48 protein-coding genes (2 of these 48 only partly in view) are annotated in these 57,671 nt (G+C 64.9%); 38 read left to right on the top strand and 10 right to left on the bottom strand.

Annotated elements, in window-relative coordinates:
* Positions 1 to 497 carry the 3' portion of a sugar porter family MFS transporter gene (locus EWU68_RS06460; protein ID WP_129315293.1) on the top strand. It extends 940 nt beyond the left edge of the window, so the window shows 497 of its 1,437 coding nt (coding positions 941-1,437); its start codon lies beyond the left edge, outside the window; its stop codon occupies positions 495 to 497.
* 765 nt (positions 498 to 1,262) lie between these two features.
* Here the strand turns inward: EWU68_RS06460 and EWU68_RS06455 are convergent.
* On the bottom strand, positions 1,263 to 2,276 hold the full coding sequence (locus EWU68_RS06455; protein WP_129315292.1) for a sugar phosphate isomerase/epimerase family protein: 1,014 nt from the start codon (positions 2,274 to 2,276) through the stop codon (positions 1,263 to 1,265).
* Positions 2,277 to 2,554: 278 nt separating this feature from the next.
* Here EWU68_RS06455 and iolC point away from each other — a divergent pair, with 278 nt between their 5' ends.
* From iolC to EWU68_RS06405, 10 genes are all read left to right on the top strand, one after another.
* Entirely contained in the window at positions 2,555 to 3,529 is a 975-nt protein-coding gene (gene iolC, locus EWU68_RS06450; RefSeq protein ID WP_129315291.1) for a 5-dehydro-2-deoxygluconokinase, read from the top strand.
* Entirely contained in the window at positions 3,526 to 4,500 is a 975-nt protein-coding gene (locus EWU68_RS06445) for a Cgl0159 family (beta/alpha)8-fold protein (protein ID WP_156265508.1), read from the top strand. The genes iolC and EWU68_RS06445 overlap by 4 nt, the downstream gene beginning before the upstream one ends.
* 11 nt (positions 4,501 to 4,511) lie before the next feature.
* On the top strand, positions 4,512 to 6,428 hold the full coding sequence (gene iolD, locus EWU68_RS06440) for a 3D-(3,5/4)-trihydroxycyclohexane-1,2-dione acylhydrolase (decyclizing) (RefSeq protein WP_129315311.1): 1,917 nt from the start codon (positions 4,512 to 4,514) through the stop codon (positions 6,426 to 6,428).
* A 64-nt stretch (positions 6,429 to 6,492) separates the two neighbouring features.
* A complete protein-coding gene (locus tag EWU68_RS06435; RefSeq protein WP_129315290.1) occupies positions 6,493 to 7,998 on the top strand; it encodes a CoA-acylating methylmalonate-semialdehyde dehydrogenase in 1,506 nt (501 codons plus the stop codon).
* 142 nt (positions 7,999 to 8,140) lie between these two features.
* Positions 8,141 to 9,067, top strand: coding sequence for a sugar phosphate isomerase/epimerase family protein (locus EWU68_RS06430; protein ID WP_129315289.1), 927 nt, complete (start codon positions 8,141 to 8,143; stop codon positions 9,065 to 9,067).
* A 42-nt stretch (positions 9,068 to 9,109) separates the two neighbouring features.
* A complete protein-coding gene (locus EWU68_RS06425; protein WP_129315288.1) occupies positions 9,110 to 10,087 on the top strand; it encodes a Gfo/Idh/MocA family protein in 978 nt (325 codons plus the stop codon).
* Between the two features lie 211 nt (positions 10,088 to 10,298).
* Positions 10,299 to 11,198, top strand: a complete 900-nt coding sequence (locus EWU68_RS06420) for a sugar phosphate isomerase/epimerase family protein (protein WP_129315287.1) — start codon at positions 10,299 to 10,301, stop codon at positions 11,196 to 11,198.
* A 56-nt stretch (positions 11,199 to 11,254) separates the two neighbouring features.
* A complete protein-coding gene (locus tag EWU68_RS06415; protein ID WP_129315286.1) occupies positions 11,255 to 12,700 on the top strand; it encodes a sugar porter family MFS transporter in 1,446 nt (481 codons plus the stop codon).
* A gap of 123 nt (positions 12,701 to 12,823) precedes the next feature.
* A complete protein-coding gene (locus EWU68_RS06410) occupies positions 12,824 to 13,954 on the top strand; it encodes a zinc-binding dehydrogenase (protein WP_202976696.1) in 1,131 nt (376 codons plus the stop codon).
* Positions 13,955 to 14,007: 53 nt separating this feature from the next.
* Positions 14,008 to 15,213: an MFS transporter gene (locus tag EWU68_RS06405; protein ID WP_129315285.1), complete on the top strand. Its 1,206-nt coding sequence runs from the start codon at positions 14,008 to 14,010 to the stop codon at positions 15,211 to 15,213.
* Positions 15,214 to 15,573: 360 nt separating this feature from the next.
* On the opposite strand, the gene EWU68_RS06400 is transcribed toward EWU68_RS06405, so the two are convergent.
* Entirely contained in the window at positions 15,574 to 16,473 is a 900-nt protein-coding gene (locus EWU68_RS06400; protein WP_129315284.1) for a LysR family transcriptional regulator, read from the bottom strand.
* Between the two features lie 149 nt (positions 16,474 to 16,622).
* Between EWU68_RS06400 and EWU68_RS06395 the strand changes: the two genes are divergently transcribed.
* From EWU68_RS06395 to ald, 8 genes are read left to right on the top strand one after another with little or no spacing between them, the layout of a single operon-like run.
* Entirely contained in the window at positions 16,623 to 17,837 is a 1,215-nt protein-coding gene (locus tag EWU68_RS06395) for a M24 family metallopeptidase (protein ID WP_156265507.1), read from the top strand.
* Between the two features lie 2 nt (positions 17,838 to 17,839).
* Positions 17,840 to 19,069 (top strand): aminotransferase-like domain-containing protein, encoded by a 1,230-nt coding sequence (locus tag EWU68_RS06390; protein WP_165162114.1) that lies wholly within the window; start codon positions 17,840 to 17,842, stop codon positions 19,067 to 19,069.
* Positions 19,069 to 20,301 carry a M20 family metallopeptidase gene (locus tag EWU68_RS06385; RefSeq protein ID WP_129315282.1) on the top strand — a complete coding sequence of 411 codons (1,233 nt, stop codon included), beginning with the start codon at positions 19,069 to 19,071 and terminating at the stop codon, positions 20,299 to 20,301. The genes EWU68_RS06390 and EWU68_RS06385 overlap by 1 nt, the downstream gene beginning before the upstream one ends.
* 53 nt (positions 20,302 to 20,354) lie before the next feature.
* A complete protein-coding gene (locus EWU68_RS06380) occupies positions 20,355 to 21,827 on the top strand; it encodes an MFS transporter (protein WP_202976695.1) in 1,473 nt (490 codons plus the stop codon).
* Positions 21,828 to 21,830: 3 nt separating this feature from the next.
* Positions 21,831 to 22,586, top strand: coding sequence for an SDR family NAD(P)-dependent oxidoreductase (locus tag EWU68_RS06375; RefSeq protein ID WP_129315281.1), 756 nt, complete (start codon positions 21,831 to 21,833; stop codon positions 22,584 to 22,586).
* A 29-nt stretch (positions 22,587 to 22,615) separates the two neighbouring features.
* The gene (locus EWU68_RS06370; protein WP_129315280.1) at positions 22,616 to 23,920 is read left to right on the top strand and encodes an aminotransferase family protein; all 1,305 of its coding nucleotides are present in this window, start codon (positions 22,616 to 22,618) and stop codon (positions 23,918 to 23,920) included.
* A complete protein-coding gene (locus EWU68_RS06365) occupies positions 23,917 to 25,392 on the top strand; it encodes an NAD-dependent succinate-semialdehyde dehydrogenase (RefSeq protein WP_238692353.1) in 1,476 nt (491 codons plus the stop codon). Before EWU68_RS06370 ends, EWU68_RS06365 begins: the two co-directional genes overlap by 4 nt.
* A gap of 32 nt (positions 25,393 to 25,424) precedes the next feature.
* The gene (ald, locus tag EWU68_RS06360) at positions 25,425 to 26,570 is read left to right on the top strand and encodes an alanine dehydrogenase (protein ID WP_129315279.1); all 1,146 of its coding nucleotides are present in this window, start codon (positions 25,425 to 25,427) and stop codon (positions 26,568 to 26,570) included.
* A 352-nt stretch (positions 26,571 to 26,922) separates the two neighbouring features.
* Here ald and EWU68_RS06355 read toward each other — a convergent pair whose 3' ends face one another.
* The 4 genes from EWU68_RS06355 to EWU68_RS06340 all read right to left on the bottom strand — a co-directional run bounded on the left by EWU68_RS06355 (position 26,923) and on the right by EWU68_RS06340 (position 31,332).
* A complete protein-coding gene (locus EWU68_RS06355) occupies positions 26,923 to 27,573 on the bottom strand; it encodes a hypothetical protein (protein WP_129315278.1) in 651 nt (216 codons plus the stop codon).
* A 79-nt stretch (positions 27,574 to 27,652) separates the two neighbouring features.
* Positions 27,653 to 29,002, bottom strand: coding sequence for a YjiH family protein (locus tag EWU68_RS06350; protein ID WP_238692352.1), 1,350 nt, complete (start codon positions 29,000 to 29,002; stop codon positions 27,653 to 27,655).
* 82 nt (positions 29,003 to 29,084) lie between these two features.
* On the bottom strand, positions 29,085 to 30,122 hold the full coding sequence (locus tag EWU68_RS06345; protein WP_129315277.1) for a Gfo/Idh/MocA family protein: 1,038 nt from the start codon (positions 30,120 to 30,122) through the stop codon (positions 29,085 to 29,087).
* 1 nt (position 30,123) lies between these two features.
* Positions 30,124 to 31,332 (bottom strand): Gfo/Idh/MocA family protein, encoded by a 1,209-nt coding sequence (locus tag EWU68_RS06340; protein ID WP_129315276.1) that lies wholly within the window; start codon positions 31,330 to 31,332, stop codon positions 30,124 to 30,126.
* A 492-nt stretch (positions 31,333 to 31,824) separates the two neighbouring features.
* On the opposite strand from EWU68_RS06340, the gene EWU68_RS06335 reads away from it, so the two are divergent.
* From EWU68_RS06335 to EWU68_RS06260, 16 genes are all read left to right on the top strand, one after another.
* Positions 31,825 to 33,042, top strand: a complete 1,218-nt coding sequence (locus EWU68_RS06335) for a glycosyltransferase family 4 protein (protein ID WP_156265506.1) — start codon at positions 31,825 to 31,827, stop codon at positions 33,040 to 33,042.
* Positions 33,043 to 33,044: 2 nt separating this feature from the next.
* Positions 33,045 to 34,097, top strand: a complete 1,053-nt coding sequence (locus EWU68_RS06330; RefSeq protein ID WP_129315275.1) for a glycosyltransferase family 4 protein — start codon at positions 33,045 to 33,047, stop codon at positions 34,095 to 34,097.
* Positions 34,087 to 35,346: a glycosyltransferase gene (locus tag EWU68_RS06325; RefSeq protein WP_162421470.1), complete on the top strand. Its 1,260-nt coding sequence runs from the start codon at positions 34,087 to 34,089 to the stop codon at positions 35,344 to 35,346. Before EWU68_RS06330 ends, EWU68_RS06325 begins: the two co-directional genes overlap by 11 nt.
* A complete protein-coding gene (locus EWU68_RS06320) occupies positions 35,336 to 36,229 on the top strand; it encodes an aldo/keto reductase (protein ID WP_156265505.1) in 894 nt (297 codons plus the stop codon). The genes EWU68_RS06325 and EWU68_RS06320 overlap by 11 nt, the downstream gene beginning before the upstream one ends.
* Positions 36,226 to 37,905 carry an FAD-dependent oxidoreductase gene (locus EWU68_RS06315; protein WP_238692351.1) on the top strand — a complete coding sequence of 560 codons (1,680 nt, stop codon included), beginning with the start codon at positions 36,226 to 36,228 and terminating at the stop codon, positions 37,903 to 37,905. Before EWU68_RS06320 ends, EWU68_RS06315 begins: the two co-directional genes overlap by 4 nt.
* Positions 37,902 to 38,477, top strand: coding sequence for a DapH/DapD/GlmU-related protein (locus tag EWU68_RS06310; protein ID WP_129315272.1), 576 nt, complete (start codon positions 37,902 to 37,904; stop codon positions 38,475 to 38,477). Before EWU68_RS06315 ends, EWU68_RS06310 begins: the two co-directional genes overlap by 4 nt.
* A 166-nt stretch (positions 38,478 to 38,643) precedes the next feature.
* Complete coding sequence (locus EWU68_RS06305) at positions 38,644 to 39,744, top strand: glycosyltransferase (protein ID WP_238692350.1); 1,101 nt, start codon at positions 38,644 to 38,646, stop codon at positions 39,742 to 39,744.
* On the top strand, positions 39,745 to 41,103 hold the full coding sequence (locus EWU68_RS06300; RefSeq protein ID WP_129315270.1) for a hypothetical protein: 1,359 nt from the start codon (positions 39,745 to 39,747) through the stop codon (positions 41,101 to 41,103).
* 128 nt (positions 41,104 to 41,231) lie between these two features.
* Entirely contained in the window at positions 41,232 to 41,909 is a 678-nt protein-coding gene (locus EWU68_RS06295) for an arsenate reductase/protein-tyrosine-phosphatase family protein (protein WP_162421468.1), read from the top strand.
* A gap of 50 nt (positions 41,910 to 41,959) precedes the next feature.
* Positions 41,960 to 43,543: a tyrosine-protein kinase domain-containing protein gene (locus EWU68_RS06290; protein WP_129315268.1), complete on the top strand. Its 1,584-nt coding sequence runs from the start codon at positions 41,960 to 41,962 to the stop codon at positions 43,541 to 43,543.
* Positions 43,544 to 43,562: 19 nt separating this feature from the next.
* On the top strand, positions 43,563 to 44,969 hold the full coding sequence (locus EWU68_RS06285) for a lipopolysaccharide biosynthesis protein (protein WP_129315267.1): 1,407 nt from the start codon (positions 43,563 to 43,565) through the stop codon (positions 44,967 to 44,969).
* Entirely contained in the window at positions 44,966 to 45,850 is an 885-nt protein-coding gene (locus EWU68_RS06280) for a glycosyltransferase family 2 protein (RefSeq protein WP_129315266.1), read from the top strand. Before EWU68_RS06285 ends, EWU68_RS06280 begins: the two co-directional genes overlap by 4 nt.
* A 27-nt stretch (positions 45,851 to 45,877) precedes the next feature.
* The gene (locus EWU68_RS06275; RefSeq protein WP_129315265.1) at positions 45,878 to 46,945 is read left to right on the top strand and encodes an SGNH/GDSL hydrolase family protein; all 1,068 of its coding nucleotides are present in this window, start codon (positions 45,878 to 45,880) and stop codon (positions 46,943 to 46,945) included.
* A gap of 55 nt (positions 46,946 to 47,000) precedes the next feature.
* A complete protein-coding gene (locus EWU68_RS06270; protein ID WP_129315264.1) occupies positions 47,001 to 48,611 on the top strand; it encodes a hypothetical protein in 1,611 nt (536 codons plus the stop codon).
* 10 nt (positions 48,612 to 48,621) lie between these two features.
* Positions 48,622 to 49,284 (top strand): hypothetical protein, encoded by a 663-nt coding sequence (locus EWU68_RS06265; RefSeq protein WP_129315263.1) that lies wholly within the window; start codon positions 48,622 to 48,624, stop codon positions 49,282 to 49,284.
* Positions 49,285 to 49,503: 219 nt separating this feature from the next.
* Positions 49,504 to 50,727 carry a Gfo/Idh/MocA family protein gene (locus tag EWU68_RS06260; protein ID WP_129315262.1) on the top strand — a complete coding sequence of 408 codons (1,224 nt, stop codon included), beginning with the start codon at positions 49,504 to 49,506 and terminating at the stop codon, positions 50,725 to 50,727.
* Between the two features lie 56 nt (positions 50,728 to 50,783).
* Here the strand turns inward: EWU68_RS06260 and EWU68_RS06255 are convergent, their stop codons facing one another.
* The 4 genes from EWU68_RS06255 to EWU68_RS06240 all read right to left on the bottom strand — a co-directional run bounded on the left by EWU68_RS06255 (position 50,784) and on the right by EWU68_RS06240 (position 54,112).
* Positions 50,784 to 51,596, bottom strand: coding sequence for a siderophore-interacting protein (locus tag EWU68_RS06255; RefSeq protein WP_129315261.1), 813 nt, complete (start codon positions 51,594 to 51,596; stop codon positions 50,784 to 50,786).
* Positions 51,597 to 51,682: 86 nt separating this feature from the next.
* Complete coding sequence (locus tag EWU68_RS06250) at positions 51,683 to 52,429, bottom strand: sulfite exporter TauE/SafE family protein (RefSeq protein ID WP_129315303.1); 747 nt, start codon at positions 52,427 to 52,429, stop codon at positions 51,683 to 51,685.
* A 9-nt stretch (positions 52,430 to 52,438) separates the two neighbouring features.
* A complete protein-coding gene (gene iolB, locus EWU68_RS06245) occupies positions 52,439 to 53,329 on the bottom strand; it encodes a 5-deoxy-glucuronate isomerase (protein WP_129315260.1) in 891 nt (296 codons plus the stop codon).
* 45 nt (positions 53,330 to 53,374) lie between these two features.
* Positions 53,375 to 54,112, bottom strand: a complete 738-nt coding sequence (locus tag EWU68_RS06240) for a GntR family transcriptional regulator (protein WP_129315259.1) — start codon at positions 54,110 to 54,112, stop codon at positions 53,375 to 53,377.
* 281 nt (positions 54,113 to 54,393) lie between these two features.
* Here EWU68_RS06240 and EWU68_RS06235 point away from each other — a divergent pair, with 281 nt between their 5' ends.
* The 3 genes from EWU68_RS06235 to EWU68_RS06225 form a co-directional block, all read left to right on the top strand.
* Positions 54,394 to 55,755, top strand: coding sequence for a sugar porter family MFS transporter (locus tag EWU68_RS06235; RefSeq protein WP_129315258.1), 1,362 nt, complete (start codon positions 54,394 to 54,396; stop codon positions 55,753 to 55,755).
* A gap of 106 nt (positions 55,756 to 55,861) precedes the next feature.
* Positions 55,862 to 56,482, top strand: a complete 621-nt coding sequence (locus EWU68_RS13115) for a pyrimidine dimer DNA glycosylase/endonuclease V (RefSeq protein WP_156265504.1) — start codon at positions 55,862 to 55,864, stop codon at positions 56,480 to 56,482.
* Positions 56,479 to 57,671, top strand: the 5' portion of a protein-coding gene (locus EWU68_RS06225; RefSeq protein ID WP_129315257.1) for a TIGR01777 family oxidoreductase. Its footprint extends 265 nt past the window's final position; only the first 1,193 of its 1,458 coding nucleotides appear in the window; its start codon is at positions 56,479 to 56,481; the stop codon falls past the right edge of the window. Before EWU68_RS13115 ends, EWU68_RS06225 begins: the two co-directional genes overlap by 4 nt.

The raw sequence follows: 57,671 nt of genomic DNA, 5'->3' as shown, positions 1-57,671 counted from the left end.
TCGTCGCGGTGATCGGTGGGTTCATCGCCCTGTACATGATGGACCGGGTCGACCGGAGGACCGTTTTCACGCTGGGCCTGACCCTGACGACGCTCTGCCACGCCCTCATCGGCGTGTCCTCCCGCTGGATTCCCGAGGACAACCCCATTCGGCCCTGGGTCCTTCTCTTCCTGATCGTGGCCTTCGTGGCGTCCATGCAGACATTCCTCAACGTCGCCGGCTGGGTGTGGCTGGCCGAAATCTTCCCCCTCCACATGCGCGGCGTCGCGATCGGCGTCTCGGTCTTCTTCGGATGGATGACCAACGGGCTGCTGGCCCTCTTCTTTCCGCAAATGGTCGCGAGCCTGGGGATCACCGTGGTGTTCTTCCTGTTCGCCGGGGTCAACCTGCTGGCTCTGATCTTTGTGAGGACCCAGGTCCCTGAGACGCGCGGGCGCACGCTGGAGGGCCTGGAAGAAGACGTGACCACCGGCCAGATCTACGTCGTCGGGAAATAGACGGCCCGCTGGCGGGGGCGGCGGTGCGTGTGGGTTTGGCGTGGGCTCGAGGTGGCAATTCGGTGCGGTTTTCCCCGCGAGGTGGCAAATTTGAGCGACCTTTCCCGCGAGGTGGCAGATTTGAGCGATCTTCCCCGCGAGGTGGCACATTTGAGCGATTTTGGCTGCCAAATTCGCACGGGATTGCCACCTCGCGGGGGTTTTCGCACGGGATTGCCACCTCGAGGGGGTGGCGAAGGGGCTGATTCCGGTTTCGCGGGCGTGCGAAGGCCTGTTCAGTGGTGGTCGCCCGATCGAGAGTGGGTTGTCCGCCGACGTCGTGGGCATGACGTCAATAGTTAGGTGGTGTTAGGTGGCGGTTACCCGATTCAGTGGAGTTCTCCGTCGTTAGGTGGGGGTTTGGCAGCCACCTAACGACGGTGGGCAGCTCCGAATCGGGTAACCGCCACCTAACGCGGGAAGCTGTGGGGCGGGACGGGACGCAACCGGACGGGAAGGGGTGTCGCCGGGCCTGCGGGCGTGCGACGTCGCGGGTTCGAATCGTGGCCAGCGGGTATTGCGGCTGATGGCCGCGGGTGCAGCGAGATTTCGACAGCGATGGGCTGGCTCTCGTCTGCGAAAATCGTCCGGCCGACGTCGTCCGTCAGTCCCTGCGCCCCGACGCCGCCTGCGCCCGCCGACCTCGACCGACCGACGGCGCCTCGCCGGAGCCGCCCCGCCGACCCCGACCGACCCCGCTCGACCGACGTCGCCGACCCCGCCCCGTCAGCGGAGGCCGGCTCGCTGGGCGGCGTCGAACAGGGTGCGGGAGGCGAGTTCGAGGCCTTCGATGGCGCCCATCGAGGTGTCCTCGTGCTCGATGTTGACGCACATCTCCTCGCCCGTGGCCTTTTCCGTTTCGGCCAGTGCGCGCAGGAATTCGGCCCAGTAGTCGGCGTCGTGGCCGATGCCGACGGTCACGAAGTCCCACGCGGAATCCTGCGGCCATTCGTTGGCGTATTCGTCGCCGCCCATGTGGGTGCGAGGTTCTTCGGGGCCGAGGCGGCGGAACCGTTCGTCCAGGACCCCGTGGATTTCGGCGTTCTCGCGGTTGATCCGCACGTCCTTGGCGGCCGCGTGGTAGACGAGCGGTCCCAGCCACCGGACGCAGGCCACCGGGTCCATCTGCTGCCAGAAGAGGTGGGACGCATCGAGTTCGACGCCGATATTGGTCGCGCCGATCCGATCCACGAGTCGTCGAGCCGTCGCCGGGTTGAACACCAGGTTCTGGGGGTGGAGCTCGAGCGCCACCTTGACGTCGTTCTGCCGGGCGAGTTCGTCGATCTCGGTCCAGAATTCGCTCGCCCGGTCCCACTGCCACTCCAGCGAGTCCAGGGCGTGCGACCCCCACGCGTTGATGTTCCATGCGGGGTAGCGGGCGTCCGGGTCCGACCCCGGCAGACCTGACATGGTGACGACGCGCTTCTGTCCCAAGGCGGCTGCCGCGCGGATCGAGCGCCGGATGTCGTCGGCGTCGTCGGGGCCGATGGCCGGATCCGGATTGAGCGGGTTCCCGTTGCAATTCAGCCCCAGAATCTCCAGCCCGCGGTCCTCGAATCGCTTTAGATAATCCTTGGCGACTGCGTCCGAGGAGAGGATCTCGTCGATCGGGAGGTGCTTCGGGGGAAGGAAACCGCCGGAATTGACCTCGATGCCGTCCAGTTCGAGCTTCACCACTTCGTCGAGTGCTTCGTCCAGGGAGAGGTCGTGGAGGATCGCGTTGTAGACGCCGAGTTTCATGGAAGGCTCCTTTGCGGTCGTGCAGAAGATGCGGTCGGGGAGGGCAGGTCCGGGGAGACATCGACCCCGCGAAACGTAACCCCCGTCACGTCACAGTACACTGGGCAACGGAGTTTGTCTGTACAAAACATTGACAGGACAAAGTTCATGGGGCACTCTGTAATCAGTAAGACGGATCACCATGGGTGGTCCGAGGCGAGGCGCCGAAAGGGGCGTTCGGTCCGACATCGGGCCGACGCTCCGACAGCAGACGAACCACGGGAAGGACCGGCCAGCTCATGAGCTACGACTTGCTCACCATGGGACGGATCAGCGTTGACATCTATCCCAACGACATCGGAGTGGGCCTGGAGGATGTGACCTCATTCGGCAAGTACTTGGGCGGTTCGCCGTCCAACGTGGCCGTCGCCGCAGCGAAGCACGGGCGGAAGCCGGCCGTGATCACCCGCACCGGGGACGACCCCTTCGGCGAATACCTCCACCGCGAACTGCGTCGGTACGGCGTCGACGACGCCCATGTGACCCCCGTGGCCGGACTCCAGACCCCGGCCACGTTCTGCGCTATCAAGCCCCCGGAAGACTTCCCGCTCTACTTCTACGGCCGGTTCCCGACCGCGCCGGATCTCCAGATCAAGCCGGAAGAAATTGACGTCCAGGCGGTCAAGGACAGCCGAATCTTCTGGTCCACGGTCACGGGCCTCTGCCAGGATCCCAGCCGTTCCGCCCAGCTCGAGGCCCACCGGGCCCGTCCGCGCGAAGAGCTGAGGGAGGACCAGCACACGGTCCTGGATCTCGACTACCGCCCCATGTTCTGGGATTCGATCGAGGACGCCACGGAACAGGTTCGGGAGAACCTGAAGTACGTGACCATTGCGATCGGCAACCGCGAGGAATGCGCGGTTGCAGTCGGGGACGGATCCCCCGAAGAGCAGGCGGATCGGCTGCTCGACGCCGGCGTCAAAATCGCCGTCGTCAAGATGGGCTCCAAGGGAGTCATGGCCAAGACCGCGAATGAAACGGTGATTTCGGAGCCGGTCGCGGTGGAGACCCGCAACGGGCTCGGGGCGGGTGACTCCTTCGGCGGGGCCTTCTGCCACGGGATCCTCTCCGGGTGGGACATGCAGAATGTGCTGGACTTTGCGAACGCTGCCGGCGCGATCGTCGCCTCGCGCATCGCGTGCTCGGAGGACATGCCCACCACGGCCGAGGTCCTGGGTCTGCTCAACGAGCGCGGAAGGGGATTCGCAGCATGAGCACCGAAAGCAACCGCGTTCAGGGGATACCCCGTTTCCCTGCTCCCGACATCGGCTCGGACGATCCGACCAGGTACGAAGACTTGACCCGGATTCGTCTCGAAGACCCCGCGGCCGTGCAACGCGCCGCCGACGCGCGGACGCGGCACCCCGGCGTCGTCTACGGCAAGCAGAACTTCATCGTTGCCGCCGACCATCCGGCCCGCGGGGCCCTCAAGGTCAGGGACGATCATGAGGCCATGGCCGACCGCCGCGACCTCCTCGATCGTTTGCGCACGGCGCTCCAGAACCCCGACGTCGACGGCGTGCTGGCCTCTCCCGACGTGCTGGACGACCTGCTTCTCCTGGGTGCGCTCGACGGCAAGCTCGTCTTCGGTTCCATGAACCGTGGCGGGTTGTCGGGACTGGTCAACGAGATCGACGACCGTTTCACCGGCCACACTGCGGAGACCCTGAAAAACCTCGGGGCCGACGGCGGAAAAATGCTGACCCGGATCCACTACGGGGACGAGAACACCACCGCGACCCTCGAGGCCTGCGCACATGCCGTGGACGATCTGGCCGAGAACGGCCTGTACGCGATGGTCGAGCCCTTCATCTCGACCACTCGCAACGGCGGCATCGCCAACGACCTCAGCACGGAGGCCGTGATCAAGTCCGTCGGTATTGCGTCGTCGCTGGGTGCTTCGAGTGCCTGGACCTGGATGAAGCTGCCGGTGGTCCAGGACATGGAGCGAGTGATGGCATCGACCACCCTTCCCACGGTGCTCCTGGGCGGGGACCCGACGGCCGCACCCGACGAGATCTTCTCGACCTGGCGTGACGCTCTCGCCCTTCCGGGCGTCCAGGGACTCACGGTGGGCCGAACCCTCCTGTACCCGGAGGACGGCGACGTCGAAGGCGCCGTTGCCACCGCGGCGTCGCTCCTGAGCGACAGACGAAACCAGAGCGCGCAAGAGAGGATCTCATGACTACTCAGACCATGACCGTAGGGCAGGCGCTCGTTCGCTTCCTGAGCCAGCAGTACACCGTGGATCGCATCGGATCCGAGGAGTACCGCGAGCGGACCGTTCCCGGTATGTTCGGCATCTTCGGCCACGGCAACGTTGCCGGGGTGGGCCAGGCCCTGCGTCAGTTCCAGGGGCAGGATCCCAGTATCATGCCTTATTACCAGGGGCGGAACGAGCAGGCGATGGTTCACCAGGCCACCGGCTACGCTCGTCACACCAGGCGTCGGGCAACGTACGGTTCGACCACCTCCATCGGCCCCGGCTCCACCAACCTCGTGACCGGCGCGGCGCTCGCGACGACCAACCGCCTGCCGGCGCTGCTGTTCCCGTCCGACGTCTTCGCCACGAGGACGACGGACCCGGTGCTGCAGCAGCTCGAACGCCCGGACGCCTACGATGTCACCGTCAATGACACGCTTCGGCCGGTGTCCCGGTACTTCGACCGCGTGTGGCGCCCGGAGCAATTGTTCTCCGCGCTGCTCAACGGCCTGCGGGTGCTGACCGACCCGGTCGAAACAGGGGCCGTCACGATTGCTCTCCCCCAGGATGTCCAGGCCGAACGCATCGATGTTCCCGAGGAGTTCCTGGCCGAGCGGGAGTGGCGGATCCGCCGCCCCGAGGCCGAGGATGAAGACATCCGCGCGGCCATGGCCAAGATCCGGTCCGCGAAGAAGCCCGTGATCATCGCCGGCGGCGGCGTGCACTATGCCTTCGCGGTCAATGAGCTGCGCCAATTCGCCGAGTCCACTGGCATCCCGGTCGCGTACACGCAGGCCGGAGTCGGCGTCATGGACTGGGACCACCCGTTGTGCCTCGGAGCGGTGGGGTCGACCGGATCGACTGCATCCAACGCGCTCGTGGCCGAAGCCGACCTGGTCATCGGGATCGGAACGCGGTACGAGGACTTCACCACCGCGTCGCGGACGGCCTTCCAGAATCCGGAGGTCTCCTTCGTCAACATCAACGTGGCCTCCTTCGACGCGTACAAGCAGGGAACCCAGGTTCCCGTGGTCGCCGATGCCCGCAAGGCACTGGTGAAGATGAACGACGCCGTCTCGGGGAGCCTCGTCTCGGAGGAGCTCACGGGTCGCGTGGCCGAAGAGAAGAAGCGGTGGGACTCGATCGCCGACGCCGCGTTCGCCGAGAGGTACCGGCCGCTTCCGTCCCAGAACGAGATCATCGGGACCGTGAACGAAGCGATGGACGATCGCGACGTCGTGATCTGCGCTGCTGGTTCCCTGCCCGGTGACCTGCACAAACTCTGGCGCGTCAAGGATCCGTACGGCTACCACGTGGAGTACGCCTACTCGTGCATGGGATACGAGATCGCCGGCGGTCTGGGAGTGAAGCGTGCGAGCCTCCACGAACAGGACGGCCGCGACGTCGTCGTGATGGTCGGTGACGGTTCGTACCTGATGATGCATACCGAACTGGTCACCGCGGTCGCCGAGGGCATCAAACTGATCGTCGTGCTGATCCAGAACCACGGATACGCCTCGATCGGGGCCCTCTCCGAGTCCCTCGGATCCCAACGGTTCGGGACCAAGTATCGCTACCACGACGACGAGCACCAGTCCTTCGACTCCGGAGAGACCCTGCCCATCGATCTCGCGACGAACGCCGAGTCCCTCGGTGTCACCGTGATTCGCGTGGACCCGGGCGAGAACGTGGGCAAGGACCTGGGCGAGGCCGTCACGCGGGCCAAGGCCGCTCCCGAAGGCTCCGGTCCCATCCTGATCCATGTCGATTCCGACCCCTTGATCGATGCACCCGACTCGGAGTCCTGGTGGGACGTTCCGGTCGCATCGGTCTCGGACCTGTCCTCCACACAGGAGGCGTACAAGGTTTACGAAAGCAAGAAATCCACACAGAAGCCCCTTCTGGGCTGACGGACGGATTCGAACACCCCGCCGAGTGCAAGAATTTGGCACCAATCCCCGTGAGGAGAAGACGTTGACCACAGACATCAAGCACTTCATCAATGGAAGTGAAACCGACGGATCGGGCGAGCGCCGCCAGGACGTCTACAACCCTGCCACCGGTGCCGTGACCGGCAACCTTCACCTGGGCGGCCAGGAGGACCTGGAGGCCGCCGTCGCCTCGGCCAAGAAGGCCGGGGAGGCGTGGGCAGAGATGTCCCTCGCCAAGAAGTCCGCGGTGCTGTTCAAGTTCCGCGAGCTCGTCCACGCCAATACGGACGAACTCGCCCGCATCATCACCGCCGAGCACGGCAAGGTGCTTTCGGACGCCAAGGGCGAAGTGAGCCGCGGTCTCGAGGTCATCGAGTTCGCGTGCGGCATTTCCGAACAGCTCAAGGGCGAATACTCCGAGCAGGTATCGACCGGTATCGACGTGTTCTCGTTCCGGCAGCCGCTCGGCGTGGTTGCGGGCATTACGCCCTTCAACTTCCCGGTCATGGTCCCGCTCTGGATGTCACCGGTCGCGATTGCCACGGGCAACGCCTTCATCCTCAAGCCGTCCGAGCGCGACCCCTCCGCGTCGATGCTGCTCGCCAAGCTGTGGAAGGAAGCCGGGCTCCCGGACGGCGTCTTCAACGTCCTGCACGGGGACAAGGAAATGGTCGACGGACTGCTGACCCACCCGGACGTGGACGGCATCTCCTTCGTGGGGTCCACCCCGATCGCGAAGTACGTCTACGAGACCGGAACCCAGCACGGCAAGCGCGTTCAGGCCCTGGGAGGCGCGAAGAACCACGCCGTCATCATGCCGGACGCCGACATGACCATGGCCGCGGAACACCTCAACGCGGCCGCGTTCGGGTCCGCGGGCCAGCGGTGCATGGCCATTTCCGTGGCGGTTGCCGTGGGCGACGCCGCCGACGAGGTCGTTTCCCGGGTTAAGGACCTGGCCTCCGGGATCAAGGTCACCGAGGGGACCGATCCCGAGGCGGACATGGGGCCGGTCATCACCCCGGCCTCCAAGGAACGCATCACCCGCATCGTCGGGGAGGCGCAGGAATCCGGTGCCGCCGTCGTCCTGGACGGCCGGGACCTGGTGGTCAAGGACCACGAGGACGGCTTCTTCGTGGGTCCGACCATTCTCGACAAGGTCAACAAGGAGATGAGCGCCTACGAGGAAGAAATCTTCGGGCCGGTCCTCGTGGTGATCCGCGCGGAATCCTTGGAAGAAGCCATCGAGATCATCAACGCGAACCCCTACGGGAACGGCACCGCCGTCTTCACCTCCAACGGGGCCGTGGCCCGCACCTTCCAGCGCAAGGTTCGGGTCGGCATGATCGGCATCAACGTTCCGCTCCCGGTGCCGGTCGCCTGGCACTCCTTCGGCGGCTGGAAGAACTCGCTGTTCGGCGACCTGCACATCTACGGTCCGGACGGAATCAAGTTCTACACCCGCGGCAAGGTGGTCACCCAGCGGTGGCCCGAGCCGAAGGCGGTTTCCGGTGCATCGTTCGCGATGCCCGCCAGCTCCGACAGTTAATCCTCGTCGTGGGCTCAGGGACACCGTCCGGTGGTCCTGGCCCCCGCGTCACCAACGCTCGGGCACCTCGCGGCCTTTCGGGTCGCGAGGTGCCCGGGCGCCCCTCTTCCCGCACTTTCAACGTCGAAAGCGAGTGTCAACGATGACCGCTCCCACCCTCGAGAACAATCTCATCATCGGAACAGCCCCCGACTCATGGGGCGTCTGGTTCCCCGATGACGAGCAGCAGACCCCGTGGCAACGTTTCCTCGATGAGGTGGCCGAGTCCGGTTACAAGTGGATCGAGCTCGGACCGTACGGGTATCTCCCCGCGGAACCGGAAACGCTGGCCAAGGAGCTCAAGGAACGCGATCTGAGCATCAGCGCCGGCACGGTCTTCACCGCTTTCCACCGTGGCGCGGACCAGTGGGACGCCGCGTGGGAGCCGGCACGCCAAGTCGCCGAGCTGACCGCGGCCATGGGGGCTCACCACGTGGTCGTCATCCCTGCCCTGTGGCGGGACGACAAGACGGGCCGCGCCCTCGAGGACCGAACACTCACCGACCAGCAATGGGAGGACCTGGCCGCCGGGCACGACAAGCTCGGGCAGCGTCTCCAGAGCGAGTTCGGCCTCTTCCAGCAATTCCATTCCCACGCGGATTCGCACGTGGAGACCATGGACCAGATCGAGAAATTCCTGGCCATGACGGACCCGAAGCTCGTGACCCTCTGCCTGGACACCGGCCACGCGGAATACGGCGGGGCGTCGTCGGTCGAACTGATCGAGAAGTACCCCGAGCGCATCGGATACCTCCACCTGAAGCAGGTTCATCCGGATACCTTGGCCAAGGTTCGGGCCGAGGACATGACCTTCAAGGACGCGACGGCAGCCGGAGTCATGTGCGAGCCCCCGAACGGTCTTCCCGATCTGCGCGAAGTCATCGAGGCCGCGGAGAAGTTGGACCGTCCCCTGTACGGCATCGTCGAACAGGACATGTACCCCGTGGCCAGCTTCGACGATCCTCTCCCGATCGCATCGCGCACCTGCAAGTACCTCCTGAGCTGCGGCGCACGCACCGTGGTCGCCTGAGACGGGTCCACGGATCCGAAATCTTTGAAAGGAACAGCCACCATGAACGAAATCCTGCGCGTCGGAGTCGTCGGGGCGGGCCGAATGGGCTCCGACCACATTGTGCGCCTCCAGAACCGTATGAAGAACGTGCGCGTCGCCGCCGTCGTCGATATCGACGAGCCCAAGGCCCAGGCGGCCATCGAGGGGATCGAGGGGGCGAAGGTCTTCACGGACTTCACCGAGGCCCTCGATTCGGGGGAGGTCGACGCCGTGATGGTCGCGACCCCCGGGTTCCTGCACGAGCAGGTTCTTCTTCCCGCGCTGACCAAGGGCTTCCCCGTGTTCTGCGAGAAGCCGCTGACCCCCGACTCCGAGTCGGCGTGGCGCGTGGTCGAGGCCGAGGAAACGATCGGCAAGCGGCTGATCCAGGTCGGTTTCATGCGGCGATTCGACCAGGGCTACCGCACGATTCGCTCGGCCGTTCGTTCGGGCGAACACGGCGAGCTGCTCGCCCTGGACTGTGAGCACATCAACCCGGAGGTCCCGGACGCATACACCGGGCGGAACCTGATCGATGACACCGTGGTCCACGAGTTCGACATCGTCCGCTATCTGACGGGCGAGGAAGTCACCTCGGTAGAAGTTCGGGCGTGCAAGAACTCCTCCCGTGCGAAAGAGGGGCTCGTGGATCCCGCACAGATTCTCATGGAGACCGAATCCGGGATCCGCGTGTCCGTCAATACCCACGTGACCGCCGAATACGGGTACGCCGTGACCACCCGGGCCGTGTTCGAGAGGAACCACCTGGAGGAAGGCGTCGACCAGGTGACCCCCGGCTTCGAAGAAAGGTTCGTGGACGCTTACGACACCGAGATCCAGGAATGGATTGACGGATGTCTGGCCGGAGAGATCGCCGGACCCGACGCCTGGGACGGTTACGCGGCCGCAGCCTGCTGCGAAGCGGGCCTCGAAGCGATCGCTGAGCCGGGGACGTCGGTGGACGTGGAACTCAAGCCGAAGCCGGATCTTTACCGTTGATCCCGGTCCCTGTCCCCAGCTGACTCGATTTCTTTGCTGAAAACCTTGAACTGACCCAAATTGTGCATATGATAGGACAAATAAGGGTCACCCCGAAAACCGGGGCTTGTTCGCGCCGCCGCGGCAAGCCCCATTTTCGGATCACTTTTGCATTGCGACCCAAATCACACGCATGACCGGTCGCCCCGACGACACTCGATGAGGAGAACACGTGAAGATCGCCCTCGATCCCACCCCCTTCCATGCAACGCATTCCCTGCTCGAGTTCCCCCGCTTGGTCAAAGACCTCGGGTACGACTACCTGCAAATGACCCCGCACCCCGACTTCATTCCGTTCTTCAACCACCCCAAGGCCGACGACGACCTCGTCGCTCGGTTGGGTGCGGCCTGCAAGGACGCCGGCGTCGAAATCGCCTCGATCCTGCCCGTGATGCGTTGGTCCTCCCCGGACCCCGACGCCCGCGAGGCCGCCGTTCGGAACTGGAAGCGGATCATCCGGATCGCCGTCGACCTGGGCGTCCAGCAGCTCAACACCGAATTCCAGGGGCGCCCCGAACTCGCCGAGGAATCCGAACGCGCTTTCTACCGGTCGATGGAGGAGCTGCTCCCCATCATCGAGCGCGAGGGCCTGCACGTGGCTATCGACCCCCACCCCGATGACTTCGTCGAGCGCGGCCTCGACGCCTGGAGGGTGATCCGCGGGGCCAATTCCAAGAACCTGGGCATGGTCTACGTCGCCTGCCACACCTTCCACATGGAGGACGAACCCCTGGAGATCATGCGCGCTGCTGGGGACCGCATCAGGGTCGCCCACGTGGCGGACTCCATGGACCACCACCGGTCCAACGGCTTGCGTTACATCACCAACCCTCCCGGAAGCCCCGCCCGAGTCCACCAGCACCTCAAGATCGGCGACGGCGACGTCGACTGGCAGGAATTCTTCGGTGGCCTCAACGAGATCGGATTCCTCGACTCCGAGGACACGGTCTTGGTCTCGAGCGTCTTCGCAGAGAACGAGGACGCCTCCGCAGTCTCCCGCTATCAACTGGACACCATGACGGACATGGTTGATGCGGCTCGCCAGGGCAACATGCCCACCAATCACCAATAATCAACAACCGCTCCGAGGGGCGAGGAAGCCCCTCGGGCGCTATCGAAGGAGTCATCATGAGTGGCCCTGCAACGGAGAAACCCTCCAGACCGCTTCCGCCCCTGACCGAAGGCGTGCACAAACGGCGCTTGGGTCTGGTCGCCCTTGTCGCGACCTTCGGCGGCTTGCTGTTCGGCTACGACACCGGCGTCATCAACGGAGCTCTCGAGCCGATGTCGGCGGAGCTCGGGCTCAAAGCCGACACCCAGGGCCTCGTCACGAGCTCTTTGCTCGTGGGCGCGGCCATTGGTGCGGTGAGCATCGGCAAGCTCTCGGACGCCTGGGGTCGTCGCAAGACGATCATCATGCTCGCCGTCCTGTTCTTCCTCGGAACGGCCGTGTGCGTGTTCGCACCGGAGATCGTCGTCCTGCTCATCGGTCGCTTCCTCCTCGGCATGGCCGTGGGCGGCGCATCGACCGTGGTCCCCGTGTTCCTCGCGGAGCTCGCCCCGTACGAGATCCGCGGTTCGCTCTCCGGGCGCAACGAAATGATGATCGTCGTGGGTCAGCTCGCGGCCTTCGTGGTCAACGCAATTCTGGGCAACACGCTCGGCCACATGGACCACATCTGGCGCATCATGCTCGCGATCTGTGCGCTCCCGGCCATTTGTCTGTTCTTCGGGATGCTCCGCATGCCCGAGTCGCCCCGTTGGTTGATCAATCAGGGTCGCCACGATGAAGCCCTGGCCGTCCTGAAGACGATCCGCTCCGAGGAGCGGGCCATTGCCGAGATCGAGGACGTCCAGCAGGTCAACGAGCTCGAGAAGAAGGAGAACGAGACCGGGCTCAAGTCGGTCCTCAAGAACAAGTGGTTGTTGCGCATCCTGCTCGTCGGTATTGCGCTCGCGGTCTTCCAGCAGCTCACCGGCATCAACTCGATCATGTACTACGGGTCGATCGTTCTCGAGCAGTCCGGATTCGCGCTCAACGCTGCGCTCGTCGCCAACATCGCTCCCGGTGTCATCGCGGTGATCGGTGCATTCATCGCCCTGTGGATGATGGAGAAGATCAACCGCCGCACCACCGTCATCACGGGGTACACGCTCGTGACCCTGTTCCACGTGCTGATCGGCATCGCATCCTTTGCGGTTCCTGCCGACTCTGCCGCCCGCCCGTACATCATCCTGATTCTGGTGGTGTGTTTCGTGGGGTCCATGCAGACCTTCCTGAACGTCGCGACCTGGGTTCTGCTCTCCGAGATCTTCCCGCTGCACATGCGCGCGGTGGGCATGGGGTTCTCCGTGTTCTGCATGTGGATCGCCAACGCCCTCGTGAGCTACTTCTTCCCGGTCGCCCTCGAAGCAGTCGGCCTGACGGGGTCGTTCTTCGGCTTCGCCGTCATCAACGCGATCGCGATCCTGGTGATGTTCAAGTTCCTGCCCGAAACCCGCGGCCGGACCCTCGAATCCGTCGAGGAGGACGTCACGACAGGCGCCATCTTCGCGGTGGGACGCAAGAAGTAGTAGTCCCTCCGATGCACTGACACGGCGGCCCTCCCCACCCGGTCATCCGGGCAGGGGAGGGCCGCCGTGTCGTGTGTCGGCGTCATTCTTGCAATACCGAGACGACGGACGGAGTATCAGTACATGACCTGCATCACCATTCCGGAAACCATGCGCGCCGCCATCTGGCAAGGGGATTCACCCCGACTCACGACCGAGGACGTCCCCGTCCCGGTTCCTTCGCGAGATGAAGCGCTCGTACGCATCACGTCCTGCGGGGTGTGCCACACGGACCTCCACGTGCTGAAGGGCGAAGTCGCCTTTCCGGCTCCGGGCGTCATCGGCCATGAGATCAGCGGCGACGTCGTCGCGATCGGTGAAGGCACCGAGGACGCCGGTGGCATCGAGGTGGGGACTCCCGTGATCGGCGCGTTCATCATGCCCTGCACGGAGTGCGAACAGTGCCTCCGGGGAAGGGACGACCTGTGCGAGAAGTTCTTCGGAGAAAACCGGCTCAAAGGGAACCTGTTCGATGGGACCTCTCGTTTGGCCACGGCCGACGGCCGGCGTCTGTCCATGTATTCGATGGCCGGAATGGCCGAATACTCGGTCGTTCCGATCTCCGCCCTGACCCCGCGCCCCCAGAACGTCCCGGCCGAAGAGGGCGCAATCCTCGGGTGCGCCGCGTTCACGGCCTATGGGGCCGTGCGGAAATCCGGTCTGGTGGACGGTGAGACGGTCGCGGTGGTGGCCGTCGGCGGCGTCGGAACCAGTCTGATCCAGGTCGCGAAACACCAGGGTGCTTCCAAGGTCATCGCGATCGACGTCGCCGACGAGAAGCTCGAAGCTGCCCGCCGTCTCGGCGCGGACGAGGTCGTCAATTCGACCACCACGGATCCCCGGGAGGCGGTCCGGGAGATGACTGATGGCAAGGGGGTCCACGTGGCCTTCGAGGCCTTGGGCCGGCCCGAGACTTTCACGCAGGCGGCATCCCTCCTGCGCGAAGGAGGCAGGATGATCGCCATCGGTATTGCCCCGGGCGGGGTCTACGGGGAGGTCGAGATCAGTCCGCTGGTGCGGCGGGGCCAGACCGTGACCGGGTCCTTTGGTGCCGTGACCAGGGTGGATCTTCCCGCCGTCGCCCAGCTCGCCGCTGACGGGGGATACCGGCTCAAAGAGGCGGTGACCAGGCGCTACTCCCTGGAGCAAGTTGATGAGGCCTATCAGGCCCTCGATCGGGGCGAGATCACCGGACGCGCGATTGTCGTCATGTGAGACGTGGTGAAGCGAGGGGTCGAGATCGGTCGCGGGCGGACCACAATGGAGCCATGAGCACACGCGCAAGACCGAAGGCCGCGACCGTGGCGTCCCTGGCCGCGGCCGCCTATGTCTTCACCACGGTCATGCTGGGCACGACCCTTCCGACCCCCTTGTATCCGCAGTACCAGTCCGAATTCGGATTCCGCGGCACGGTCACGACCGAACTGTTCGCGATCTACGCGGGCGGCGTGATCCTCGGCCTGATTCTCTTCGGCAGGCTCTCGGAAATGCTCGGCCGGCGACCCGTTCTGTTGGCCGGTGTGATCCTCTCGATCGCATCCGCGGTGCTGTTCTGCATAGGAACCCAGGAATGGTTGCTGTTCGTGGGCAGGGTGCTCTCCGGGTTTGCCGCCGGACTGCTGACCTCCACCGGAACCGTCAGCGTCATGGAGAACGCCCCCGTGGGCCGCGAACGACTCGGTGGGGCGGTGGCAACGGCCGCCAACATCGGTGGCCTGGGGTTGGGCATCGTGCTGGCCGGCGTCGCATCGCAGGTCGCGCTGGTTGCGTTTCCGGATGGCTGGTCACTGCGCGCACCGTACGTGCTGCACATGGTGATGCTGGTCCTTGCCGGTCTGGCTCTGCTTCCCATGCGGGATCCGATCGAACGACGACGCGGCGCCTTCCGCCTCCAGATGCCCGGCGTTCCGGCCGAGACCCGTCACGTTTTCGGCCCGGCATCGCTGGGCGCCGTGGTCGGATTCGCCACGATGGGCATTTACTCGTCGGTTGTGCCCAACGTGCTCTCCCAGATGCTCTCCGTGACTGCCCCGGCGGCGTTGGGCCTGATCATCGGCGCCGTCTTCCTGGCTTCGGCCGCGGCGCAGGTTGCGTTGAAGAGCCTCTCCGATCGTTGGCTCATTCTCTGTGGTTCACTGTCCCTGGCCTGCGGGATGCTGCTCGGTATCCTGACGCTGCGCTTCGAATCCCTGCCGATGCTTGTTGTCGCGGCGATCCTGAACGGGGCGGGCCAGGGCCTGCTGTTCATGACCGGGTTGCGAGTCGTGACCGCCGCGACCGCTTCCGAACACCGAACCGAGGTCACCACGAGCTATTTCGTCGTCGCATACCTGTCCATCTCGATCCCCTCCGTCGCGGCCGGGTTGCTGATTCCCGTCGTCGGGCTGGCGGCCACGGGTCTGCTCTCGTTCTCGGTCCTGGGCCTCGCCGCCCTGGCGGGTCTGTTCAACCTCCGCCGGTTCTCGTCGAGCTGAGGGGGCGGCGTCGTCCTCCGGGGCGTCGTCCGGGGCGTCGTCGTCCGGGGAGTACGACGACGTGGCAGTTTCGTGCGGTTGCTCGCGCGAAGTGGCAGCTGTGTGCGGTTCTTCGCCCGAGGTGGCAACTGTGTGCGGTTCTTCGCCCGAGGTGGCAACTTTGTGCGGTTTTGGCCCCAAAAACTGCACAAAGCTGCCACCTCGGCGCCGATACCGCACAGGATTGCCACCTCGGCGCCGATACCGCACGAAACTGCCACCTCGGCGTCGGCACCGCACAGGATTGCCACCTCGGCGCCGGTACCGCACGAAACTGCCACCTCGGCGCCGGCACCGCACAAAACTGCCGCCTCGGCGCGCCTAGCCGGCCGTCACTCGCATCGTGTGCTCGACCAGGGCCTTTGTCGCCGGTTTGAGCTGGGCCCCGCGTCGGGTCAGCGCATGGACGTCCCGGTACAGCTCGGGGGAGTTGTCCGCGGACCATTCGATCGCGTGGGCCGGCCGCTCGATGGGGGTCAGGCCGTTGTCGAAGACCATGTCGGGCAGGAACGCGGCGGCCATGCCCGCGCGGACGAGGTCGTGGTGGAAGCGCAGGTCGGAGGATTCGTAACTGACCCGGGGTTCGAAGCCCGCGCGACGGCACGTGCTCAGGGCCCATTCCGCGGCCGTGCTCCCGGCGGGTTCGAGGACCCAGGGCACGTCCGCCAGGTCCTGGAGCGAGTCGACCGGCCACGGGGAGTAGGCGACTATGCGGTCCCGGAACAGGTGCACCGAATTCAACTCGGTCTCGACCGGCTGCGGACGGCCCGAGAACTCGTCCGTGATGGCGACGTCGATGCGCCGACCGACCAGGCTCGAAATCGCCGCCGTCGGCTCCTGGAGCGCGAACTCGACCGTGACCTGCGGATACGAAGCCTTCATCCGGTGCAGGATCTCAGCGAAGTACGAGACGGCGAAGGAGCCGAAGGACGCGAGCCGCACCGTTCCGTGGACGTCGCTGAGGGCGGCGTCGACATCGGCCTCCGCGCTCTCCAGGATGCCGACCACCTGGTCCGCCCTCCGGGCGAGTTTCTTGCCCATCGGGGTCAGGAGGGTTCGACGGCCGACCCGTTCGGTCAGGGGGATCCCGACTTCCCGCTCCAACAGTGCGAGTTGCTGGGACACGGCGGCGGGGCTGATCTCATGGGCGCGGGCGACGGCGGCCAGGCTCCCGCGGGAGTCCAGCTCGCGCAACAGGATCAGTCGTTGGACGTTCAGCACGGTCGGTCCTTATCGGGGAAAGGGGGATCTTTAACTACAACTTAACCCTATGGGCAAGTTGCCCCTTCTTCTTCCCCTTGTCAGCCACGCATAGCATCGATAGCACCACGAAGCGAGAGGTGGCTCACAGAGCTCGAGAGGAGGGGGAATTGTCCCGACAGAACGTGGACGGCACCAGGGAGGCCCCGTTTTCCGCGGAAGAGTTCGAAGCTCGTCGCCAGCGGGTCCGGGAACTGGCCGTCGCCGAGGGTCTCGATGCCCTCCTGGTCGCGGATCCGGCCAACATCTACTATCTGACCGGCTACGACGCCTGGTCCTTCTACACACCCCAGTTGCTGTTCGTCCCGGTCGACGGCGACCTTCGATTCTTCGCCCGCGAGATGGACGCCAACGGAGCCCACAGGACCATCACCCAGGTTCCCGGGGACCGGATCTTCGGGTATCCGGAAACCTACATCCACCAGGTCGATGTCCATCCCGGCGACTGGATTGCCGAGTCCCTGCGTGAATTGGGCTACGGCGGGGCCCTGCGCGTCGGGTATGAGGGCGACGCCGCCTTCTTCACCGTCCGCACGTACCGGTCCCTCGTGGACGGTCTGCCGAGCTGGAACCTCGTGGAGTCCCACAACCTCGTCAACTGGGCACGCCTCATCAAGTCCGACGCCGAGATCGCCTACATGCGACAGGCCGGACGGATCTGCGAGATTGCCATGAACACTGCCTTCGCCGGGCTCCGTCCCGGCCGCCCCCAGAACCAGGTCGCCGCCGATGTCATGGCGGCCCAGGCGAGGGGCGAAGGCGACGTGGACGGCGACTACGCATCGATCGTCCCCATGTTTCCCACCGGTGCCGGCGCCGATACCCCGCATCTGACGTGGGCGGATACGCCCACTCCTCGGGGGTTGCCGATCTCGGTCGAATTGGCGGGAGCCCACCGTCGGTACCACGCGCCGTTGGCCCGGACCGCCATCATCGGCAGTCCACAACCGGACCTCGAGCGCCTGGCCGGAGTCACGGACGAGGCATTGGAAGCGGCCCTTGAGGTCGTCCGCGAGGGGAGCACCAGCGACGACGTCGCCCGCGCATTCACCGCGGTGCTTGATCGGAACGGGTACTCCAAGAATTCCCGGTTGGGCTATTCGATCGGCGTCGGCTATCCGCCGGACTGGGGTGAACGGACCGTGAGCATCAGGGAGGGCGACACCACGGTTCTCCACACCAACATGACTTTCCATCTCATCGCCGGCATGTGGCTGACCGGCATGGGATACGAGGTCTCGGAATCCATCAGGGTCACGCCTACCGGATGCGAGACCTTCAGCAGCATTCCGCACGGCCTCATCAGACTCGACTCAGGGAGGTAACCATGACAACCCCAACCATCTCCACGACCCGCCTGGCCAGCAGAGCCAGCGAGCTCAAGGGGTCCGTGATCGATGCCTCGACGGCCCTCCTTGCCAGCCAGACCCATGACATCGTCCGTTTCGCGATGGGTGCGCCCAATGACGAACTGATCCCCACGGAAGACTTCGGGCGCATCCTCGGGACCGCAGCCGAGGGCCGCTTCGGCTACGGCGCGAGCGAGGGAGAAGCCGACCTGGTCGACCAGATCGTTCGCTACCAGGCCTCGCGCGGCATCGAGACGAGTCCCGAACGCATCGTCGTGACAACGGGCGGGATGCAGGGGCTCGACATCGCGTTCAAGATGCTCGTGGACCCGGGCGACGGCGTCATCGTGGAATGCCCCACGTACACCAACGGCATCGGTACGGCCCTGAGCTACCAGGCCTCCGTGATCGAGGCGCCGATGGATGAGAACGGGCTCGTGGTCGAAGCGTTGCCCGATCTGGTCGAGAACTTCGGGAAGACCCCCAAGGCCATTTACACGATCCCCAATTTCCAGAACCCGAGCGGGACCACGATGTCGCGGGAACGCCGCGAACTGCTCCTGGAACTCGCAGAGAAGTGGGACGCGTACATCGTCGACGACGACCCGTACGGCGCCCTTCGCTTCGAGGGCGACGAGGTCCCCGGGTTCCTGGAACTCAGCCCCGGAAATCCGAGGGTCATCCAGGTCCGCACGTTCTCCAAGACGCTGGCCCCGGGCCTGCGCGTGGGCTGGATGGAGCTCGACCCCTCCCTCCGGGACATCGCGGTCAACGCAAAACCGGCCATGGACACGTGCACCAGCGTTCCGATGCAGAAGGTCGTCTCGGACTACCTCGCGGAAGGGAAACTGGACGAACACATCGACTGGTTGCGTTCGATCTACCGGGAGCGCAAGGAAGCGATGACGCAGGCCCTCGCGGAGCGTTTCGGTGACGACATCCTGTCCACCGACCCCGACGGCGGTTTCTTCCTGTGGATCGATCTCCAGGGCAAATACTCCGGGATCGACACCGAAGAACTGTTCCCGCTCGCGCTGCGCCACGGCGTCGCGTACATCCCGGGGCCGGCCTTCACCGACTCGGGGAGCCAGCGCCATTCGTTGCGTCTGTGCTTCGCCACGTCCTCGCCCGAACGGATCCGCGAGGGTGTCGAGAGGCTCGGGACAGCATTGGACGAGTTCGCGGAGCAGCGGCGGGGGACTCTCTGATGACGTCGATCGACCTCGCCGCCACGGACACGCGGCGCGCGGAGAAGGTGACCGAAAGGATCGACGCCGAGAGCATCGTCGCGCTCGCGGAGGAACTGATTCGTGCCGGTGGCGAGAACCCCGGCGGCACGGAGGAGGCGACCGTCGTCTCCTTGTCCGGGGCGCTCGCGGCGATCGGGGCACGGATCGAGGTCGACGAGGTGGCTCCGGGCCGTTCGAACCTGACGGCCAGGCTCGGCGGAGACGGGACCGGGAACGGTGGCGTCCTCTTCCTCGGCCACAGTGACGTGGTCCCCGCAGGCGCCGGGTGGACCGCCGACCCGTTCGAACCGCGTCGGTGGGGAGACCGCCTCATCGGACGCGGGTCCTCCGACATGAAAGGCGGGCTGGCCTCCCTCGTGGTGGCCATGAACGCCGTCCACGCGGTCGCGCCCGAGGTCCCGATGACGCTGCTGGTCACGGTCGACGAAGAATGCGACGCCGCCGGGGCGCAGCACTACGTTGCCTCCGAACCGGCGGGGGAGTACACCGGCTGCGTGGCCGCCGAGCCCACGGGCATGCAGATCATCACGGCGTGCCGGGGAGCAACCAATCTCAGGCTCGAGATCACCGGCGCCAGCGCCCATGCCGGCAACCCGGACGACGGCGCGAGCGCGATCCTCGCCGCGAGCGACGTGATCGGCACGATCGAGGCCGACGACGTCGCCCTGCGGTCCCACCCGGATCCGGAACTCGGCCGGGCGTGCTGGAACGTGGGGTCGATCCGCGGCGGTCACGGAACCTCGATCGTTGCGGACCAGTGCGAGCTCGCGTTGGACCGCCGGACGCTGCCCGGAGAGGACCCCGCCACGATCCTGTCCGAGATCCTGGCCCAGTCCACGCGGGCCGTGCGCGGACGCAGCCGTGCGGGAGCGGAACGGATCTCCCTGACCGGTTCCATCGACATGATCATGCCGGGGTTCAGGACGGACCCCGAGGACGACTTCGTGGCCGGATGCCAGGACGCGGTGCGGCGTGCTGGTGGCAGCGGAGAGACCGGGGTATGGACGGCCGCGTGCGAGGGCGGCTTCGTCAACCGCGTCCACCAGATCCCCACGGTGGTTCTCGGCCCCGGCGACGTCAACAACCAAGCCCATCAACCCGACGAAAGCGTGGAGATACCTGAACTGCTGGAGGCGGCGAGAACCTACGCGCTGATAGCCCTCCGCTCATCGAAGTCCATGACCACCTGACCGACCCCCACTGAACGGGTGGACACCCACCCTTGCACCTTCGGGAGGACCCCATGTCCCAGAGCCCTGTCTACGAACCGCCCCCGATCACATCCGAGATCGACATGACGGTCGACGAGAAGAAGACGGCACGAAAGTCCGTCGCCGGCTCGGCCATCGGCAATGCCATCGAATGGTTCGACTACGGCATCTACGGCTACCTGCTCGTCTACATCTCGGACCTCTTCTTCACGTTCGACGACGACGGCGGCGCGCTCGCGCGCGTCATGGCCCTGGGCACCTTTGCCGTCTCCTTCCTCGTCCGGCCCCTGGGCGGACTCATCTTCGGTCCGCTGGGCGACAAGTTCGGACGTCAGAAGGTCTTGGTGCTCACCATCGCCCTGATCAGTACGTCCACGGCCTGCATCGGGTTGCTTCCGACCTACAACACGGTCGGTTTCCTGGCGCCGATCGCGCTGATCCTGCTGCGCGCGATCCAGGGTTTCTCGGCGGGCGGCGAATACGCCGGCGCGGCGGTTTTCATGGCCGAGCACGCTCCGGACAATCGCCGCGGGATCTACGGATGCTTCCTCGAATTCGGAACGCTGGTCGGGTACAGCGGTGCCGCCATCCTCTGCACCGTCCTGACCCTGATCGTCGGCGAGGACGGCATGATGGCAGGCTGGTGGAGGCTTCCCTTCGTCCTCACGATTCTCATGGGCATCCTTGCCCTGTGGATGCGGCGCCACCTGCACGACCCGGAGACGTTCACCGAGGACGTCGAGGAAGAGGTCGATCAGCCCTCGGCCCTCAGGGCCCTCGGGAACCTGTTGAAGACCTACCCGCTCCAGGTGCTCAAGCTCATCGGGTTCGTGACGCTGCTCAACATCGCGTTCTACCTCGTGCTGACCTACATGCCGAGCTACCTTTCCGCGACCCTCGGCCACAGCACAGCCCAGTCGAACTTCTCCCTGGTCATCATCCAGCTGGTCATGATCGCGGTGATCGTTCCCTTCGGCGCACTCAGCGACAAGATCGGGCGGCGGCCGATCCTCATCGTTGCCTCGGCCGGGTTCGTGCTGCTGTCGGTTCCGGCCATGATGCTGATTCAGGTCGATTCCTTCGTGACCCAGTTGCTCGGCATCGGGATCCTCGGGCTCTTCCTGGTCATGCTCATCTCCACGATCTCGGCGACGTTGCCTGCGCTGTTCCCGACCAAGGTCCGGTATTCCGGGTTCGCCGTCGGGTACAACATCTCGACCGCGATCTTCGGCGGCACGGCCGGCATGGTCAATGAGCTGCTGATCAACAAGACCGGCAACCCGTTGGTCCCGGGCTGGTACCTCGCGGCCGCGGGCGTCGTCGGGCTGATCGCGGTCCTCACCTTCCGGGAGACGGCGGGGCGGTCCCTGCGAGGGAACGTGGTTCCCGGCGCGGACGACGACCTGCGGATGGCCCGAGGAGAAGAACTGATCGGTGCCAAGACCGGTTCGACGCCGACGGTCGGCCGGACCGACGTCTCCGACGAGAACTCGACGAAAGGATAGACAGTGACGGAACAGCAACCAGTGGCCCTGGTGACCGGGGCGAACTCCGGCATCGGTGTGGAAATCGCCCGGCGCCTGGTCGACGACGGCTTCTTGGTGGTCCTCTCCGGTCGCAATGACGACCGGGGCCGGGCGGTGACCTCGGAGCTCGGCCAGAACGCCCGGTGGGTCAGGGCCGACCTGACCGATTCCGAGGACATCCAGCGGCTCGTGGACGAAACCGTGTCCACGGGTGGGCGCCTGGACGTCCTGGTCAACAACGCCGGCGTGGACCTCATCGGCTCGGTCCTGGATCTCCCGGAGGAGAAACTCCGCGAGAACTTCGAGATCAACGTCTTCGGGACCATTGCCGCGCTGCAGGCCGCTGGCCGTGTCATGCGGGACCAGGGCGACGGCGGGGCAATCATCAACATCACCTCGCGCTTGGCCCTGATCGGTGTTCCCACCATGAGCCTCTACAGCGCCGGCAAGGGCGCGATCCAGTCACTGACGACGGCGGCCGCCGTCGAGCTCGCACCCCACAACATTCGGGTCAACGCCGTGGCCCCGGGCATGGCACGGACCCCGCTGTACGACACGTGGGTCGCCGACCAGGACGACCCGGAGGCCACGGAGAAGGACGTCGCCGGAAAGATCCCGCTCGGACGGATCGCCGAGCCCTCGGACGTCGCGGCCGCCGTGTCCTACCTGGCCAGCCCCGGCGCAGCGTACGTCACCGGAACCACGATCCCGGTCGAGGGCGGATACATCTCGCAATGAACACCGTTGAGTCAGAAAGGACCACGATCATGACCACCACCATCGAGAACAACGCCTCGGAAGCCACGAACAAGGCTCCGGTCGACGGTCCCGCCCTGTGGCCTGCTCAGGCGCAGGCGCCGCAGGTCATCGGGCGGCAGCTCGTGATCGAAGGCGGCGAGGGGTCCTACATCGTCACGCGGGAGGGCCAACGGCTCTTCGACGGGACAGCAGGCTTGTGGCACGCCAATATCGGCCACTCCCGCCCCGAGCTGGCCCAGGCGGCCTACGACCAGATGATGAAGCTGGAGACGTACCACACCTTCGCCCGCTTCACGAACGACAAGGCGGATACCCTCGCGGAGAAACTGGCCGAGGTTTCCCCCATCCCCGCCCCCAAGATCATCCTGAACAGCGGCGGGTCGGACGCGATCGACGTCGCCTGCAAGCTCGCCCGGAGGCACTGGCAGCGCGAGGGGCGGTCCTCGAAGCAGATCATCCTGAGCCGCGAATTCGCGTACCACGGGCTGCACGCCTACGGCACGAGCATCGCCGGACTGGAGTTCAACCGTGAGGGGTACGGCACCGAGTCCTTGGTCCCGGAGACGGCCCGCATCTCGCTGGACGACCCCGAGCAGGTGCGTCGGGCGGTCGAGGAGATCGGCGCGGAGAACATCGCCGCCATCGTGACCGAGCCGGTTCAGGGGACCGGCGGCGTGAACCCGCCGTCGGAGGGGTACCTGGAAACGATTCAGGAACTCTGCCGCGACAACGACATCCTGTTGATCCTCGACGAGGTCATCACCGGCTTCGGGCGTCTCGGCACGATGTTCGCCACGGAACGCTACGGGCTCGAACCTGACCTGGTGACCTTCGCCAAGGGCGTGACCTCGGGCTATGCCCCGCTGGGCGGGATCTTCGTGAGCCCCCGCATCTGGGAGCCCTTCTACGAGGATTCCCCCGACACACCGATCTTCCGGCACGGTTCGACCTATGCGGGGCACGCCACCGCGTCCGCCGTTGCCATCAAGCACCTCGAGATCCTCCGGAACGAGAACCTGGTCCAGCGGGTGCACGACCTCGAGCCCACGTTCGGTGCGGCCCTGGATTCCCTGGCCGCCCGCAATGACGACGTCGTCGAGGTCAGGTACGCCGGACTGCTGGGCGGAGTGACCCTCCGCGAAGAGGTTTCCGCGGGCGCGGTCTGCGACCGCATGGTCGACAAGGGCTTCGTCTCGAGGCCGTTGCGCGGCAACACGCTCCAGGTCAGCCCGCCTTTCATCGTGACCGAACAAGAACTCGACGACTTCCTCGCCGCCATGGACGAGGCCATCCGTGAGGAGGCAGCATCGTGAACGCACGGACCAGCACCGCAACCGTGGCCCCACCCGACAGCGCCGGGATCGAGAGGGCGGACGACGTCGTTCGCGGCCTCGACCTGGGCGACACCGGGATTGCCGTCACGGACCCCGGGACGGGGGAGACGATTGCGCACGTCCCGGACGCGCACAGCACCGACATCACGCGAACCCTGGGCGCGGCCCACCGGGCCGGTGCCGATTGGGCGCGGACCACGCCTCGCGAAAGGTCGAACGTCCTGCACCGTTGGTGGGAACTGCTGAACGAGAACGCCGAGGAGATCGCGCTGCTGATCACCAGGGAAATGGGCAAGACCCTTCCCGAGGCCAGGGGCGAGGTCAAGTACGGCAACGACTTCGTCCGGTGGTATGCCGAGCAGGCCGTGCGCTCAGGCGGGAACTTCCAGGAGGCCCCGGACGGCGGGTCCCGTATCGTGACCCGGCGAAGCCCCGTGGGCCTGGCGGTCCTCATCACGCCGTGGAACTTCCCGTTGGCCATGGCGACCCGGAAGATCGCCCCCGCGCTCGCGGCCGGCTGCCCCGCGGTGATCAAACCGGCCACGGCGACCCCGCTGACGGCGTACTACGCCGTCCAGCTCGCCCACGAGGCCGGAGTCCCGGAGGACCTGGTCCAGGTGGTGACCACGTCGAGTTCGAGCATGTTCAGCGAGACCGCGCTCCGGGACGAGTACACGCGGAAGGTCTCCTTCACCGGGTCCACGGAGGTCGGACGGACCCTGCTGGGCCTGGCCTCCGAGCGGGTCCTGCGGACGTCCATGGAACTTGGCGGGAATGCCCCGCTGATCGTCTTCGACGACGCCGACGTGGAACGAGCCGCCGCCGGTGCCGCCGCGGCCAAGCTCCGCAACGGTGGTCAGTCCTGCATCGCGGCCAACCGGATGTACGTGCAGAGCGGGATCGCCGACGATTTCGTGTCCGCATACCGGGAGCAGATGGAGTCGGTCCGCATCGGCCACGGCCTCACCGAGGGCGTGGGAATCGGCGCCCTGATCAACGAGGCCGCCGTGCGGGACATGGCGGGATTGGTCGAGGGCGCCGTCGAGGACGGGGCCGAACTGCTGACCGGCGGTCACGCGCCCGAGGGCGCGGGCAACTACTTCGAGCCGACCGTGCTGGACCGTGTTCCACCGAAGGCACGCATCACGGGCACGGAGATCTTCGGCCCGATCGCGGCGATCCAGCGCTTCGACGACGAGGACGAAGCCATCGCCCGGGCCAACGATACGGAGTTCGGGCTGGCCGGGTACGTCTTCACGGAGAGTCTCGACCGAGCCTTCCGGGCGGCCGACCGCCTGGAAACCGGTTTGGTGGGGATCAACCAGGGTGTCCCGTCCAATGCCGCGGCCCCCTTCGGAGGCGTCAAGCAGTCGGGGCTCGGCAGAGAGGGCGGGGCCGAGGGCCTCGAGGAATACCAGAACATTCGCTTCTACAACATCGCGTCCCGCTAGGGAACACAGGCAATATCAGAAGGAGAGAAACCATGCGCATTTCGGTCGTCAAGGAGATCAAGCCGCAGGAAGAGCGGGTCGGCCTCACTCCCGCGAATGTGTCCGAACTGGTTCGGAGCGGCCACACCGTGTTCGTCGAGTCCGGGGCCGGTGTTTCGGCGGGGTTCGAGGACGCCGCCTACCAGGAAGTCGGCGCGACGATGACGGACCAGGACGGCGCCTGGGCCCAGGCCGAACTCCTGATCAAGGTCAAGGAGCCGATCGAGGCCGAATACCGTTACCTGCGCTCTGACCTGACGCTTTTCACCTACCTGCACCTGGCCGCGGACCGCGCCCTGACGGAGGCCCTGCTCGAGGCCGGCACTCTGTCCATCGCCTACGAAACGGTCCAGGACGAGACCGGTCTCCCGCTGCTCACCCCGATGAGTGAGATCGCGGGCCGGCTCGCGGTGCACGCCGCCGCGCGCCACCTCACCCGTGACGGGAACGGGCCGGGCAAGCTTCTGGGCGGAGCGCCCGGCGTGGCTCCGGGCCGCGTGGTGATCATCGGCGGCGGGGCCGTGGGTGCCAACGCGGCCCTGCTGGCCCTGGGCATGCAGGCCGAGGTCACGGTCCTTGACATGTCCCCGAAGCGGATCCGTGAACTCGAGAACATCCTGGACCGGCGCGCTCGCGTGCTGATGTCCAACCCGGTCACGGTCGAGGAAGAACTCAGAAACGCCGACGTCGTGATCGGCGCCGTGCTCGTTCCCGGTCGGGCGGCTCCGAAGGTCGTGACCAGGGATCAGCTGTCCTTGCTCAAGAAGGACGCTCTCCTGATCGACGTCGCCATCGACCAGGGTGGCGCCTTCGAGACCTCGCACGCGACGACGTACCACGACCCGATCTTCGAGGTCGACGGAATCCGGCACTACTGCGTGGCCAACATGCCCGGCACGGTCCCCGAGACCGCGACCAAGGCACTGACCAACGCGACCATGCCGTTCATCAAGTCGATCGCGAGCAACGGGGCGGAGTACGCGATCGTCTCGGATGCCGCCATCGCCAAGGGCGTCAACACCGCGAGCGGTCGGCTGGTGCAGCCGGGCGTCATGGCCGCATTCCCGGACCTGGCGAAGGAATCCCCTGACGCGTCGGGCGCGAACGGGACCCCGACGACGGCGGGCGCGCCGGCCTGACGCTGGTTGGGGCCGGGGCGGCGGGCTGGCTGGGGCGGGTGTGTCGTTGATGCTGGCTGGCGCAGCGGGCTGACTGTGGCAGTGGGCTGACTGGGGCAGATGCGGCGCCCGTGCACGACCACCCGTCGAGGTGGCAATGGCGTGCGGCTTCGGGGTGGTTCCTCGCTCGAGGTGGCAATGGCGTGCGGCTACTGGCTCGAGGTGGCAATGGTGTGCGGTTTGAGGGGTGTTTTCCGCACGAGACTGCCACTTCGGGCCCGCATCTGCACGAGACTGCCGCCTCGAGCCCGTCGCCGCCCCGCATCTGCACGAGACTGCCGCCTCGAGCCCGTCGGCCCCGCCCCGCCTGCTCTCAGGGAACCACGACGGTGCTGGTCAGCGAGGTCAGGCTCGGTTCCCGCGGCGTCGACCCGAATCCGAAGTCGGGGGCGGGGTCGACCGGCGTCATCGCCCCGAGGGTCCGCCCCGCCCAGGAACCGACCGAATCGCGTATCGCGTGCAGGTCGGTGGCCGCGTACCACTCGGTTCTCCCGTTGCCCGCGGTCCCCAGGGTCCGTACGCCGGGGAGGATCCACGGGGCCACGCGGTCGGTGACCCGGGCGAAGGCGAGGCTCGTCCCGAGTTTTCGAGGAATCCCGCGAAGGGCCCACCCGAGGGGACGCCGAGATCCGACGTCGAAGGTCCAGTCCAGAGGCCCCGCTCGAACCGACCACCGTGCGCCGGGGGACGCCCCCGGCGGACTGTCCCCAGCATCGACTCGTACCGGTGCGATGCGGATCCTGTCGAAGGTGTAGGTCGCCGAGACGAAGTCCGCGACCCACTGGTCGGGGGCGATCAGCTCGCGGGTGCCGTCGGGATGCGCGACCATGACGTCGGCGAAGGGGCCGTGCGGAGTTCTGGACCATGCCCCCAGAACCATGCGGGTCCCGCCGGCCGTTCCGACCCCGGCGATGTGCCCGGTAAAACGGTGCCGCCCCGCGGTCGGCTCGTGGTCCGCCGGCATGACATGCCCCCTCACAGTGGCAAACGGTGTTTCTCCCAGACTGACACAGGAACTGACACCGGAATCGTGGCAGGCGCCGTCACAGGAGCAGGTACGCGATCGGCGTCGTGATGACCAGCGAAATGACCACGCGCTCGAACCAGATCACGATCAGCTTCCAGAACTTGAGCGGGATTTCCGTGGCCAGGATGGACGGGACCATCGCGGAGAGGAAGATGATGCCGGACACCGAGACCACGGCGACCACGAAGCGGAGGATGATGCTCTCGTCGGCGCCTACCTGTGCCGAGGGAAGGAACATCTCCACCAGACCGACGCCCACGGCCTTGCCGGCCAGCAACGGTTCGGGCAGCCGGACCAGCCACGCGATCGGATAGAAGATCCAGGCGATCCAATCGAAGATCGGCGTGTGCTTGGCCAGTAGCAGTCCTATCAGACCGACCGACATGATGGACGGCAGGATCGATGCGGTCATCAGCACGCCGTCCTTGAAATTCGCCCAGATCACTCGCACCACGCCGGGGCCCTCGCGCAGGGTTCCGAGGGCCTGACCCAGAGCGACGCCGAAACGGTTGAGCGTGATCTTCTGCTCGGGTGTCGGCACCGATCCGGGGCAGTATTCGTCCGGTACGCGTGAGAGCGGGGGAATGCGGACCGTGATCGCCGTGACCACGAACGTCACCACGAAGGAGACGAAGAAATACATCAGCCAGTGGTCCATCAGGTCCAGGGCCTTGGCCACCACGACCATGAACGTCACGGACACGGTCGAGAACCCGACGGCGACAATCGCCGCCTCCCTGGCGGTGTATCCGCCGGATTTGTAGACGCGGTTGGTGATGAGAAGACCCAATGAGTAGGAGCCGACGAAGCTCGCGACGGCGTCGACCGCTGATCTGCCGGGCGTCCGCCAGATCGGCCTCATCACGGGGCGAACGAAGACGCCCACGAATTCCATGAGACCGAAACCGATGAGGAAACCGAGGAAGATCGCTCCGATCGGGACGATCAGGCCCACAGATTGCACGAGGGTCTTCCAGAGGAAGGGACCGATATCGGGGTCGGCGAGCCAGGCCGGCGGCCGGGTCACCATCAGCAGTGCCGCGATCAGGCCGACGACGTTGAGCAGCGAGAAGACGACCTTGGTGGGGGTCTGCTTCCAGCTGCCCGTGACGAAGGGCCGGGCGGCTCCGACCACGATCAGGGCCAGCATCAACCACGGGACCACAGGGCCGGCGTACTGCCGGACGAGCGTGACCAGGTGATCCAGGGGTATGGAGGATTTGCCGTCCATGGTTACCGGGACGAAGAACACCACCAAGCCGATCAGTGACAGCACGATCAGCTTGGCGGCGTCCTTCCACACCCCTGGTGTACCGACCGGGACCATGGCGGCGGTCTGCGCCTCCGCCCGTGTTCTTTCAGTCATCAGCGACCCCCTGAGAACTCACCAACAGTTGTCTATACAACGTTACACGAGCCACAGGTTGCTGTGCTGAGAGCCACGAGGTCTAGCGGAGCGGCGTGACCTCTTCGGGGCGACCGGATGCCAGGGACCGCTGGGCCGCATCGAGCAGCTCGACGCCGTGCATCCCCGAGGTCGGAGGGGTTTCGTTGAGTCCTTCGCCGGACACCATGGCCACGAAGTCCTGCATCTCCAGGACGAAGGTTTCGGCGAACCGGTCCTGATAGCCCTCGAAGGTCTCCTCGGGAGCCTCGATGTGGCCGTCCGGGTCGATGCGCGTCATGGCGACTCGGTCCGTCTCGCCCACCGAATAGGAATTCTCGCTTCCGTGGACCACGGTCCTGACGTCCTGCCCCACCGCGTGCCCCCTCATGGCGGACAGCGTGGCGGTGAAGCCGCTGGGGAATGTCAGGAACGCGGCGGCCGTGTCGAACTCGTCGTTGTCCTCGTAGGAGCCGAAGGCCGCCGCGGAGGCCGTGGCGTACACGGACTCTGCCTGCTCGCCCACGAGCCACGGGACGACGTCGAAACCGTGCGCCATCATGTCCGCGAAGATTCCGCCCGATCCCGAGAGTCCCGTGGGATCGGCCGCGTACTTGTCGTGGTCGACGCTCACGATCGATCGCAGTCGTCCCGCACGGCCGGCGTCCAGCAGGCCCTTGAGGGCCCGGTACTCCTTGCTGTGGCGGCGGTGGAAGCCGACCATCACGGTGTCGTCCGCACCCGCGGCCCCGATGTCCTGCACCAAGGAGGCGAAATCCTTCGCCGTGAGAGCCAGCGGCTTTTCCACGAACACGGGCAGCCCGCGCCGGACCGCGTGCCTGACGAGCTCCGGATGGGTGGATCCGGGGGTCGCGATGACGACGCCGTCGGCAGAGTCGAGTGCGGCAGAGGCGTCTGTGGTGGTGCTCAGCCGCACACCGGCTCCCTCGACCCCCGCGCGCTCCGAGACCCGAGTCGCGTGGTCGCGCACGCGGGCGTCGTCGCGCCCGACCAATTCGACCTCGGTGACGCCCTCGGTTCGCATCAGGTGGGCGGCGTGCATCTGACCGATGGTTCCGGCACCCATCACGGCGATTCTCATCTCAGCTGACCGCCACTTCGGCGCCGGACTGTTCCGCGGACTCTGCGATGGCCTGGATGATGCTGAGCGTGTGGAGGCCTTCGGCGAAGGATCCGCACGGTGCCAGACCGCTCTGGGTTCCCGAAACCTGTTCGAGGAATGCCCTGGCCTGGATCGCGAAGTTGTCGTTGTAATTCCAGCCGACGCCTGGGGCGTCCATGGCACACGAATTCGGGTACAGCGGCGTGTCGCCGTTCAGGATCACGCGCCTTTGGCCCCGAGTATCGGGTGCTGCCTGGGCGTCGTCGTACATGTACTCCCCGGGCTTGGTGATGTCGAAGGATGCCTGGGCTCGGGGGCCGACCACGTGGTACGTCTGCGAGTTCGGGGTCCCGAAGGCTACGCGAGAGATCGTGTAGGTACCCACCGCGCCGTTGGCGAAGGTGCAGGTGAAGGTCAGGAAGTCCTCGTTCTCGACCGGTTCGACCTCGTCCGAGACCTCCACGTGACCATGGCCGACGACGGCGCCCAGCGGCAGGTGCCGCTGCTTATAGATCGTGTCCATGTAGGCGCCGCGCACGGAAGTGACCGGGCCGTTGAGGTATTCGCCGGTGTCGATCACGTGAGACCCGAGGTCGCCCAGAGCGCCGGAGCCGGGCCCGCCCTTGTAGCGCCAGGACATCGGGGCCTTCTCGTCGCACGAGTAGTCGCACAGGTACGTCGAGATGAAGTTGGTGACGGGGTCGAAATCACCGGAGTCGATCTTCTGCTTGATCGCGTTGAGGGCCGGCATCCTGCGGACCGTGTAGCCCACGGAGGTGACGAGGGGGCGGCCGGCGGCGTCGGTCTTCTGACCGTATTCCTTCTCCAGCTCGACCATGGCTTCGGCATCCTCCAGGGTGCCGGCGAGCGGCTTCTCGCACAGGACGTGCTTGCCCGCCTCGAGGAGACCCTTCGCGATCGGCAGATGCAGCGCATTGCCGACGACGACGCTCACCGCGTCGATCTCAGGGTCCTGAGCGACCTCGGTCCAGTCCGAGTACGTCTTCTCGAACCCGTACCGGCGCGCGGTGTCCTGCCCGAGCTCGACGTTCATGTCAGCAATCGCGGCGAGGCGGACATCGGGGAATGAGGAGTCGAAGACCGAACCCGACTGCCGATATCCGTAGGCGTGGGCCCGCCCAGCCATTCCGGCGCCGATGACGGCAACTGAGAGCCTCTGATCGCTCATGGATCCTCCTTGAACTAATGACAGTTTGTTAGGACAAGTATTCTGAGTCGCAGGTCACAGGTCAAGGGGTAGGGGGGGCAAGGTTTCCGGGGTGATGGCGGGCGAGGGGGTGATGTCGATGCCCGGTACGTGCGGAGCGACGCTGCGGGTGCGGTAGCTCATGACGCCGACGTGGTGGCCCTTCGTCGCCGATGGACATTCTGTGCAAAGAAAAAGATTGGAGCGCGTGAAGTGAAACACGTGGGTCACGTCCACTCGCCTCTTCGGAAGTTGTGAAATCCCGGCTGTATTTCCTTGTCAAACCCAGATTGCGCATCTCGGTCGGCATGATGGGGCTCATGGTGGACGGCGTTCCGGCCTTCGAGGTGCGCCTCCGTGCCTCCGCGTCCCGTGTAAAATCGATCCGGATTCTCTGTCCCGTCGTGTTGCCGCAGGCGGGAAGTCTGCCGTTTCTCCGTGTCGGTGGCGTTAATTCTTTTTGAGGTGGGGGCCTTGAATTTTATTGTCGGGCATAACCGGGATCGTGATTCCTATCAGGTTCCGGCTGCGTTGGCCGAAGTGTCCGCGTTGGATACTTTCGTCACCGACTATTACGAGGGTCGCGGATTCTCCGTGCCCACGCTGAGTCATCGACGCACTCCACTCATCGACCCGTCACAAGTCCGTCAGTCCTTCGGGGCTTTCGCGGCTCAGCTTCCGTACGAGGTCAAGCGGCGGATCAGAAGGTCCGTGGATTTTCCGACGGTCGCGGTGGAGGCCCGCCTCGGAGAGACCATTGCCCGGGTGGCTGCTCGGAGGCCCTACGCGGACCTGTTGCTGTACTCGGGGTCGGCCCTCCAAGCTTTCAAAGGCCCGTCCATGGGTCGTCGGATCCTGTTCCAGTATCAAGTGTCTCCCGAATTCATCGTTGACACCCTGTCCACGGTGGATGAGCTCCGCGGTGTGCGTCCCTGGCTGCGCGAGTCGGAGGAGCTGGATCCGGGGATGCAGGCACAACACGTTGCTGAAGTGAATTTGGCGGACAGCGCGGTGTGCGCATCGTCGTTCACCAGGCGGGGCCTGATCGCCCAGGGCATGGCCCCGGAAAACATCACGGTCGCGCCTTATGGCGGGCCACGGCCGGAACGCATCCTCGACGACGCCGCCGCCGGGCCAACGTGTTCCATGCTTTTCGTGGGCCAGGGCATAGCTCGCAAAGGACTCCACATCCTGGTCGAGGCCTGGCGGAGGGCCGCTCTGAAGAACGCGACCCTGACCTTGGTCACGTCCCGCCACGACCCGGAGATCGAGGAATTTGCTCAGGGCGTTCCCAAAATTGACTTCGTCGGCCGCCATTCGAAGCCTGAGGTTCTCGCCCGTATGCGGGCCGCGGATACCTTGTTGCTCCCATCGATCGCCGAAGGCTTCGGTCTGGTTCTCAGCGAGGCCCTGTCCCAAGGGTGCCGCCTGCTGGCCAGCTCGAACACCGGGCTGGTGGACATGGAGCTGCCCGAGGATCTCGGGGTCGTGGTCGAGCCGGGATCCGTGGACTCGCTCGTCGATGGTCTCCGCCGAATCGTGGACACCTACGAACCCCGAAGGCCGTATCGCGACGTCCTCTTCGACCATTCCGAACGATTGTCATGGGCGGGTTTCCGGGAAAAGGTCCGCCAGGGCGTCGGGTTGCCCTCGTTGGCTGACGAAACCACCCCACTGGGAAAGGGCGAGTAGTCATGCGTGTTGTTCTCATGGTCCACCGTTTTCACCCCGACTTCGGAGGAGTGGAAGTCACAGCGGAAGTCCTCGCCCGAGGATTTGTGGAGCGGCACGGCGCCGAGGTCGTGGTCGTCACGCACACCCGTGAGACCGAACCGCGGAAGGACTTTCCGTTCACGGTATTGCGTGCTCCCAGCCCCTTGCAGCTGTGGAAGGCCATTTCCGGCGCCGACGTCGTTTTCCACAACAACCCGTGCATGCAGTTCTATTGGCCGCAGCTCTTCCTTCGGAAACCGTGGGTCGTCGTCCTGCGAACCTGGATCACGTTGCCCGGACAGAAGCTCGGTCCCCTGGAATCGATCAAATACTGGCTCAAATATCGGCTCGTGGAGCGGGCAGACGTCCTGATATCGAACTCCAGAGCCATCGCCGCGCACGTCAGAGGACATTCGGACGTTATCTACAACAGCTACCGGACCGACCTCTTCCGGATCACGAATACCGCGCCGAGGGATCCCAACTCGCTTGTCTACTTGGGAAGGCTCAGTGAAGACAAAGGCATCGACCTCCTGATCCGTGCCGTCAGAAATCTCAAGGACCGGGGTCTCTCCCCGCGCCTGAGCCTGATCGGGGACGGGGATTATCGAGCTGACCTCGAGGCGTTGATCCGCGACCTCAAGGTGGAGGACGAGGTCGCGATGCTGGGCCCGAAAGCGGGTTCTGAGATCTGCGAGGAGCTCAACCGTCACGCTGTCGCGGTAGTTCCGTCCAGGTTCCCGGAACCTTTCGGAACGGTGGCCCTCGAGAACGCTGCATCCGGATGCGTCACCCTGGTCGCGGACCACGGTGGCCTGCCGGAAGCCATCGGGGACGCGGGAGCCCGATTCCGCCCCAACGATGTCGACTCCCTGACCCACGAACTCGAGCGGCTGATGACCAACGGCGACTACCGGGAATCGATCAGGGCCCGCATTCCGGCACATGTGCGGAAGTGCAGCGTCCCGGTCTTCGTGGACAATTTCTACGCCGCCCTGGAGCGCGCCGTACGAAAGGCGCCCCGTGGCAGGTAGGGGCGAGCCACGCAGAATCCTTCTCCTCGCCGTTCGGGACATCACCGGAGTCCGCACGGGGCGCATCGTGGTGCTCGAATCAGCAGTCCGCGGCCTGCAGCGACATGGGCACCACGTGGACGTCGTCGCGATCACGCATGAGGACGGCCCCACGTCATGGTTGGGCTGCGACGTGCACCGAATACGTCCTCCCCGCCTCGGTTCGCTCGCTGCGCTCGTGCCCTGTGCTCTTCTCAGGGGTCGTTGTCTCAACGAGGCCTTGTTCAGCGGGCGGGCACTGACCCAGCAGGTTCGGGAGATCGCGCGCGAGCTCAAGAGCGACGTCGTGGTCGGCGACGGTCTGCGGGCGTGGGACGCGGCGCGAGCCGCAGGCCTGCCCACGGTCATGCACCTGGATGACCTTCTCTCCGAGCGGTATTCCTCCGCGACATTCCGCGACAACAACGATTCGATCCTGGGCTATTTCGGGGAAAGAGTTCCTCGCCTTACCCGCCCCGGCGCGGAGGCACTGGCCAGAGCCTTGCTCGGCGTCGAGGCCGAGCTGGCTCGCAGGCGGGAGAACCTGATTGCCCGTGAGGCCAGGGTCGTGGCATTGACCAGCCGTGAAGAAGCGAAGCGATTGTCGCTCCGAACGGGTCGGGACGTGCTGGGGATCCCCATGGCGGTGGAACAAGGCACGCTCTGCGCACCGGAGCAGGCCGCCGCCGGGACACTGACGTTCCTGGGGGTTCTGCATTACGGACCCAATATCGCCGCCTTGCGCTTCGTCAGGGACGAGCTGGTGCCGGAGCTCGACAAGCGGGGCCGGACGGTGCGGATCCGAGTCATCGGCAAAGCCAGCCGGGAGCAGATTCAGGAGTTTGCGGGTGGTCCTTTCGAGATCCTGGGGTACGTGGACGACCTTCCGGCCGAGATGTCGAAGAGCCGAATGCTGCTCTCTCCCATCCAGGCAGGGACGGGTGTCAAGACCAAGGTTCTCGACGCGCTGAGCATCGGCCTGCCTGTGGTTGCCACGCCCATGGGTGTGGCGGGCATCCCCCTCCGGGATGGGGTCAGCGCGTTGATCGCGGACACCGCGAGCGGCCTGGCCGACGCGATCGAGGACTTGATGGATCACCCTGAACGGGCGCGCGACATCGGCCGGGCCGGATACGAAGTGCTCGGAACGAGCATGGCGCCCGATCAGATTTACAACGCTTGGGGAGCGGCCGTCGAACAGGCCGTGAGTGAGGAGAGTCGTGCGCACTGACCTTTTGGAACGCGGCCGGTTGGGCGAATTCGAGACGACGCCGCTGGGCGTGGGGACCGCCCGACTGGGCGCCTTCTGGCAGAAGCGCGGAATCTCGGAGGGAACGTCCGCGTTGAGCCAGGCTCTCGATATGGGGGTTGGGCTCGTCGACACCGCGGACGTCTACGCGCGGGGTATCAGCGAGAGGATCGTCGGGCGCGTGGTCAGGACTCGCCCGGACACGGTGGTCATGACCAAGGTCGGGCTCCTCAAGACTCCCGTCGGGCTGGTCTCCGCGACCTTCGGGGGAGACCATCGTCCCGGAATGGGCGGCCTGCGCGCCGCCGGCCGGGCAGACACCTGTTTCTCCCCGAAGTACGTCCGCGAGGCTGCTCGTCGGTGCCTGAAACGTCAGGGCCGGGACGAGCTCGACATCCTGCTTCTGCACGAACCGCACGCGGCGGATCTGCAGTGCGACGACGTCGTCGGGGAACTGAACCGCATGAAACAGTCCGGGATGATCCGGGCGTGGGGTGCATCCGTGCGAGATGCCGATGCCGCCCGCGCGCTCTTGGAAGCGCCCGGCGCCACGTGGCTCCAGATCCCGGTCAACCTTGGCGACACCTCGACCCTCGAAACCGTGCGGTCCCACCCGGGGCGTGATCGCGTCACAACCGTCGGGATCGCGGTGCTCGGTGACGGCACTCTCATGCGACGTGCGGCAGCCTCCGGCATGGACGGCCCGCGAATCGTCGCCACCCTGGTCGAAGGCGTTCACAGAATGGACGGCGTCGACGCGGTGCTGTTGGGGATGAGCACCCCACGTCACGTCAGGGACAACATAGGCGCCATCGCCCGGGGAGCGGTGGAACACGATATTCGACGTCTGGAGGAGACGCTGTGAAAACACCCTTGTCGAAGCACCAGATGACGGACGCGCGGGACCTCCCGGCCGGAGCCCGACTGTCCGCGACGGTTCTGATCGTCGGTACCGGTCCCGCGGGCGCCACCGTGGCCCGGGAGCTGGCCCCGACCGGCGTCGATATCCTGATGCTCGAAGGCGGTGACGTGCGCGGTAGCTCCGCAGCGGACGACACCCTGAAAGGAGACGCCAGGTCCCAGGCCGTCGAACCGTTGGAGAAGGCGCGAACCAAGAGGCTCGGCGGCGCATCGATGCAGTGGGGCGGTCGAACCTACCCCTTCGACCAACTGGATTTCGAAGAGCGGCACCACGATGACTTCTCGACCGAGGCATGGCCGGTCACACGGGACCAGCTGATGCCGTTCTATCGCCGCGCGGCCCAGGCCCTCGATCTGCGATCCTTCGAATGGACCGGTGCACAGGCCATCCCTGGCGACCCCGAGGACCTGATCGGCCCGTCGACAACGATCAACTCGAAAGCCGTTTGGCGCTGGTCACCGCCGATCCGATTCGCGGACGCCCTCAGCAAGGACCTTTCCTCATACCCCAATATCCGGGTCATCCACCACGCGAACGTGACCCACCTGGTGCAGAACCCCGAAACCGGTGTCATCGATCGAGTCGAGGGACAAACGGACCCGGGACGGCATTTCGCCGCGCGGGCCGACCACGTGGTCGTGGCCGCTGGCGGTCTGGAGACCGCCCGCATCCTGCTGAACTCCGGGATCCGGGACGACCACGACCAGATCGGCCGGCACTACATGATTCACCCGATCGCAGAGGTCGGCGAGCTCCGGGTCAGGAACCCCAAGGCCGTCGGCCATGCGGTGAAACTGACCAAGAGCCACGACGGCGTCTGGGTGCGCCGCTTGCTGCAACTCGACGAGAACGTCCGGCGTGACCAAGGTCTGCTCAACATGGGTTTCGCCGTGTGGTACCAGGACCCGCGCACGCCCGACCACGGCGACCCCCTGCTGTCCTCGTTCGCGTTGGTTCGCAAGCTGCTCACGATGACCGGTGGGTTCAAGGGCACGGGCATGCACCGCAGATACGCCCGGCTCGAGGACCCCCGGGGACATATACGCAACGTCCTCCAGGGTCTTCCTGCAATCGGCGCGTTCGGTGCCCGCTGGGTCCGGGACAGAATCCTCGATTCCCGCACCCTGCCCATGTTTTCGCGTTATTCGAAACAGGGCGTCTACCGCATCCGGTTCGACGCCGAGCAATCGCCCGACCCGGAGCAGCGGGTAGTCCTGTCCACCACGGAACAGGACGCCTTCGGGATGCCTCGTCTCGACGTCCGGCACCGGGTCTCCGATGCGGACCGTCGTAATTACCACCGGTCGTTGGAACTTCTGGCCGCAGGGATTCGGGAATCCGGGTGGGGAACGTACACGCCGCCGACCCTCGACGAGATGCTCTCGATGATCCTCGTGGACGCGACCCACCAGATGGGGCTGGTGCGCATGGGGGCCGACTCCACACGTTCGGTCGTGGATCCGAACCTGCGCGTGTGGTCCTCTCCGAATCTCTATCTGGCGACCACGGGAACCTTCCCGACCGCAGGCATGGCAGGTCCGACGCTCACCGATGTTGCCCTGTCCATCCGCCTGGCCGACCATTTGGCCCACAAGCTGCACCAGGAGGAGGGCCGGTGAAGGACCTGACAGGTTTTCAGGGATACGGTTACGACAAGGGCCGGCCCAAGGTGGTCCAGGCCCTGTGGCTGGCGGTCCAAGGCACGATCCTCCAACGGTGGTGGTGTCCGCCGAAAATCCGTACCGCGATACTGCGCGCCTTCGGCGCGAGAATCGAGGAAAACGTTCTGATTCGCCACGGGGTAACCATTCACTGGCCCTGGAAACTGCATATCAAGAAGAATTCCTGGGTCGGCGTCGGAACGTGGATTCTGAACCTCGAGCCGGTCACGATCGGCGAAAATACGTGTCTCAGCCAAGACACTTTTGTGTGTACTGGTTCGCACCAATTCGACCATCCGAATTTCGAGTTCGACAACGGGGCGATCGTTATTGGCGATCGATGCTGGATTGCCGCGCGAGCCACGGTCCTCCGAGGGGTCGAGATCGGTGACGACTCGCTGATCGGCGCGCAGGCGCTGGTCGCAAAGTCCGTGCCTGCCGGCTCCAAAGTCCTGGCTCCCTTGGGGGAGGTCAGTGGGCGGAGCGGTGCACACTCGAAGGGGAGAATCGCCCCGAGGCCGCCTATCTGATCGCCACTCGACGTCAACCTTTGGGTTGACTAGGTCTTTTGTCGACTATCTCGAACTGTTATAAAATTTTCTGCGCATATTTCGTCTGTCGGACATGGGGAAAGCTCCGATACGGCGAATTTCAAGTTCTGGGGGGAACGGTTTGAGAATTCTTCACGTGGTCACGATGGTTGATCCACACGGTTCGCTGGGCGGCCCTCTTCGGGTCTCGTGCAACCAGCTCTCGGAGCTGAAGAAACAAGGGCATGACGTTCTCCTCGTTGCGGCCGCGGAAGGTTACCGCGGGCGCGCGCCCCGCGAATACTGCGGCATCCCGGTGAAGCTGTTCGCGGCTCGACGGCTCATGCGCGGCAGTTTTGCGGGAGTCTCTGCACCAGGGCTGATCCGATGGCTCGTGACTCACGGCAGGACCTTCGACGTCGCCCACATCCACATGGCCCGTGATCTCGTGACTCTGCCCTCGGCCAGGCTGCTCCAGCTCCTCCGAGTGCCGACCGTGTTGCAGACCCACGGGATGATCGACCCGAGCTCCCAGAAGCTGGCCAAGCCCCTGGACGCCCTCATGACGCGGCCCACGCTCAGAGCAGCGAAGAAGATCTTGGCGCTGACGAGCGTCGAGGTGGACGGGTTGCGGGCAGTCGATCCCCGGACAGCCTCGGACGCGGTGCAGATGCTTCGTAACGGCGTTCCGATGTCTCCCGTCGTCGCCCGACCGGACGGAGCGTCTCCGGACGTTCTCTTCCTTGCTCGTCTCCAGGAACGGAAACGCCCCTTGACCTTCGTCGAAGCGGCTCAGCGCCTGGCTTCCCGTCATCCCGACGCTACCTTCACACTGGTCGGCCCCGACGAGGGCGAAGGCGAGGCCGTCCGTCGACGTCTCGAGGAAGACAACGCCGCCGGGCGCATCCGTTGGGTTGGATCTGTTCCTGCGGAGCGGACCCTGGAACGCATGGCAGATTCCTCGGTCTATGTTCTGCCCTCCCGCCAGGAGCCCTTCCCGATGTCGGTTCTGGAAGCGATGAGCACGGGCCTGCCCGTCGTCGTCATGGAGGACTGCGGGCTGGCCCCGGATGTCACGACCTCCGGCGGAGGCCAGGTGGTCGGATTCGGCCCGGACGAGCTGGTGGAAGTGCTCGACCGCCTCCTGGACAGCCCGGAGGACCGCCGGCGCATGGGCAACGCGGGACGAACATTCGTGGCCGGTCACGCGACCATGGACCGCATCGCCCAACAACTGTCGAGACTGTACGGGGATGTGGCTTCCTGAATGACGTCCACACTGCTCCTCCTGGGAGCTTCCTTCGTCTTCGCACTGCTGTTCGCGTCCCGGCCCGTGGTCCTGGTGTGGGCTCCGATCATCGTGAGGCTTTTCTTGCCGTCGTACCAGGCCAACGAATGGTTCAACGGCCCGCACCCCGCCGGGGACATGATTATGGTCTCGGCACTCGTGCAGACCATCTTTTACTGGCCCCGGGTCAAGAAGGTCCTGAGCTCTTCGCGTCTCGAGATCGCCGTCTTCAGCCTGTTCTGTTGCCTGATCATGGTCAATGTACTGTCGATCTTCAATTCGTTCACGGACAGCCTGATCAATATCGCGGTGGTCTATCTACCGCCTTTCGTGCTGTACCTGCTCTTCAAGATGCTCGTTCTCCGCGAGGGTGCCGGGGCGTTGCGCAAGGTCGCCTGGGTCATGCACCTGGCGATGCTGGGGCAGATGTACCTTGCAATCCAGCAGAACATCACCGGACACATCCTCGTCTTCGAGGACACGGCCAAAGCCGCACTGTGGCAGTTGCAAGGTATTGACGAGATCACCCGCAGCCAGGGTTTCGTGGAGACTGGCCTGGACTTCGCGGCCCTCTGCGCCTTCATGGTTGCGCTGACCTACTTCATACGGAACCCCATCATTCGGTGGGTATTCATCGGGCTGTATCTGTACGGCGCCCTGCTCGGCAACGGGCGGGCATCCATACTAGCCGCCGTGATCACGGCGGTCGTGGTGACCCTTGCGGCGAAAGACCGGATCCTGACGAAGCTGACGGGTATTGGGATCATGGCGGGAAGCTTTGTCTGGATGCTGGGGACCGAAGCCGGCCAAGCGTTGACCACGAAGGTCGAGGACGATGGCGGATCCTCCGAGCTCAGGAAAGAAGCGTATCGGTGGGTCGAGGGTCACTGGCACCTCTTCACGTTCACCGGATATCCGGGCAGCCGTGACTTCCGCGGCTCGGGAATCCTGGGGTCCTCCCTCGAGAACGCGTACCTGATCGTGGGGGCCGATTACGGCCTGATCACCGCGGCCGTGCTGCTGGCGCTCCAGATCTTCCTCGCCCTCCGGAACCTGCGGAATGCGGCCGGGGCGGTCACGGCGCTGGGCGCGCTGGACATGATTGCCAACAATCTGACCAACAGCGGGTTCACCTCAAACCAGGTGGGTGCCTATCTCATCTGGATTGCGCTGGGATTCGCGACGATCGGCAAGCACTTCTCTGAATACGGGTACGCGGGCCATCGTCCGGGGATCTTTGCGAGACGCAGAAAAACCGGACCTGTCACCGGGGCAGCCGGTCCGGGGCGGGCATCTCCGCTTCGGACACCAGAAGCGGTGAGCTACGGGCATGGTTAGCGCGACCCTGGTCCTCCTTTCGCAGAATCACGGAGAAATCGATGTTTATTCCTTGGCACAAGAGGCCTGACAAATCTGTGGGTACCGGGCCCACGCCCTCCGAACCGTCCCAGTCACAGGGGGCGGTGATGGATGCTCCTCCGAGCGACTCCATCTCCGCCGCAGGGGCACCGTGCGAGTCGTCACCGTCAGCGGGCGATTCATCGCTGCCCGAAGCCGAGGAAGTGGGCGCCCCTTCGGAATTCAGGGTGTATTTCGTGTGCACCGGCAACGTCTGTCGCTCGGTCCTGGCCGCTGAGTACCTCAATGCGGCGACAGCGGAGATTCCCGTCCGGGCGAATTCGGGAGGCACGGAAATAAACCCGGAGGTCGGGGTGCCGCAGGACATTCTGGACGCCGCCTCGGCTCGAGGAATCGACCTGTCCGGCCACCGGCCCCAGGCCGTCACGGTGGAAGCGATCACCGAAGCGCACCTGGTTCTGACTGCAACGGTGGAGCAACGCTCCGCGGTTTTGGCCTCGGTCCCAAGAGCACTGAAGAAGACCTTCACTCTCAAGGAATTCGCGCGGCTGGCGGAAACCGCCGAATGGCAACCGGTCGATTCAACCGGCGCGACGGTAAACCTTTCACATGAGTGTTCCTCGTTCGTCGCGGAGGCCTCCTCCCGGCGTTCCCAGGTCGGACGAGACGCGAATGCCGAAGTGGACATCGTTGACCCCTATCTTCGGGAACCTGCCGTCTACCGCGAGGTCGCGGAAGAGATCGTCGTGGCCATCGACCACATCTTGCGAAAGATGTTCCGCTGAGGCGCTGCGGGCATCTGGAACCACTAAACGTATTGGAGAAACAAGAGAGTATGGGCGAGAAGAACCCTGTTTTGATCGGCGGGACCACGTCGGAAAAGAGTTCGGGCCTGGTTGAGGCGTTCGTGCGCACCGTCCGGCGGCGTTGGTATCTGCTGGTGGCCGGGATTGTCGTCGGTGCCCTGGTCGGAGTCGGAGTGTCGGCTCTGCAACCGCGCGTCTACGCGGCCGATGCCACGGGGATCGTGACGACCGACAACAACAACAGCATTGGTCTGGCATCGACCACGGATACCCTGGCGAAGTCGAAGGCGACCCAGTACAAGAGCCTCGCCACCTCCCGTGGAGTGGCCGAGGACGCGATCAAGGCCACCGGATACGACCTCAGCCCGCAGCAGGCGCTGGGCATGGTCTCGGTCGCCGTCCCCCTGGACACGGCGCAGATCCAGGTCACGATTCGTTCCCATGATCCTGACAGCGCACGGGAGCTGGCGGACGCCTGGATCAAGGCGTTGGCCGCGAACGTGGAACGAGTCGAGACCGGTGGCAACTCGGCGGCACCCGAGAAGTCCCAAGATTCTGAAGACTCCGAGGAAGCACAGGCCGACCCGGCCAACTCCGTGCTGAAGTTCATCGAATACGTTCAGGCCGAGACACCGACTTCGCCCGTGTCTCCGAACGTGAAGCTGAACGCAGCCCTTGGGGCTTTGGCACTGCTGGTTGTCGTCCTCCTCGTGCTCCTTCTGCAGGCCTTCAGAGACCGGAGCATTCGCTCCGTGGAAATCCTCCGGGAGGTCATGGGGAATTCCCCCTTGCTGGGGACGATCCCGCTGTCCGATGCGTTGCGTGAGTCGCGTTTGCTCCCATCGGACTCCGGAGATGCCACGAGCCGCCGACGTGACTTCACTCTGATCGAGTCGTTCAAGGAGCTCCGGACCAACCTGCAGTTCATGAACCCGGACCGGCCCCCTCGCCGCTTCGTGGTGACTTCGTGTCTTCCGGCGGACGGCAAGTCGACGGTCGCGGACAACCTGGCCATCGCTCTCGCCCAGGGCGGAGAACCGATCTACCTGGTCGACGCCGACTTGCGCCGCCCTACCGTTGCCAAGAGCTTTGGCCTCATCGAGGACGTGGGGCTGACTGACGTCATCATCGGCCGCGCGGAGGAGGACGACGTCATCCAGCAGGCGCACGCCTACCCGAACCTCTTCGTCCTGGCGGCGGGACACATTCCGCCGAACCCGTCCGAAATCCTCGCGTCGGAGCGCTTCTCGGCCATGATCGATCGCCTCGCAGAGAAGGGCACCGTCATCATGGACGCACCGCCGTTGCTGCCGGTCAGCGACTCGGCGATCTTGGCGACCAGATTCGATGGGGCCCTGGTGGTTGTCGAAGCCGGGAACACGACCCGAGACCAGTTGGGCAAGGCCCTGCAGAACCTCGATCAGGTCAACGCCCAATTGCTGGGTACCGTGCTGAACAAGGTGCCCACGAAGGGCAGCGAGGCCGGCTACTACCGCTATTACGGCGAGAACTACTACTACGACGAATCCGGCGACGACTCGTCCGGACGCACCAAGCGTTCACGGACGAAGCGGTCCAAACGGGAGTCAAGAAAGGCGGCAAGCGGCGTCTGAACAGGTCGCGTCACCTGATATGTCCGAACCTGAATCAGTTGAAGGCCCTGTGCAGGGCCCTTCGACCAAGACCGAATCAGCGAACAGACCGACCTCCATGGGGTCCGGGCTCTTTTATTCGTTGCTGAGCAACCTGTTGGCGCCCGTCGCCGGGCTCGCCATTGCCCCTATCCTTTCCAATGGGCTCGGCGAGGCCGGGCGTGGCGCGCTTGGCGGAGTGACCTCGATCGTGTTGGTCGCTTCCTCGGCCGGCGCTTTCGGGATGCCGGAGGCCCTGACCTTCTTCGCCGCGCGGTATGTCCGGCGACATCGTTCGGTGCTGCGCCTGGCGCTCTGGACTTTGCTGTCTCTCGGGGCACTCTGCGCCCTCGCGGTGTGGGCCCTGAGCCCATTCCTCTCGAGCGGTCACGGGGAGGAGTACAGGGAACTCCTTCTCCTCACGTCCGTGGCCCTGGTCCCGAATATGCTGATCCTGATCCCTCGGGCGTTCGTCGCGGCGACCAACCAGTGGAAATTCCAGGCCCTCGAGCAGGGGTTGTTTTCGGTGCTGCGGCTGGTCGCGTTGGTGGCTCTGCTCGGCACCGGGCATCTGACGGTGTTGACCGCCGTGATCGTGACCTTGGCGTCACCGGTCCTGGGGGCGCTCGTCTACCTGCCGGTCCTCTGGGGACAACGAGCCCGTGGAGACCTCCTGTCACGGGAAGAACCTCAAAGGGTGGGCGAGATGTGGGCCTACGGATCGAAGGTCTGGCTCGGTTCCTTGTCCGGCATCGTTCTGAGCCGAATCGACCAAACGGTCATGATCAGGTTGACGACCTTGGAACAGCAGGGGCTCTACGCCGTCGCCGTGACCATCGGGGAGATTCCGTCGGTGCTCTCCAACGCGTTCCGCAACGTGGTTTTCGCCGCCGACGCAGCGGACACGGGGGACGACGCCACGTCGGAACATGCCGACCGGCGCCTGACAGCGATGGCGCGTATCACCGTGATGCTGACGGTCCTGACCTCGGTGCCGATTGCGGCGACGTCGTTCCTTTGGGTGGGCCCGATTTTTGGGGCGGAGTTTTCATCCTCGATACCGATGCTCCTGGTGCTTCTGGCTGCGGCCGTCGTAGGAGCCCCCGGGTCGGTCGCGGGGGCCGGGCTCTCGGGTCGGGGAAGACCGGATCTGCGAAGCCGATCCATGGCCATCGGGGCCGTATTCAATCTGGCCGTGCTTTTCGGGCTGACCTCCGTTCTGGGCGGGATGGGGGCAGCACTGTCCACGCTCGTGGGGAATGCCGTGGCTGGAAACTTGAACATCTATTACCTCCGTCGCCACTTCGGATTCAGCTTTGGGGCTTTCTACGCGGTCTCACGCGGTGACGCCATGATGCTGGCGAAGGCGGCGGGAAAAATCCTTCGGAGAATGGGAGTCACACGATGACAGAAACGCCTTTGGATTTGCAGGTCTCTCGACCGTTGCGTGTTCCGTGGAAGGTGGCGGCCATGGCCAGGCTTCGGCTGATCAATAGGGCCTCGTCAGCCAGCGTTCTCGGCGAGGCTCCGGTGGCCGTCAACATCACCTCGTACGGGCACCGCCTGTCGACCGTGTGGCTTGCCATCGAATCCATCGCCCAGGGGCGTGTCAAACCACAACGCATGATTCTGTGGATCGACGACGAAACTTTCGATGTTCGGAGCCACCCACACCTTCTTCGCCTTCAGCGGAGGGGGCTGGAGATCCTCCGATGCGAAAAACTGGGCCCTTTTGGGAAGTTCTACCCGTATATACGGATGACGAAGGCGAAGGACCTCCCGGCCGTCGTCGCCGACGACGACGTCATGTACCCAACGGGATGGCTCGAACGCTTGTCCGATGCCCATAGGGCGTATCCCGACGATGTCGTGGCCCTTCGTTGCCATCAGTGGACTCTCACCAGCGGTGGGACCGAGGTGGCACCGTATACGACGTGGCCAACAGCTGCAGCCGAAAGCGTAGGTTTCTCGAATTTCGCCACGGGGGTAGGGGGCGCAGTACTCCCGCATGCTCTCCTGGAGCGAATTTTTCACGACGGGACGGAATTCACGAAGAGCTGCCCTCGGGCGGACGATATCTGGATCAATGTCGAGGCGATCCGGGCGGGAGTCAGAACGCGATTCGTCTCGCCGAAGGGGCTGACGTACATCTCCATCCCCGGTCTGCAGCAGAAATCCTCCTTGCACAGCACCAACGTGGCCGAGAACGGGAATGACGCCCAGATTCGCGCCACGTTGACCTCTGAGGATATTCGAGCTTTGGCCGCCGAGGCTCCCGTTATCGGTTGATCTTCACCTGAGAAGAAAGATAGATCAATGGTTTACGGCAAGCCAGTGACGGATATGTGGGCTTCTTCCGGCTCCGAACCGCTGACTTCACGGCGTTCCCTGTTCCGGTCTTTGGGGCTGGGGGCGGCCGCATTCACGACGGCTGGTTGCACGCAGGAACCGTTGAAAAGGACCGCGTCTCCCGTCCCGGTGGCGCGCAATGGTTCTCCGAAGGGAGGTGCCCGACGCCGCTCCTCGGGCGGGGAGTGGGTGCACTTCGGAGACTCCTTCACGAACCTTTCCAAAGTGGTTCCAGCATGCGCAGAACTCACCGGCTACGAGCATATGGACGCGAGCATGATCGGAGACAATTCGCTGACCGCGGCCATCAGATCCGGGTGCGAACCGTTGAGGGGACGGCTTGCTGGAGGCAGGATTCCAGCCAAGGGCTGGGTAGAGGTGCTCGACTTCGATCCGTCAGCCTTTCGGATGCACGAGGAAGTGGAGTACCTCGTCGAAATAGGCAATGTCCGGGGAACGATGGTTCGTCCACGGTCCTCGAAGAGGGCCTGGTTCAGGAGGCCCTGGTCCGGCGAAGAACTCGACGTCTCGGGACGCGTCGACATCACGGTGGATCCGCGCCACGAGCAGTCCATCGGGACCAAAGGATTCCACAGAAACTTCTCGGTCGTCTTCTCCCTCGGGCGCAATGACATAGATACTGGCGGATCCGTCAACGGTCTGGTGAAGAACATCCGGACCATGATCGAGAAACACCCGGCCAAACAACTGAGGTTCGTGGTGACGGAGATCCCTGCGTGGAAGGGCGAGAAGATCGGCACCCCAAAGCGCGCAGAGCTCGATGCGTGGAACGGAAGGCTCAAACAGGAATTCGGGGATTCATTCATCGAGCCCTTCCAATGGTTGATCGAACATCGGGAGCAGTCATGCGCGTTGGCCGGTCAGAAGATGACGGACGAGGATCGAGCGGCCGGAGACAGCGGCGTCATTCCCATCTCTCTGACCATGGACGACCGCGGTCACCTCAGTGAAGCAGGCGGAAAAGCGTGCGCCGCGGGAGTTTTCGAAGAATTCAGGCGGCTGCGGCTGGTGTAATGCGGGCGGCAATTTCGGGAAATCGTTTCCAGATGAAGAGAAAGGACAGCTGACAATGGAAGAAGCGCGATCGCTCCGTGGGTATCCCGGACAAGGCAATCGCGGCCCCCGGGAAGACCTCGCCTTTGCCGCAACCGGAAAGAACGGGGAGCCAACGTGGCTGGAGGCGCGGAAGCCGGATGGACATCCCACGGCGGCGGCCTATGAGAAATTCGGAGTGGACCCCGAGGGCCCAGGCGACAGCCTACTGGCGGTGACCGACGGCGTGCGGAGGGTGGACATTCTCGATTCCTCGGGATCCCTCTCGCCGCGGCTTCTCCGGTACTCGTCCAAACACAATGGCGGTCTCATTCCGGCGGCGGCCGGTGGCGTCAAGTCCGACGCCGTGCTCGAGCGAAACCCGTTGATGGGCATGGCCTGGGAGCCGAAGAGTGGGACCGACGATACCGAGGCAATGAATCGTTTGGTGGTGTCCGTATCCGAGAACGGCGGTGGCACGGTGGTTCTTCCGCCTGGGGCGACGTTGGCAAGCGTGACCCTCGCTCCCGGTGTCTCTCTGGCGGGATCTGGTCAGAGAATCACCAAACTCGTTCTCCCCAACGCCGCGAACAGGGCTATCGTCGCCGTGACCCCATCCGCATCCGGGCACAAGAACTACCGCACAGAAGTGCGCGACGTGACGTTGGAGGGGAACCGGTTCAACCAAACGGTCTGGTCCAAGGGGGCCAAGTGGGCTCGGAATTCTCTCGAGAATTACAGCGCCATGCCCCACGGAATTTGGATTGCGCGGTCAGAGCCCAGACCTGACCAGGACGATGAAGGTCTTGACCTCTACAACCTGGTTGCCAACGTGAGGATCAACGATGTCTACGGCACGGCGGTCTTCGGATGGAGAGGAAATGGGGGAACCGTATTCCACAACGTGGTCGCTCTCCGGCCCGGCGTCGGTTTCATATCTCCCCCTGATTGCTCCTGGTCGGACTGCACCGTGGGCCAGGCAGAATTCGCCGGTGTCCGTTCTCTGCACGGATCCGTGAACTATTCGAACATCAAGACGTGGATGTCAGGAACAGCGGTTCTCAAACACCCGGCGCCGGACGGAAATGCGTACAGGCGGCGATGGGCCAATGGTTGGGAATTCCTTGGGAATGGAGCTGACGTCACTGTTTCTTCGTGTTCCTCCCAGAATCACTCGGGACATGGCCTGTGGATTGCCCAAAAAACGGAAGGAGCGAATATCCAGATGTCCGTGGATGCGAACAACACCGTACCGCCGTGGGCCATGCGGGCCGACGATGATCTGGAACCGTGGCTGACGAACGAAGAGAATCAAGCCCTCCAGGTCTTTGGTGATGATGGCAGGACCCGCGTCGCTAACCCGGTAAGGGCCACAACTCCCTCCGGGCACGTCGGCGCCTTTGTCGAGGGATCAAGAAATGTCCTCAATATTTCATCGAACACGGCCGCCGAACAGGCCCGCGGGTCGTTCTACGGATGGCAAAAGCATGCACTCGCATTCGGCGCCGAAGCAAGGGAAAACATGGTCACGGTGTCTCACCACTCACTGACCGAAACACGCCCCTCTGGCGAAGTCATCCGTGGCGGAGCCACCGGCCGGAACTACGTCCTGGGCAACGGGCGGATCCTCGACCAGGTTTCTGACTAGGAGGAAATTGATGACCACCATGATTCGAACTCAAACGAAAATCACGAATGACCTGGCCGAATACCTTGTGCCCGACCTTGGGGTGCCCGTTGCGGCACGGTGGGTTGCATCGACCATGGACCCTGAGGACCCCAGCCGGATTCCCGATGCCATGGGGTTGAGCCGCACGGCCGCCGTCCGGACCAAGCCCGCGGATGCACGAGTCATCCACAGCGCGGACGGCCACGCACTGCAGATCACCAAGGGGTCATACCAATCGGGGCAATATGCCTTTCGGCACGCGCGGACCTCGGCCTTCACGATGATTGCCGTCCTCTCCTGCCCCGGGGCTGCAGGGCCAATAGTAGACTTCGGCCCCTGTCGAATGCAGAAGACCGCAACCTATTCTTTGCAACACGACAAGGACCTTATCCATGTCGAATCGCGCGCCCGCGATGTCGTCCTCATCGGAAGTTTCGACGGCGCGAACAGTCATCTGACAGTCAACGACGAGCGCGCGCTGGGGGACTTGTCGGCAGGGAGCAAGCCGGATCTGCAGTCCATGTTCGGTGCGACCTATGGCACTGCCACCTGGTACGAATTCGCCATCCTCGACTTCCCGGTCTCACCCGAGCAGGCGGACCAGATCGTGAACGTCATGCGCGGAATCTACCCGAATCTCCTGGGGCGTTAGAGGCTCCTCACGCAGCGGTTCACCCCTCCGCGGATACCTCGGGGAAACCGTGGGGAAAGCATACGCGGCCTGAGTGCTCGAAGCGTTCGTGATCTTGTGGCCGATGTGATGCTCCGCTCTCAGTTATTTGTATTGACATTAGAACAATTAGCTTAATAGGCTGTACAAAGACCGGACCCATCCAGTTCTCCGGTCGACCGGACTCGACGAGGAGCAGGCATGGCGGAGCAGCGCACCATCGGTGTTGGACTCATCAGCGTAGGCTGGATGGGTAAAGTCCATTCGAGGGCATACACCAATATTCCGGTCTTCTACCCTGAGCTCGGTATCAGGCCTCGGCTGATCGTCGCGGCTGACACAGCCGAAGATCGCGCCCGATATGCGGTGAACGTACTCGGTTTCGAGCGAGGAACCACTGACTATCACGAGGTTCTGAACGATCCCGAGGTCGATGTTGTCTCCATCTGTGCCCCCAACTTCCTGCACGCCCAGATCGCGAAGGACGTCGCGGAGGCCGGAAAGGCGTTCTGGGTGGAGAAGCCTGCGGGGCGTTCGGCCGATGAAACCCAGGCGATTTCGGATGCTTCCGACCGCGCCGGCGTCGTCAGCGCCGTGGGTTTCAACTACCGCAACGCACCCGCCATCGAATACGCGCGCCAGCTCGTGGCAGACGGCAAGCTGGGGCGCATCACCAACGTGAGAGGGGCCTTCTTCGCGGACTATTCTGCCGATCCCCGCGGAGCGCTGTCATGGCGTTTCATGCGGGACCTCGCTGGAACGGGGGTTCTCGGGGACCTGATGGGGCATCTCATAGACCTGACGCATTACGTCGTCGGCCCCATTCGGAGCGTCACTGCGGCGACATCCACCGTGTACTCGGAGCGACCCGAGATGCCGATGGGCAGTGGAACCCACTTCGCGGTCGTCGAGGACGGCGACATGAAGCCCGTGGAGAACGAGGACTACGCTTCGATGATTGTTCGATGCGAACAACCCGCATCCGAGGGTTCGACGGCTCAAGTCATCGGCGTATTGGAAGCCTCTCGCGTGGCCAACGGTCCGCGCGCCTCCTACGGAATTGAGGTATACGGCACGCAGGGTTCGTTCCGCTGGGACTTCGAACGAATGAATGAACTTCAACTTGCCTTGAACACGGCGCCACACGTCGGATACACCACCATCATGGCCGACAAGGAATTCGGGGACTTCTCAGTTTTCCAGCCTGGGGCTGGGACTCCCATGGGCTATGACGACCTCAAAACCATCGAGGCCAAGAAATTCCTTCTTGCGTACCTGGGGGTCGAGTCCCTGCATGCGGATATCAAGGATGGTGTTGCAGCCAGCCGCGTGGTATCAGCGGCCGAAGAGTCTGCCGAAACTGGCGCTTGGCAACCGGTCGATGAGATCGCGGGTACCAGCGCGCAGGGTCGGAGCAGGCAATGACCGAGGGCATACCCCACCGCCAGACGGATCGTCCCGCCCGGCGGGGTCGGTAGGGCTCAGTCCTCGATCTTGCCGATGGGTTCGCGCTTCTCGGCCTGGAACTTGTCCTCGGTGCGGCCGTAGGCCCAGTAGCCCGAGATCGAGATCTGCTCGCGCGGGATCTCACGCTGTTTGAGGAGCCGGCGCACCTGCTTGATCGATTCCCGCTCGCCGTGTGCGAAGACATCGACCTTGCCCTCGTGCCATTCCCGTTCGGTCATCAACGTGGCCAAACGGTTCGGGTCGGCACCTGCGCCCTCCTTGGCCTGCCACACGATCTCCAGGCCTTCCGGTGCGGCGATGTTCTGGCGGTCTTCGTCGTCGTCGAGAACGATGAAAGCGTACCCGCGGGCGTCGGAGGGGAGGGCCTCGACGCCGGAGGCGATCGCGGGCAGCGCCGAGGCGTCGCCGGCGAAGAGATACCAGTCCGCGGTGGGATCCGGGGAATACTTGCCGCCGGGGCCCATCAGAAGCAACGGGTCACCGGGGGAGGCCGAAGCGGCCCAGGGTGCAGCCAGCCCCTCGGTCCCGTGGGTCACGAAATCGATCGTCAGCCGGCCCGCCTCATGGTCCACGGAACGCACGGTGTACGTGCGGGTCACGGGAACGTCTTCGGGAGGCAGAGTCTCCCGCAACTCCATCATGTCGAACGGGGCCGTGAGGTTCAGCTCGGGTTTCGCGAAAACGAGTTTGACGTATTGGTCCGTGCACCCGTTGTCCTCGAAGGAGGAGAATCCTTCCCCGCCCAGAATGAGCCGAACCATGTGCGGCGTGAGCTGCTGCCTCTCGATGACCTCGAGGACCGTCTGTGGTTTGCGCTTGGGGGACATTGAGCTCCAATGCTCGGTTTGATAAGGCTTACCTCACGGTATCTCCCCAAAGGCGGAAGCGGCCAATGCGCCCGCTCGCAGCGCATTCATATTAAGAGGTAGAGGGCTCCCAGGATCGTGACGGCGACGACCGCCAGGTCGAAGGTCTTCTGGGCGATCCTTCGGGCGGCCCACCGGCCGAAGAAGGCGCCCGCCACGACCCCGGGGACCAGGATCAGGTCCAGAAGCAGGATGTGGGGCGTGATGAGGCCCAGCCCGATCGATACGGGAAGCTTGAGCACGTTCATGGTCGCGAAGAACCAGGCGGCCGTGCCCAGGAACGCGTGGACAGGAAAACGGGCCGCGAGGAAGTACATCGACATGACCGGTCCGCCGGCGTTGGCCACCATGGTCGTGAACCCGCCGAGCGATCCGTACCCGGCGGCAGTCGCCCAGGACGACCGCGCCGGCACGCCCGGATCCGAGGGGCGTCTGCCCCGTTGCCACAGGGTCAGGCCCATGAGCATGAGGAGAAGGACGCCGATGACCCGCCGCACCACGGCGTCGCCCGCGAAAGCAAGGAATACGCCGCCTGCCGCCAGGCCGACCAGAACGGCCGGAATCATACGGATCAGGGTCGGCCAGTCGGCATGGCGACGATAGGTCCAGAGCGCGAAGGCGTCCCCGACGAGCAGGAGGACGAGAAGCGCCCCCGTCGAGGGTCGCGCGGGAAGTACTGCCGCGAAGACGGCCACGGACAGGGTGTTGATGCCTGGCAGGGCCGTCTTGGAGAAACCCACCAAGACGGCCGCCAGGGCCAGGCCCGACCAGGCGAGCCATGAAAGGTCGGACAGGGACAACGGTCAGCCGCCGAACGGCAGCCGCGCATCGATGTCCTGGTCCTCCCACTGCTGACGGACCCAGCCGTGGTGGGGGTCGTCGCTGATGAGCCACTTGCGGACCGGCCCCGGCCCGGCCATCACGTTGAGGTAGTACATGTCGTATCCGGGAGGGGCCATGGCCGGGCCGTGCCAGCCGTACGGAACCAGGACGACGTCGCCGGTCCGCACCTCGGCGTTGACGTCGATGGGTCGATCGTCCGACGCGTAGACGCGCTGGTAACCGATCGCATCCGTGGCTTCCTTCGGTGCATCCGGGGTCACGCGCGTCTCGAAGTAGTAGATCTCCTCGAGTCGGGTTTCCTCGCCTTCCTTCTCCTCATCGTGCTTGTGAGGAGGGTAGGAGGACCAGTTGCCCGCGGGAGTCAGGACCTCGCACACGATGAAACGGTCCGCTTCGAGCGCTGCGGGTGTGCCGAAATTGCGCACCTCCCGGGAGCAGTTGCCGGCGCCGCGCAATTCGAGCGGAGCCTCGTCCTTGGTGATCAGCCGCGTCGCGTATTCGTTCGAGGCCGGCGCGGAAGCGATGGCCACGCGGACCCCGGTCGCGCCGGAGATCTGGACGGCCTTGTTGACGCCGGTGTAGAGGACATCGGTGGGGCCGTGGAAGACGGATTCCCGGCCGGACAGCTCGTAGGTGTGGCCGTCGACGACGGCGGTGACGTCCCCTGAGAGGGGGATGATGATGCGTTCTTCGGCCACGGCGTCCAAGGTGACGGCCTCGCCCGAGAGGGTCGCCGTCTTGAGGCCGGTGTGCTCCCAGCCGTCGACCTGCTGGGCCGAGTCGTAGGCGCCGAGGGAGACGTCCCACGGGCCGTCGGCCGCCTTGCCCAATGGATATACCCAATTCGTCATGTGTGCATCCTTTCGAATGGTCTTGCGGATCGGTGGAATCTGCGGTCAGGCCGAGAGCGTCATTTCGAAGGAGTAGGAATCGGCGCGATACACGTGCCGCCCTGTTTCCGCTCGACGGCCGATATCGTCCGTCGCGGTGCGAGACATGGTCACCAGCGCGGAGCCGGGGCTCGTCTTGAGCAACTGGGCCTGGTCGTTCGTGGCGACGGCCGCGCCGATTTTCTGCTGGGCCAGCCTGAAATTGATGCCTTGCTGCCGCAGGAGCGTGTAGAGGCCGCGGCTCTCGAGGCCTTCCCGAGTCAGCTCGGCGATCTCGAGCGGAACCCAGTTCTCCATGATCGCCAAGGGGGCTCCCGCGCGGCTGCGGACGCGCTTGAAGTAGTACACGGTCGAGCCGGGCTTCAGGTTGAGCCGGGCCGCGACGTCGTCCGGCGCCTGGGTCTCCTCGAATTCGAGGACCTTGGTCGTGGGCTGGGCGTGGTCATCGTTCAGGTCCTCGTACAGTGAGGTCAGCCCGACGGAGCGACGGATCTCCGAGGCGACCACCTGGGTCCCCACGCCGCGTTTGCGAACGAGCAGACCTGATCTAACGAGCTCATCCATCGCCTTGCGCACCGTGGGGCGGGAGAGGTGGAGGCCCTTGGCCAGGGAGAGCTCGTTGTCGAGCATCGTCCCGGGCGGAAGATCACCTTCCGCGATGGCTGTTTCGATGCCGTGGACCAGCTGGTGGTACAGCGGCACGGGCGACGAGCGGTCGATCGTCACGTCGATAGATGCTGTCATGGTCTAGCTCCGTCGTTGGTTCCCGACTGTGTCCTTTGTAAGGACAATAGGATTTGATCGTAGCACGCCGGGTCGACGCGTGGCCGGAGCGTATCCCGCACCGGCTCTGACCAGGACATGTCCACACTGTGACTCGGCGTATGAGGCCGAACATACTGCCTTGGAGTAGACATAAGAAGTCACCCACGCACCCTGCCCCAGGAGGCCCTGCCGTCATGTCTTCCCGCCCGGTATCGACACGAAGAAACGGACCTTGCGGCGCGGCACCGGTCGAGAAGAAGATGACCGGACCCATGCGCCTGGCCGCGATGGTACTCACGGTGGGCGGCCTCCTGTTCGGTTACGACACCGGGGTCATCAACGGCGCGCTTCCGTCCATGGCCGCGGACTTCTCGGTGGACGAGAAGTACGAAGGCTTCGTGACCTCGGCCCTCCAGTTCGGAGCCGTCTTCGGTGCGGTCTTCGGGGGCCGTTTCTCGGACCGACACGGACGGCACCGCACGGTCGTCCTGGTCGCCGCCCTGTTCACGGTCGGTGCCGTCGGATCGGTCCTCGCGCCGTACTGGTGGGTCCTTTCCCTCTTTCGTGTGGTCCTGGGGCTGGCCGTCGGCGGGGCATCGGTGACCGTTCCCGTGTACCTGGCGGAACTCGCGCCGACCCACCTGCGCGGCAGAATCATCTCCCAGAACGAGTTCATGGTGGTCTTCGGCCAGCTCCTGGCCTTCGCTTTCAACGCCGGGATCGCCGGTGTGGCCGACGCCGAGCAGGCCAGCACCTGGCGCTGGATGCTCGCGATCTGCATCCTCCCCGCCATCGTCCTGTGGGCCGGAATGACGGTGGTCCCGGAATCACCCCGCTGGCTGGCCAGGGGCGGGAGAATCGACGAGATGCTCGAGGTCCTCCGGAAAGTCCGGGAGCACACGTTCACCTCCGACGAGCTCGGCGAGGTCAGGGAACTGGCCGAACGAGACGAGCAGGCGGCCCAGGGCACCGTATCCGACGTCGTGCGAACCCCCTGGATTCGGCGGATCCTGGTGATCGGCATCGGTATGGCGATCATCAATCAGATCTCAGGCATCAACGTGGTCCAGTACTACGGCGTCACGATCCTTTCCGACGCAGGATTCACCGGCAACACGGCGTTCGTGGTGAACCTGCTGATCGGCCTCGCGGGCGTCGTCGGCGTCGGCGTCGCGCTCGCGATCATGACCCGGGTCCGGCGCAAACTCATGCTCAGCACGGGCCTGACCGGAACCATCGTGATGCTCTCCGTGCTGGCCGCGACCTCCGAGTTCATGAGCGATGACGTAGTGGCCAAACGGTGGATCGTCCTGGTATCGATCGTCGTCTTCGTGGGAATCTCCCAGTGCGCGATCGGCACGATGACCTGGCTCTACATGTCGGAGATCTTCCCCCTCACCGTGCGAGGAGTGGCCATGGGAATCAGCACCGGCGTCCAGTGGGCCGTGAACTTCCTGGTTGCGCTGTTCTTCCCCCTGCTCTCCGCGGCGTGGGGATTCGGCATGACCATCACGGTCTTCGTGATCCTGCAGATCCTGGCTCTCGCTTGGGTCCGCCTCAAGGTTCCGGAAACCAAGGACAAGTCCCTCGAGCGCATCGAACGAGAATTCCGGGACGCGTGAGACCGGGCCCGAATGGGGTCACGACGAGGAGCTGAGCGAGTAACGTGGGGCAGACGGCGCGCGGGGCAGCGAGGCCCCGGCCTGCGAACCACAACAGGAGGTCTTTGTGAGGCTTTGGTCCCTTCATCCGTCCTACCTGGACGCCAAAGGGCTCGTTGCCGCCTGGCGTGAGGCCCTGCTGGCGCAGAAGGTTCTCGCGGGGGCGACCCACGGGTACCGTCAGCACCCGCAGTTGGTCCGGTTCAGGGACACGGACGAGCCACGGGCGGCGATGTCCGCTTTCCTCCGCGGTATCCATCGGGAAGCCACGGCGCGTGGGTACACGTTCGACGTCGAGAAGATCATCCGGGGGCCCCTCCTGGCCGGGGAGGCCGAGCTGACCGAGCCGGGGCCGGACTGGATCGACGTTCCCGACAACGCTTCGTCTCCGGCCCCGGCGACCGCGGCCGTGGGGGAGGACGCCGCCCCCGCGCGGCCTCGTGCGGCCTCGGCTCCCGAAAGGGCCCAGGCCACGGCGGACACCCGGACCGTCCCCCTGATCCCCGTCCGCCAGGGGCAGCTCGACTACGAGGCGGAACTGCTGACCTTCAAACTGCGCCTGCGTGCGCCGAAACTGGTCTCGCGGCTCGAAGCCGACCTGAGAAACGCACGACTCGAAATCCATCCCCTGTTCACGACCGTCCCGGGCGGCATCGAACCCTGGGAGAAAGTGAGAGACGACCTATGAGCACGTTTCGGAACACCGCCGACATCACCCACCCACGTTCGGCCGTCACCGAGTGGTACGCGAGCCCCGGCGCCGTCGTCCGGCTGAGCCCGCCCTGGAACACCAAGGTCGTCCAGGAGCCGACCAACGGGCTCGACGTCGGCTCGGAGACGCAACTGCTCATGGGGCTGCAGTGGGCCGAAGGGCTCCTTCCGGGCAGCGTCCCCATCAGGCCGGGAACCCGCTGGACGGCGGAACATACCCAGTACGCGCCCGGCCGGAGCTTCACCGACGAAATGAAGAAGGGCCCGTTGAAGTCCTGGACCCACCACCACGAGTTCGTTGACGGTGACCCGGGCAGCACGATTGTCTCCGACACGGTCACCTACGAGTTGCCGGGTGGGCTGGACCGGAAGATCTCCTTCGGCGCGACCGCTTTCGAGAAGGAACTCGACCGAGTCTTCGCCTTCCGGACCGACCAGACGCAGGCGGACCTCGACTTCGCGTCCTTCCTGGAGGACATCCGGATCCGGGCAGGGGCCGCGACCGGGACACTGACCGTGGCCGTTGCGGGAGCCTCCGGGATGGTGGGGACCCAGGTCTCCGCGCTCTTGCGTGCGGCCGGCCACCGGGTCCTGCACCTCAGGCGGCGCAAAGGATTCAGCGGAACCATCGGGCCCGACGAGATCGCCTGGGACCCGGACCAGCACAGGCTGGACCCCCAAGCACTCGTCGGCGTCGACGCCGTGATCAATCTTGCCGGCGCGGGAATCGCCGGACCCTTCACGGACAAACATCGTCGCGCGGTGCTGGAATCCCGCCTCAACAGCACCGAAACGATCGTCGCCGCGATGCGCGAGGTGGCCGACGACGGCGGGCCCCGGACCCTGGTCAACGCATCGGCCAGCGGATACTACGGGCACGACGCCGACGTCGTCACCGAGAACGACGGTCCCGGCGAAGATTTCCTTGCCGACGTCTGCACCCAGTGGGAAGCCGCAGCTCTGAAGGCCGAGGACTTCGGCGCTCGCGTGGTTCTGGTCCGGACGGGACTTGTTCTCAGCTCGTCGGGTGGTCTTCTGGCCGCGCAGCTGCCGCTGTATTTCGCGGGCGCGGGAGGGCCGCTCGGTGGTGGCGACCAGTGGCAGCCCTGGATCAGCCTCGAGGATCTCGCGCAGATTTACGCCTTCGCCGTCGTCGACCCTGGGAT

This window comes from Rothia koreensis (assembly GCF_004136575.1).
Lineage (GTDB): Bacteria > Actinomycetota > Actinomycetes > Actinomycetales > Micrococcaceae > Rothia > Rothia koreensis.
The sequence above is the reverse complement of the archived record's forward strand: the minus strand, read 5'-3'. Positions and strand labels throughout refer to the sequence as shown.

Excerpts from the sequence above, each read along its gene's own strand:
- EWU68_RS06455 (WP_129315292.1), bottom strand. The coding sequence starts at position 2,276 with ATGAAACTCGGCGTCTACAACGCGATCCTCCACGACCTCTCCCTGGAC.
- iolC (WP_129315291.1), top strand. The coding sequence starts at position 2,555 with ATGAGCTACGACTTGCTCACCATGGGACGGATCAGCGTTGACATCTAT.
- EWU68_RS06445 (WP_156265508.1), top strand. The coding sequence starts at position 3,526 with ATGAGCACCGAAAGCAACCGCGTTCAGGGGATACCCCGTTTCCCTGCT.
- iolD (WP_129315311.1), top strand. The coding sequence starts at position 4,512 with ATGACCGTAGGGCAGGCGCTCGTTCGCTTCCTGAGCCAGCAGTACACC.
- EWU68_RS06430 (WP_129315289.1), top strand. The coding sequence starts at position 8,141 with ATGACCGCTCCCACCCTCGAGAACAATCTCATCATCGGAACAGCCCCC.
- EWU68_RS06425 (WP_129315288.1), top strand. The coding sequence starts at position 9,110 with ATGAACGAAATCCTGCGCGTCGGAGTCGTCGGGGCGGGCCGAATGGGC.
- EWU68_RS06415 (WP_129315286.1), top strand. The coding sequence starts at position 11,255 with ATGAGTGGCCCTGCAACGGAGAAACCCTCCAGACCGCTTCCGCCCCTG.
- EWU68_RS06410 (WP_202976696.1), top strand. The coding sequence starts at position 12,824 with ATGACCTGCATCACCATTCCGGAAACCATGCGCGCCGCCATCTGGCAA.
- EWU68_RS06405 (WP_129315285.1), top strand. The coding sequence starts at position 14,008 with ATGAGCACACGCGCAAGACCGAAGGCCGCGACCGTGGCGTCCCTGGCC.
- EWU68_RS06390 (WP_165162114.1), top strand. The coding sequence starts at position 17,840 with ATGACAACCCCAACCATCTCCACGACCCGCCTGGCCAGCAGAGCCAGC.
- EWU68_RS06385 (WP_129315282.1), top strand. The coding sequence starts at position 19,069 with ATGACGTCGATCGACCTCGCCGCCACGGACACGCGGCGCGCGGAGAAG.
- EWU68_RS06380 (WP_202976695.1), top strand. The coding sequence starts at position 20,355 with ATGTCCCAGAGCCCTGTCTACGAACCGCCCCCGATCACATCCGAGATC.
- EWU68_RS06370 (WP_129315280.1), top strand. The coding sequence starts at position 22,616 with ATGACCACCACCATCGAGAACAACGCCTCGGAAGCCACGAACAAGGCT.
- ald (WP_129315279.1), top strand. The coding sequence starts at position 25,425 with ATGCGCATTTCGGTCGTCAAGGAGATCAAGCCGCAGGAAGAGCGGGTC.
- EWU68_RS06355 (WP_129315278.1), bottom strand. The coding sequence starts at position 27,573 with ATGCCGGCGGACCACGAGCCGACCGCGGGGCGGCACCGTTTTACCGGG.
- EWU68_RS06350 (WP_238692352.1), bottom strand. The coding sequence starts at position 29,002 with ATGACTGAAAGAACACGGGCGGAGGCGCAGACCGCCGCCATGGTCCCG.
- EWU68_RS06345 (WP_129315277.1), bottom strand. The coding sequence starts at position 30,122 with ATGAGAATCGCCGTGATGGGTGCCGGAACCATCGGTCAGATGCACGCC.
- EWU68_RS06340 (WP_129315276.1), bottom strand. The coding sequence starts at position 31,332 with ATGAGCGATCAGAGGCTCTCAGTTGCCGTCATCGGCGCCGGAATGGCT.
- EWU68_RS06330 (WP_129315275.1), top strand. The coding sequence starts at position 33,045 with ATGCGTGTTGTTCTCATGGTCCACCGTTTTCACCCCGACTTCGGAGGA.
- EWU68_RS06305 (WP_238692350.1), top strand. The coding sequence starts at position 38,644 with ATGGTTGATCCACACGGTTCGCTGGGCGGCCCTCTTCGGGTCTCGTGC.
- EWU68_RS06300 (WP_129315270.1), top strand. The coding sequence starts at position 39,745 with ATGACGTCCACACTGCTCCTCCTGGGAGCTTCCTTCGTCTTCGCACTG.
- EWU68_RS06295 (WP_162421468.1), top strand. The coding sequence starts at position 41,232 with ATGGATGCTCCTCCGAGCGACTCCATCTCCGCCGCAGGGGCACCGTGC.
- EWU68_RS06290 (WP_129315268.1), top strand. The coding sequence starts at position 41,960 with ATGGGCGAGAAGAACCCTGTTTTGATCGGCGGGACCACGTCGGAAAAG.
- EWU68_RS06285 (WP_129315267.1), top strand. The coding sequence starts at position 43,563 with ATGTCCGAACCTGAATCAGTTGAAGGCCCTGTGCAGGGCCCTTCGACC.
- EWU68_RS06280 (WP_129315266.1), top strand. The coding sequence starts at position 44,966 with ATGACAGAAACGCCTTTGGATTTGCAGGTCTCTCGACCGTTGCGTGTT.
- EWU68_RS06275 (WP_129315265.1), top strand. The coding sequence starts at position 45,878 with ATGGTTTACGGCAAGCCAGTGACGGATATGTGGGCTTCTTCCGGCTCC.
- EWU68_RS06270 (WP_129315264.1), top strand. The coding sequence starts at position 47,001 with ATGGAAGAAGCGCGATCGCTCCGTGGGTATCCCGGACAAGGCAATCGC.
- EWU68_RS06265 (WP_129315263.1), top strand. The coding sequence starts at position 48,622 with ATGACCACCATGATTCGAACTCAAACGAAAATCACGAATGACCTGGCC.
- EWU68_RS06260 (WP_129315262.1), top strand. The coding sequence starts at position 49,504 with ATGGCGGAGCAGCGCACCATCGGTGTTGGACTCATCAGCGTAGGCTGG.
- EWU68_RS06255 (WP_129315261.1), bottom strand. The coding sequence starts at position 51,596 with ATGTCCCCCAAGCGCAAACCACAGACGGTCCTCGAGGTCATCGAGAGG.
- iolB (WP_129315260.1), bottom strand. The coding sequence starts at position 53,329 with ATGACGAATTGGGTATATCCATTGGGCAAGGCGGCCGACGGCCCGTGG.
- EWU68_RS06240 (WP_129315259.1), bottom strand. The coding sequence starts at position 54,112 with ATGACAGCATCTATCGACGTGACGATCGACCGCTCGTCGCCCGTGCCG.
- EWU68_RS06235 (WP_129315258.1), top strand. The coding sequence starts at position 54,394 with ATGACCGGACCCATGCGCCTGGCCGCGATGGTACTCACGGTGGGCGGC.